The sequence below is a fragment of the Streptococcus infantis genome (genome assembly GCF_047464415.1).
GTDB classification, from domain to species: domain Bacteria; phylum Bacillota; class Bacilli; order Lactobacillales; family Streptococcaceae; genus Streptococcus; species Streptococcus infantis_AE.
The window spans coordinates 57,672-112,709 of sequence record NZ_JASHBX010000009.1; the positions used below are offsets into that span (position 1 = coordinate 57,672).

The following is a 55,038-nucleotide window of genomic DNA, read 5'->3' on the forward strand; positions in this document are numbered from 1 at the left end:
CAGCATTTTTGATTTTCGAATCTTATTTATTATCTACGATTATCATTGATGAATTTAAACGAAGAACAATTTTTCAGTTGTTTTCTTACCCTATTTCTAAAATAAAGTTACTATGGGGAAAAATTCTTTTAGTCATCCTAATATCATTTATTGCCCATTTTTCTGCACATTTAGTTATTCAAATATTCATTAGATTCATGGCTGTTGTAACTGAATCTAGTTGTATCCCTGTAGCTAATCAATTAATTAACTTAGCTGGAATTACGTTTGGAACAGTACTAATAGGGTTATTACCATTTGTTTTAGGTATGATTAAGCATTCAACAGCTATAACAATGCTTACAGGACTTGGTTTAGCAGCATTACTTTCGAATGCCAGTCCAGGAAGTTTATCTAATAATATTGCTGATAACTTATTCTTTTTGATATTTGCAAGTTTCATAAGTTTAATGATTACTTCATTTTCAATTTATAATATTTCAAGACAAGATATTAGTATCAAGTAGCATAGCTGAATTTAATTGAAGGAATGTGATAATTCCTTGATGATTTCTATAAAAAAAGAGGCTGTATAAGTTGGTATTTATGCTCCAGGAGAAAAATTCTTTCATTTAAAGCTGGATATAGAAAGAGAGATAGAAATGAGAAATATTGTTGAAATAAAAGAAGTTTTTAAAACAATTGATAAAGAAGAAATTTTAAGTGGTATCAACCTTCAAATTGCTGAAGGAGAAATCTATGGTTTTTTAGGACCGAACGGTGCTGGAAAAACAACGTTAATGAAATGTATGTTAACCTTATCAACAATTACATCAGGTAGTATTGAAATTTTTGGGAAAAATCTACAAGAACACAGAGAAGAAATCCTAAGTCAGATTGGAAGTATTATTGAATCACCAATTTTTTATGATAATTGCACTGCAAAAGAAATTTTGGAAATTCACGCTCAATATATGGGGAAAAATATTATTGAATCAGATATAAAAAAAGCCTTAAGAATGGTCGGCTTAAAAAATACGACTAAAAAAGTAAAAGATTTTTCGTTAGGAATGAGGCAAAGGCTTGGTTTAGCTCGTGCCTTTCTAACAAAACCTAAATTGTTAATTTTAGATGAGCCAATCAATGGTTTAGATCCAATAGGGATTCAAGAAATTCGAAATCTTTTGTTGTCGCTTTCTAAGGAGCATGGAATTACTATTCTAATATCGAGTCATATATTATCGGAAATTTCACAGATAGCAGATAAAATTGGCTTTATCAAAAATGGAGAAATTGTAGAACAGGTTTCTATGAAAGAGATTAGGAGAGAGAATATTGACTTAGAAGAATATTTTATGTCACATTTTCTAAATGAAATTAAGAATTATGAGGTAGATTAAGGATGAAACAATTGATAAAGAACCATCAGAAGGCTTTTTATGCTTTCATGATATTTAATATACTGGTCCCTTTAACTAATATTGCTTTTGCTTATTCTATTAAAGGTATTATTGATAGTGGCATGTCCCAAAATAAAGAAGCCTTAACTCAAGCGGTACTAGTAGGAGCTACTGTTATTTTCATCTATGCAGCACTCAACTTTATATCTCTTCGATTGAGAAATAAACTTGTTAGGCAAATCATGTCAAGATACAAAAACAAGGTGTTCCAATCTATTTTAGATAGGGATTATAGAGACTTTTCTAAAGAAAAATCAGGGAAATTTATTTCCGTATTAACCGAAAATATGAAGAAAATTGAGCAAGATTATCTATACCAGTATTTTAATATTTCAAAAAACCTTTCCTTAATGATTTTTTCACTTCTAACTATGTTTATAGGTAATTGGTTTTTGACCTTATTAGTTATCATTGCTAGCATCATTCCGATGATGATTTCAGGATTTATTGGACAAAAATCAGCCTCTTTACAAAATAGAGCTATGGTTGCCGATCAGAAGTATTTAGCTAAGGTTAAAGATATTTTAGCAGGATTTCTTGTTATTAAAAGTTTTAATGTGAAAGATGCTATCTGTGAGGATTATAGTCATGAAAGTGAAAAATTTGATGAAATAAATTTTATAAAAGGGAAATTTGACGTTTTAACTAATGTTATTTCACAGCTTTCAGGGATGATTGTTTTTTTGGTAGCCTTTGGTGGAGGGATGTATCTCGTATTTAATAGCTCTACCACAATTGGGAGTGTAACAGCTATTGTTCAACTGGTCAATTTTGTAGTAATGCCACTGAATGAAGTTGGAATGGGAATAAGTAAATTTCGTGAAGGTCAGGCAACACTAGATGCATTTGAGGTAAAAGATGTAACTGAGCTTCAGACTGGTGAAACAAAAGAATATTTCGATGATGTTATTTCTTTTTCAAATATAGACTTTTCTTACCCTAATACTAAAGAAAAAATTTTTAACCATTTATCTTTGAAGATTCAAAAAGGAGAAAAAATTGCAATTGTTGGAATGTCAGGGAGTGGGAAATCAACTTTGCTCAATCTATTACTGCGTTTTTACGATGTAACAAGTGGGCACATCTCCATTGATAATATAGATTTGCAAGCTATTTCAGCAGAGAGCCTTTATAACTTAATGACAATTGTTCAACAAGACGTTTATATCTTTGATGATACTTTAAGAGCAAATATTACTCTTAATCAATCCTTCACTGATGAGGAAATAAAGCAAGCTGTACAGCAGTCGGGTTTAGAAAGTTATGTTTTAGAAAATGAATCTGGTCTACAAACTTTATGTGGAGAGAATGGCTCAAATCTATCTGGCGGACAAAAACAAAGAGTTAGTATTGCGCGTGCCTTGATTCGAAAAACACCAATCTTATTATTGGATGAGGCTACTTCATCTTTGGATAATCAAGTAACTACTGAAATTGAAAGTTCAATCTTGGATATTCAAAATTTGACTGCACTTGTAGTAACCCACAAGTTGAATGAGAACATTTTGAAAAAATACGATAGAATTCTCTTTATGAAAGATGGCGTTATTGTTGAAGATGGTTCTTTCAGTGATTTGATGGATAGGAGAGGTGAGTTTTATAAGTTGTTTGAGTTGAGTGTGTAATTCTCTTTCATTTTATAGTATAATTTTATAAAACACTCTATCCTTTTCGTTCTATAATATATAAGCTTGCTAGCACCACATGTTGAGGCGGTAAGTTTGCTAGTCAAGGAGTAAAACGACGAAGATTAGCATTTACTTCCGCCCATGCGATAGCTGTCCGTGATTGACAAGTGCTAGCACGCAGACAGAACGGAGATAGCGAACCGCTGAGTGTGTCGCTCTGCTCGTAAAAGCTTAGAAACCTTTGAACGAAAGGGATAATGAAAGCCTTGATTGCAAGGCTTTTTGCTTTATGGTGGGTAAGTATCAGAGTGAGAAAATTTTTGGAATGAGTAGAAGTGATAGCTAGAAATTATCAGTTTCTATTTCCATTTACCCTGTGGGTACGTGTTTGTTTCCATTGACAAGGAGTTTGTGGGAATAGAAATGTACCCACCTTGTTTGAATCAAGTGAAGTGTAGTTGAAGGAAATCTGTTGAAAGCAATACTTCATTTTACCGAATAAGTAATAATTTAGGCAACTTCAAATCGATTAAAAAAAACTATTTTAAAGGTTAAGAGTAGACAAAAATTGTCCACTCTTTTTTGCAAACTCAATTTATCAATAAATGAAATGAGGGAATGTAAAATGAAATATTTTGAGGTTGAGTTAGAAAATCCTGATGAATTTTTAAAACTACAAACAGAAGATTTTGTGAAAGCTAATCGCTTGCTACTAAGGAAGATAATCCAGAGCGTTACAGTCTATGAAGAAAACTTCGTCATATCCTTTAAATCTGGCATCGAATTGGAAGTATGAGTCTCATTCCATAACTTTTATATTGAACATATCATCTTGTTGTGTTATACTATAAATTGATATAAACAAAGATGTAGGAGGAACCGAAACTATGACAGCCTCAATGCGTTTAAGATAAGCTGGCAATAAAAAAAGCAGAATCTATACCCGATGATAGGCTTTTTTGTTGTGCTTATTTATACGATATTGAGCATTCATTAGTTACGGTGAGGATATTGGTTATTTAACTATACCTTTATTTAACTATGTCTTTAATATGAATGTTTCCAAATTGTATGTATGCAGACCAAAAGCCACATTGTGGGGTTTGGCCTGCATTTTTTATTGCCTAGAATGCTATTCAAAATAGAAATTCAAGCAAAATAATATGCAGGAGATAATATAAATGGAAAAATACAACAATTGGAAACGAAAATTTTATGCAATATGGGCAGGGCAAGCAGTATCATTAATCACTAGTGCCATCCTGCAAATGGCGATTATTTTTTACCTTACAGAAAAAACAGGATCTGCGATGGTCTTGTCTATGGCTTCATTAGTAGGTTTTTTACCCTATGCGATTTTGGGACCTGCCATTGGTGTGCTAGTGGATCGTCATGATAGGAAGAAGATAATGATTGGTGCCGATTTAATTATCGCAGCAGCTGGTGCAGTGCTTGCTATTGTTGCATTCTGTATGGAGCTACCTGTCTGGATGATTATGATAGTATTGTTTATCCGTAGCATTGGAACAGCTTTTCATACCCCAGCACTCAATGCGGTTACACCACTTTTAGTACCAGAAGAACAGCTAACGAAATGCGCAGGCTATAGTCAGTCTTTGCAGTCTATAAGCTATATTGTTAGTCCGGCAGTTGCAGCACTCTTATACTCCGTTTGGGATTTAAATGCTATTATTGCCATCGACGTATTGGGTGCTGTGATTGCATCTATTACGGTAGCAATTGTACGTATACCTAAGCTGGGTAATCAAGTGCAAAGTTTAGAACCAAATTTCATAAGGGAGATGAAAGAAGGAGTTGTGGTTCTGAGACAAAACAAAGGATTGTTTGCCTTATTACTCTTAGGAACACTATATACTTTTGTTTATATGCCAATCAATGCACTATTTCCTTTAATAAGCATGGAACACTTTAATGGAACGCCTGTGCATATTTCTATTACGGAAATTTCCTTTGCATTTGGGATGCTAGCAGGAGGCTTATTATTAGGAAGATTAGGGGGCTTCGAAAAGCATGTATTACTAATAACAAGTTCATTTTTTATAATGGGGACCAGTTTAGCCGTTTCGGGAATACTTCCTCCAAATGGATTTGTAATATTCGTAGTTTGCTGTGCAATAATGGGGCTTTCGGTGCCATTTTATAGCGGTGTGCAAACAGCTCTTTTTCAGGAGAAAATTAAGCCTGAATATTTAGGACGTGTATTTTCTTTGATCGGAAGTATCATGTCACTTGCTATGCCAATTGGGTTAATTCTTTCTGGATTCTTTGCTGATAAAATCGGTGTAAATCATTGGTTTTTACTATCAGGTATTTTAATTATTGGCATTGCTATAGTTTGCCAAATGATAACTGAGGTTAGAAAATTAGATTTAAAATAAACAATATTGGAGGAATATTTATGTATCTTATTTTCATGTAACTCTTCCTGCTAAAATCGCAGGGTTTTCCCTGCATACAAGCAAATGAAAGCATGCGATTATAGACAGGAGGAAATGTTATGGAATTAATATTAAAAGCAAAAGACATTCGTGTGGAATTCAAAGGACGCGATGTTTTAGATATAAATGAATTAGAAGTATATGATTATGACCGTATTGGTTTAGTAGGAGCAAATGGTGCTGGAAAAAGCACTTTACTCAGGGTACTTTTAGGAGAATTAACTCCCCCAGGATGTAAAATGAATCGTCTGGGTGAACTTGCCTATATTCCCCAGTTGGACGAAGTAACTCTGCAGGAGGAAAAAGATTTTGCACTTGTAGGCAAGCTAGGTGTTGAGCAATTAAATATACAGACTATGAGCGGTGGTGAAGAAACAAGGCTTAAAATAGCACAGGCCTTATCGGCACAGGTTCATGGTATTTTAGCGGATGAACCTACGAGCCATTTAGACCGTGAAGGAATTGATTTTCTAATAGGACAGCTAAAATATTTTACAGGTGCACTGTTAGTTATTAGCCATGACCGCTATTTTCTTGATGAAATAGTAGATAAAATATGGGAACTGAAAGATGGCAAAATCACTGAGTATTGGGGAAACTATTCTGATTATCTTCGTCAGAAAGAGGAAGAACGTAAGAGCCAAGCTGAAGAATACGAACAATTTATTGCGGAACGTGCCCGATTGGAAAGGGCTGCGGAGGAAAAGCGAAAACAGGCTCGTAAAATAGAACAGAAGGCAAAAGGTTCTTCAAAGAAAAAAAGTACTGAAGACGGAGGGCGTTTAGCTCATCAAAAATCAATAGGAAGTAAGGAAAAAAAGATGTATAATGCTGCTAAAACCCTAGAGCACAGGATTGCGGCCTTAGGAAAAGTAGAAGCTCCGGAAGGCATTCGCAGAATTCGTTTCAGGCAAAGTAAAGCATTGGAGCTCCATAATCCATACCCTATAGTCGGTGCAGAAATTAATAAAGTATTTGGGGATAAGGCTCTGTTTGAAAATGCATCTTTTCAAATTCCGTTAGGAGCAAAAGTGGCGTTAACTGGTGGTAATGGAATCGGAAAAACAACTTTAATCCAAATGATCTTAAACCATGAAGAAGGAATTTCTATTTCGCCTAAGGCAAAAATAGGTTACTTTGCACAGAATGGTTACAAGTACAACAGTAATCAGAATGTTATGGAGTTTATGCAGAAGGATTGTGACTACAATATATCAGAAATTCGTTCAGTGCTAGCATCTATGGGGTTCAAACAGAACGATATTGGAAAAAGTTTATCTGTTTTAAGCGGTGGAGAAATTATAAAATTGTTGCTTGCTAAAATGCTCATGGGTAGATATAACATCCTAATAATGGATGAACCCAGTAACTTCCTTGACATACCAAGTTTAGAGGCTTTGGAAATACTAATGAAGGAGTACACCGGAACTATCGTGTTTATCACCCACGATAAACGATTACTCGAAAATGTAGCAGATGTAGTTTATGAAATTAGAGATAAGAAAATAAATCTGAAACATTAAATTTAAGGTAGTCGCTGGTCAGTATAGTCTGTTCTGGTTGGCGACTCCATTGTTAAAGAGTATAAAGACTTTAGATTTTATGAATATTAAAAATAGGAACAGTCAATTGAACTGCTCCTATTTTTCTGCTAAATATATTGTAGTTTTCTTATATGTATAATGATAGATTAGCGGATTCTCATCTACGGTACTTACTTCAAATATGAAGAAGTGATCGCGGTTATCTCTGGACTTTTCCTTATTGAGGACAAAGTAATTCTTACGTGAAGTCGCCATTGTTTTTAGGATATCATCAGTTAGGAAGGTCAATGGAATATTCATGTTAGAGTAGCGGTAGAAGTCACGTTCAAAATCTTGGTAGCTCTCGCTATAATAGTCCATTTGTAGGTGATTACGCTGAAACTCAAGCTGATTCATAGAGCACCTCCTCGACAAGTTCAATACTAATAATGTCTTTTAATTTCAAATTGATGTGACCTGTTGTAGTTTTTATCAAAATGAAATCTTTGGTCAGACTTGGTATTGTTCCAGTGTAGGAAACACGCTTGTTTTTTTCAATCACTTGAATGCGTGTGCGTAGCTGCCCGGCGTATACTTGACTGAGGAGTAATAATTTCTTCTCTAGTGATAAGTCAGACATGTACGTTACTTTGTTTGTATCATCAGAGAGTGCTGATGCATGTTCAGATAGGAAAAAGCCCATCCATTTTTGCATCTTTGTATCCTGGTACTCTCTTGCTGATTGAAATGGTAAATATGAACGGTCAATCATATCAAATCCTTTCTATGCAGAGGCAAGGGTATTTTTATCAAATTGAATCGTAAAACCTTGAATTCCCCCACCTGTGTAACATTCTTTAAAGCGATTGATTACCTCAGTATAGATTATCACAGATGAGCTTGTTGGCTTAATGCTAAATGTAAATTCCAATGGTAATCGGTTTTCAGATTTAGCATGTACTAGTCGTATCGATATTTCAGTTGTTTTGAGTTTTCTCTGACGAAGTTTTGAAGTTGCTGTTTCAACGATTCCATGTAAAAATCTTTCAAGCATTTCAATATCATTACATCCTTTGCTACGGATTTCTGAAAATTGTACTGTATTTTTTTCTTGTTTCATTTTAATCCCTCCAATCCACCCGCGGAATGACCACCGATAAGTTTACTGCGTTCAATATTTCTGGAACCTTCAGTTAGGACGGTTCCTTTTTGTATGGCTAAAAAACCAAACTGTTCTCTGACAACATCAATAGCTGTCTGAAGTCTATTATCTTTTTCAATTTGTTCTACATCATCAAAGAGTGATAGTAGAGTATAGCTTTCATCTACGAAGCCACTATAAGATACACCAATTTGTCTCACTGCACCAGAGGTGTATTTTTTCGGAATAATACAAGTACATGACTCACCATTGTTTTGGGGAGATTTGCGGGTTCAATTTTATTCTGAGCATTTATAGATTTTTTCATCTCAGTCCTAGAATAGCCAATATGAATAGAAACGACAGTAGTCAATACTAGGGCTACTGTTCCGTTCCACAGTATCATTTAAAAATCATTTTCACACCCTTTCGTCTATTAGTATAGAAGAAAGCTCTCAGCACATGAGGAGAAATCATGAGGGATATTCTCAGTTGAATAAGTAAGAGTATAATCTACATCTCCAAAGTAGGAGTGGCCAGTTCCAGCAGAAAGACCTTCATAGGTTTTATAACTGAATAGATCGACTACTTTGTTGTCGAATTTTTCCTGTTCTTCAAGTAATCCTGAGGAATAGACGACAACTTTAAAATCAAATAAGCTAAAAACGCTCTAAAATCATTAAATTGATATAAAAATGTTTTTTATTGTCAAAATATACAATTAAAAAAATTTCCAGTTTTTTTAAAATCACTATCTCAGATGACAATTTAATCAAAATATGATATAATACAGAAAAAGTAAAAATAACAAAAGTAACTTACAAAAGTAAAAGAAAAAAAGTAAATAGATAGCCACGGCGGATATTCCTTTCATTGTTTAGAAGGAGTTGCTGTGGTTATCGTTGTTGCTGAGCTAATTAATTGCTCTTATTACTTAGATGAAGTTACTTTTGTTATTGAATTAATTCAAATAATAATAACGATCAATGAAAGTACTCATCGATATTCCCTTTATGCAGTTTAGAGCACAAAGGAAAATGGTACTGATTTGATCGTTTTTTTGTGTATTGACATCCTAAAACCCAGTCAGAACCTTCAGTCATATTAAACAAGGAGATAACATGAGATTTGTTGTATATAAACATTCACTAGTTTTAGGTGATAACAACATCGTGACAAAGCAATTTATCGTTCTGAAGCACGATGACGGCAACTTACAATTTACTGATTTTCATCGTTATGTTAAATCTACTTCAAGAATCAAGTCTATTTCAGATGATGGGAATAAACGCTTTTCTTACGTTGTTAAGTTTCTAAATTTTATATTTGGTACTTCTGGACTTAAAAGTATAGATCAACTTACACTTGAAATGGTTAGAGAATTTTTTACGCTTTATGGATTATCTCAGTTACCAGGAGATAGAGAAAAAAGAAAGAAAAGCACCGTTGAAAAATGCGTAAATGCAGTTCTTGACTTCTTAACTCTTTATTTAAGTGAGCGAGAGGGAAAGGCTAAGTTAAAAGCAGAAGAATTGTATTCTACGACAACTTTTACGAATAGTAGAGGACGGGTTATAAAGCGTAAAGAACCAAATTTTGAAATATACGTAAATGATAGCAACACTGAGAAAGCTATTTTTCGTGATATGCCAAATAGTGCTTTTGAGATGTTATTTTCTCACATAGCACACTATCATAAAGATCTACTCATGGTTGTGGCCTTGGGAGCCTTTGTTGGCTTAAGACCATCAGAAGCATGCAATGTAAGACGTGAAGATAGTCCTCTAGGGCCAGGTATTTTGTTTCACCAAAGTGATGGGCAAGTATTTAAGATTGAGATCGATCTACGAAAAGAAATACCTCTCCGAAGCGATTTAAAGCCAACTGGACGGATTAAAAAGGAAAGACTTCAAGCAGTACCTTATATCTTTCTGGAGGTCTTTTTAGACACTTATAATGACTATATGACTTATCTGGAAGGTAAGAAGTATGAGAAGGATTATGGACCTTTAAATCTTAACAGACGAGGAAAAGCATTATCATACGATGTATACTATCAACGATTTCGTAAGATTATTCGCGACGAAATGATCCCAATCTTCTTAAAATCTGATGATGCAGAGGTTGTCTTTTTTGGGCAGCTTTTGCAGGAGCATAATATTTCCCCACATATTTTCAGACACTGGTACACGACACAGTTAGTATTATCTGGGGTTTCTGAAATAAGTGAGCTTATGTCAGCAAGAGGTGATAAATCGCCTGAGAGTGCTTGGGTTTATCTACAAAACAAAGGAGAAATCGCAAAACAATATGGTCAAGTTAATAATGGTGTTTTTGACTATATGAATTGGCGAGCAAATGAACTTTTTGGTGATAAGTTAGAAAGGTAATGTATGACTTATTCAATTAAATCTTTGATCGAAAATCTGTTAAGTGAACTCGGAAAAAACGATATACAGTATAAAGGCAAAATTAGTAAGTTTTTAGTTGATAACAATTGGTTTAATATTGAGATTGATTTGGATAACTATTCTATCTCAGATAAAGATGCTCAATTATTAATAGAAAAAATAACCAATTATCTTCTTGGACCAACTGGTTTAGCAGGAATTCAGCCTATATTTAAACAAAAATTCCCATTAACTTACAAATATTTTCAGCAATACTCAGAAGATAGCAACTTATCTAAGGAAAACATGTTTTATGTTCAAGATTTTCTTGCTTTTTATCTTAAAAGAGATTTATTTCTCTGTAATGATAATGAGATTGAATTGTTGGTTGAAGAAGCAGTATATGCACTTGAAAAGCAAAAAGGCGAAGTTTTTATTGATTTTTTAAAGTGGTTAATGAATAAAATGAGATGTAACTATCACAAAAGATATGAATTTACACCTCGATACACATTAGAACAGGAGACTAACGCTTATGAGTTAGACGAATATTTAGAATTACTGTATTTTCTTTTTAATGACAATTACATTAGAAAAGAAGATATGCTTTATAAAGCAGCAATCTCAAAAGACTACGCAGATACCTGGCTATTTCTAGCACTTCATTTTATATGTGCGCTACGTGGAACAGATTTAGAACAACTTGGACATCCACAACTTCCTAGAACACCGAAAGAAGTTCTAAAATCAGTTAGAAGTGGTAATTGGAGTAGCAGTGAGGCAAGAAGAACTCTTTTAAGTATTACAACTCGTTTAACTTATTTAAATATTACTCCAAACAAAACAAAGCGAACTAAAAATATTAGTCAGATTAAATTTCAGGTCCCTGAGAGTTGTCAGGTATTGATTGGAACGTTGTTGGCTATCTGTGAAGCTCATTATCAGTTGAATAAAGATAATAATGATGAACCTTTAATTCGACAAATAAAAGAATATAAACGAATTAATCGATATATGGGGAAAGAAATTGGAGACTTATTTCTTGAAAGGAATTTTAGTTCTAGATCTGCAAATAAATCCTATCTTCAAACTGTTGCCATGTTAGCAGATGATGTTTTGCAAGAAAAATCTGAGTTAAATATTAAAGGCTATTTTTTAGCCGCATTAGCCCGTAGCCATAAAGGTTCATTCGATGAATTTGCACAAACTACAACAACGTACCTAAAAGATGCCCAACTAAGCCAGCTTAAACCAGAAATGGTTGCGAGAGAACTATTTGAACGAGGTGTTTTATCTATGATTCCATCAATGATCCTGACGATTGTAACTAGAGGAAAGTATAAAGAATTAAGTCCTAGTCAACAGACTCAGATGATTAAACAGTTAGATTTGACACCAAATGAGATTGAAAAAACATTGGCTTTAAGCATTCAGGCAGAAGTGAAATCGCAAAAGGCATTAAAGATTTTGGTAGAAGAAGAAGCAGAGCCTAATCAACTTCTTACTATTTGTCATCGTATAGGAAACGGTGAAGCCTTCTCAAAACAAGGTGAAAGCATGTGTCTTTTATCTGCGCTTGGAAAGATTTGTCCATATGACGATAGGCAACATTGCATCGGTTGTCATTATGAATTACAAACGAAATCTACTTTATTGTTATTAGTAGGAGAATTCAATCGTTTGAACAAACAATACTCTAGAGTTCGAACTGATTTAGAAAAAGGTAAAATTCGGAGTATTTTAGAAGAACAAATAAAACCTTGTTTAACTGAAATGTTGCAAGCTTTATGCGAGCAATATGGGGATGACGTGTTGCATGATTACGAAGAAATAATAAAGGAGTTAATAAATTGAACAATCAAACTAAACTTTTTAAAACTGAAAATTATTTTGAACCATTTAACTGTGATTGTGTTCTGCGAGCAAAAGAAGTTTTCGATGATTATTTTGAAAAAGGAATTATTCTAAGTTACGATTTTGATCATAAGAAATGGGAAACTACAAATGAATATGCCAATATTAGCCTGTTTTTTAACATTCCTGAGTTTCAATATAGGAGATTTTATCAATCAATTTTTCAGTTGCCTTATAAGGAATTTATCGATTACTTAAAAAGTTTTATTGTTTTCTCAATGAAACAACATGTTTTAGAAACTTTGCAGCTATTTCTAAGAGATATTAAACGTATTATCAAAAATACAACCAAAGATACGTTTTTAGATTTAGAAAATATCTCTGTAATATTTCCTGGTTTATGTATTGACTTTTTCTCAAATCTTCCCTGTTCAGATGATATTCAACTAAGTCAACTATTGGAGCAATTGGATAATAAATTAACTCTCAACCTTCAAAAAAGGCAGAAGTCAAAACAGCAAAGACAATTAGCGCAATTTCAATCCTATTTTACTTTTAATGACATTTTAAATGATTATTGGTCTCAAACATTATCTAAGAAAGAACGTCTATTTTATTATCCATTGTATCTCTGGTGGCAGATTACAGCGATTTTACCCTTAAGGCCAAGAGAATTTCTTTTAATTCAAAGAAACTGTTTGACCAAGAAAGATGGAAAATATTTTCTTACATTAAGGAGAAATATAATCAAAGGAAGTGATCGACTTGTTGAACATAAAATTTCTGAAGATTATATTTTGAATACTTATGAAATTACTAATTCATTAGCTTCTGAAATAAAGACTTATCTCAAACTTACGGAAAATGATCGTTCTACTAAATTAGATACATTATTTGTGACTGATCCCCATTATAATCGTTGGGGTCGTCGAACAGGTGTTAATAACCGATTTTTAACTTACACTAATCTCAATACTATTTTGAGGTATTTTTTTAATGAGATCATTTCTCAAAAATACGGTTATCAAGTTAATTATTTTAGTTTTCCAGCTAGATTAGATGAAAACGAGATTAATTTGATTCATATTGGTGATACGAGACATATTGCAATGATCAATTTAATTGCAGAAGGGGCTAGTCCTGTTACAGCTATGCTTTTAGCTGGTCATGAAAGTGTGACAACTTCATCTCACTATTTTTCAAATTTAAGCCAATTTATTGAATGTCGTAGTTATCAAATGTATCGTAAACTAACGAGTAAAAACACGAATTACGCCATAAGTAAGAGGCAGCCATTTTATACAGCAAAAGGACAATACATCACTTTAGAAAATAAAGGACGGTGTTACTCACCCCGCTTTGCGAAAGGTGATTATTCAGATTGTCTGAAAGTTATTAGTGAGCATGCAGAACTAGGTGCTTGTACGAGCTGTCCTTTTTACCGTAAAGCAGGTAAAGATTATTTTTCAATGGATAAAACATTTAAAAAGTCAGTTGATGAAAAAGCTATGGTTGTAAATGAAGCGATTAGAAAAGTTAGACAAGGGAAGTGTCATATTGAAGATATTGGAGAAGCTTTGTTGAAATTAAAAACAGTTAGCAATACCTATCAAGATTACTTAAATGCTAAACAACTTTCTTTAGAGGAGAACAAGTCTAATGGCTAGAAAGAAATCAATTTCTGATGATGAATTGATTCATTTGTTTGAACAGTATTTAATTTCCCAGTGTTCCTGTGATTTAAGCTTGGTAAAAATTCCTCGGTTCGGTGACTATGTGAGGAATCATGGCTATCAAAATGTTGCGGATACAACCATTAGACGTAATAAAAGATTCAGGGATTTTTTAAAAGAAAGTGAAATTAAATATCAAGATGAAAATTATGAGACTGTGATTACTTACAAAACCATAGATCCTGACAATTTTATGGCAAAAAATCGTACTCCAGGTGCTATGAAAAGAGCATTGGTGGAAATTAGCCAATACTATAAGAAAATAGCAAACATTGCGGCTAGCTATAAACAAGAAGCAGATAAATTACGTGCTTTAAATTCTGAACTACAGTCAACTAATGAAGATTTAAAACAGAAGCTACAAAGAGAAAATGAGTTAAGTGATGAGAATCAAAAACTATTACAAATAATCAAAACAAGTGTCTATCCAGAAATTGCGAATGAGCTTTTAAAAGAAGAAGGATTGTTAAAATATTCTCAAAAGGTTATCAGTGAGGATTTCCTAGCAGAGAATATCATTACCGCTGATTCAGAAATAGATTTTCATTCTGGTGGTCTTATTGAACAAGAAAACCCTCAAAAATCAACTAAAGTGGTTTCTATTAAAAACTTACTGGACAGCAAAACTAATTATAAATGAGGAAAGAAATGAACAAGAAAGTTAAAGATAATCCAGCTATTTACATGTACTGGGATCAAAAACGAAATGTTCTTGACCCAAAAAAATTTTCGTCAAATAGTTTAAAATATGCCTATTGGTCTTGCCCTTATTGTCAACACCATTGGGAAGCGAAAATCATTGATGTGCAGCTTGACAGTTATGAATATCTTAGGTGTTGCCCCCATTGTGGATTAGGTGAACGTTCCATTGATGAAAATGAGAGTGTTCTTCAGGTTTATCCTGATTTCAGAAATTATATAAACTACAGCGTTGAGCAGGATGAAGAATTAGATGAGAAACTTCTTACCTTGCCGTTCAATAGTAAAAAAAAATTCAATTTTAAATGTCCGACGTGTCAATTAAGTTGGAAAGATTCTGCGACAAATAAGAGGTTATTTCAACTAACAAGTGGGGATTTATTTCATTTTGGCTGCAATGAAACTACCTATCATTGCGATTACAAATCAGTTTATCCAAATTTAGCTAAAATCTATAGCGATCATTTAAACAAATTTAAATTTAACGAACTGAAGCTGAGTTACAATATAACAGTACCTATCCATTGGGAATGTGATAAGTGCCATTGCAAATTTGAATTATCTTTTGATAGATTATTGAACCGAATTAAAAGAGGTGGTCATTACTGTTTGGAGTGTCATTCTTCATTTGAAGAGTTGTTAGATAAAGATTACGAGGTTTCTCCTCTATCTTTTTTAAATTCTTCCATGCTCAAGGAGTGGTCTGAAAGGAACAATATTACACCTAATCAAGTTGATGCATTGTCTAATGTTCATGTGTTATGGGAATGTACGAACTGTCACGGAGAGTATTCATGCTCACCATTTGAAAAAACAGATAGATCTTGTCCATTTTGTTCAAATAGAGAAAAACTTCAAGACTTTAATACACTAAATGAAACACATCCCTATTTGAAGGAATTTTGGGACCTCAGTAATGAAAGGGATTTTTCCGAATATTGGTTTAAGTCGAAGAATGTAGTTAGTTGGGTTTGCCCTTGTTGTAAAATCAACTTTCAATGTAGCCCAGCCGAAATGATCAGTCGAACCGATTTAGAAAATCAAAACTTTCAAACATGTCCTAATCAATGTGACTGGAGGACTGAGATATTTAAAAATAATATTTTCCTTAAAGAACCAAAACTCATCAAAGAATGGAGCGCTAAAAATAAAATTCCTATTCATTTAGCTCAGACAACGATTGAGACCAAAAAATATTGGTGGGATTGTTCAAAGTGTCATGGGACATATTTATGTTCTATCCCAATTCGAAGAGAAGTTTCTCAGTGTTGTCCTTACTGTAACAACGATAAGCCTCTGAAGGGGTATAACACATTTGATTATTTGTACCCTGAACTAGCAACATTGTGGGCACCAAATAATAAAGTCTCTATAGATAGTTTTGTTCCATTATTAACTGAAAAAAGGTTTTATTTATGGCGCTGTAAAGAATGTAACTTCGAATTTCATGAGCGCTTCAGCATTATACTAAATAAGTATTTAAGTTCCGAGACAAAAGATCTTAAAGAAATGTGTCCATTTTGTGCAGAATTAAAAGAAAGACAAGATAATATCTCTTTTGAAGATTTAATGAATGAGTGGGACTACCTTAATAATCTTATTCTAGGAGATCCAGAAAGAATCACAAATAGTACGAAATTAAGATTTTGGTGGATTTGTAAGAACAATCCAGAGCATCGTTATAGAATGGCTATCGTAGATAAGATTGCAAATATAAAACGATCTATCGAGCCATGCATGTTTTGTAAAGGGCGTAGACGAAAAAGAGAACATTTTGTCCCTTATAAGAAAATTTAAAAACAGGTTCAAATTTGAACTTGTTTTTTTATCATAGATTTTTATAAAGTACATTATTTTAAAAGATTGTATTTTTAGTTTTCAAGTAGATAATGTACAGTATTTAAGTATGCGAAAGATTTAGTTTTCGCAGGAATAAAGTACATTTTTTGCTCAAAAAAAAATTTTTGTTAAGAAAGATCTCCCCTATAACATCTTTCCGAAAAACTATAATTTTCTTGAAAAATATATCTGGCTATGCTATACTACTAGTATAGAAATATTTGGAGAAAAACATGAAACGCGAGATCTTATTAGAACGTATTGATAAACTCAAACAAGTCATGCCCTGGTATGTTCTGGAATACTACCAATCGAAACTGGCTGTTCCCTATAGTTTTACGACCTTGTACGAATATTTAAAGGAATACGATCGATTTTTCAGCTGGGTTTTAGAATCTGGTATATCGAATGCTGACACCATGGCAAATATACCTTTAGATGTACTTGAGAATATGACAAAGAAAGACATGGAATCTTTTATTCTTTACTTACGTGAACGTCCTTTACTCAATGCTAATACGACAAAGAATGGTGTCTCCCAAACAACCATCAACCGGACTTTATCAGCACTTTCTAGTCTTTATAAGTATTTGACTGAAGAGGTTGAAAATGAGCAAGGAGAACCTTATTTCTACCGCAATGTTATGAAGAAAGTTGCTATCAAGAAAAAGAAAGAAACCTTGGCGGCTCGAGCTGAAAATATCAAACAAAAGCTCTTTTTAGGCGATGAAACAGAGGGATTTTTGAATTATATCGATGAAGAATACCCCAAAACTCTCTCAAATCGCGCCCTATCCTCTTTTAATAAGAATAAAGAGCGAGATTTAGCCATCATTGCACTGCTTCTTGCCTCTGGTGTCCGTCTCTCTGAGGCGGTTAACCTGGACCTTCGTGATCTCAACCTCAAGATGATGGTGATTGACGTCACTCGAAAAGGTGGAAAACGAGACTCGGTCAATGTTGCTGCCTTTGCTAAACCTTATTTAGAGCAATATCTTACTATTCGAGACAAACGTTACAAGACAGAAAAGACTGATACAGCCCTATTTCTGACCTTGTATCGAGGTGTTCCAAATCGAATTGATGCTTCTAGCGTGGAAAAGATGGTGGCCAAGTATTCAGAGGACTTCAAAGTCCGAGTGACACCCCACAAACTACGCCACACACTTGCAACGCGTCTATATGATGCAACCAAATCACAGGTTTTGGTCAGTCACCAGCTGGGACATGCAAGCACACAAGTTACCGATTTGTATACCCATATCGTTAATGATGAGCAAAAGAATGCCTTGGATAGTTTATAACATAATATAAATTATGTAACAATTGAAAAAGAAGTTGGTAAAGTCCAACTTCTTTTTTCTTTATTCAACAACTGCTTCAGCAATTTCTTCAGCAGTAATTCCTGCGAAGTAACGGCCTAAATTAATCGTTTGAAGGGCTTTAAGGACATCTTCACGTTCATATTTAACGCCACGAAGAACATCTTCTACAGCTGCTACGTCTTCAATACCGAAGAAGTCACCGTAAATCTTAATATCTTTAATTTTTGATTCAATGACATTCGCAAAGATTTCAACCTTACCACTTGGGAATTTAGTACCACGACGAACGTTATATTCAGGTGATTTCCCATAGTTCCAGTCCCAAGTTCCAAACTTAGTATCTTTGATACGATTGATTTCAGCCAATTCTTCATCTGAGAATACATACTCTGTCATCTCTGGGTATTCTTTTTTCATGTATTCCAAGAGTAGATCACGGAATTCTTCAACGGTAATTTTTTCTGGCAATTCATCAATGATGTTGGTCACACGAGCACGAACGGATTTAACTCCTTTAGACTCGAACTTGTCTTTAGAAACTTTGAGTGCATTAGCAAGGACTGACAAATCAACATCAAAGAGAAGACAACCATGGTGCATGATTCGGCCATTGATATAGGCTTGGGCATTTCCACAGAATTTCTTACCGTCGATTTCCAAGTCGTTACGGCCTGTAAATTCAGCTTTAACACCAAGTTCAGCCAAGGTATTGATAACTGGAGTAGAGAAGCTCTTAAAGTCAAAGGCCTTGTTTTCATCTTCTTTTGAGATGATCGTATAGTTAAGGTTATTCAAATCATGGTAAACAGCCCCACCACCACTGATACGGCGCACTACTTCAATTCCATTTTCTCGAACATAGTCACGGTTAATTTCTTCGATAGTATTTTGGTGACGTCCTACAATAATAGATGGTTTGTTAATCCAAAGAAGGAAGATTTGATCCTCGTCCAAAAGGTGTTTAAAAGCATATTCCTCTAAAGCAATATTAAAGGCAGTGTCATTTGAATGATTGATAATGTATTTCATAAGTTACCTTCTAATACGATAGAGACTGGAAAATAATTCCAGTCTAGTCTATCTATTTTTATTTTTTCTTAGGTGAATGGATGGCCATTCCAAGAACATCAGCAAATGCTTCGTACATAACTTCAGAGTATGTTGGGTGTCCGTGGATTGTCTTAAGCATTTCTTCAACAGTGATTTCCATTTCGATGATACTTGACGCTTCGTTGATCAACTCTGCAGCAGCAGGACCAATGATATGAACACCAAGGATTTCACCATATTTCTTGTCTGCAATGACTTTAACAAATCCTTGAGCAGCATCTGATGCAATTGCACGTCCGTTTGCAGCAAAGTTAAATTTACCAATTTGAACATCGTATTTTTCACGAGCTTGTTCTTCAGTCAAACCAACAGCTGCTACCTCAGGAAGTGTATAAATAGCTGCAGGAGTCAAGTTCAATTTGGCAACAGCGTGGTTTCCTTTAAGCGCATTTTCAGCCGCAACTTCACCCATACGGAAGGCAGCGTGAGCCAACATCTTAGTACCGTTGATATCACCTGGTGCGTAGATACCTGGAACAGAAGTTTCCATGTATTCGTTAACTTTGATACGACCACGTTCTAATTCAAACTCGACTTCACCGATACCTTCAAGATCTGGGACACGACCGATTGAAAGAAGGGCTTTATTTGCGATGATATCATCTTTTCCTTCAACCTTGATACGGAGTTTGCCATCTTCTTCAATGATTTCTTGAAGTTTAGTACCAGTCAAGATAGTCATACCTTTACGTTCAAGGATTAAACGAAGGTTCTTAGATACTTCAGCATCCATAGCTGGAACAATACGATCCATCATTTCGATAACAGTAACTTTTGAACCGAACGTCATGAAGGCTTGACCGAGTTCGATACCAACGACACCACCACCGATGATAACGAGGCTTTCAGGAACTTCGTTCATTTCAAGGATATCATCACTAGTCATGACAAGTGATGATTCCATACCGGGAACATTAATCTTACTTACTTTAGAACCACCAGCAAGGATGATTTTCTTGGTTTCAAGCAATTCAGAACCATTTACCAAGACATTCTTATCTTTAGTAATAGTACCGATACCCTTATGAACATCAACTCCATAGCTACGAAGGAGTCCTGCAACCCCACCAACAAGAGTATTAACAACTTTAGATTTTGTTTCTAAAAGTTTGTCCATGTCAACAGTGAAGTTAGGATTTTCAATCACAATACCACGATTTGCAGCGTGACCGATATTTTCGATAATTTCAGCGTTGTGAAGGTAAGTCTTAGTTGGAATACATCCGCGGTTCAAGCAAGTACCACCAAGTTCAGATTTCTCAACAAGAGCAACCTTACCACCTAATTGTGCGGCTTTAATAGCAGATACATAACCAGCAGGTCCACCACCGATAACAACGATGTCGTAAGCATCATCGCCCTTACCATCATCGTTTGAGGCACTTACTGCAGGTGCTGGACTAGCTTCTGGTGCAGCTGCTCCAGCTGTTGGGATATTTTCCCCTTCTTCACCAAGATAACCGATAACTTCAGTAACAGGGACAGTCTCTCCGTCACCTTTTAGGATAGCGATCAAATAACCGTCTTCTTCTGCTTCCAATTCCATGCTGACTTTGTCAGTCATGATTTCCAAAAGGATTTCTCCTTCTTTTACAAATTCTCCGACTTTTTTATTCCATTGGACGATTTGTCCTTCTGTCATATCCACGCCGGCTTTTGGCATAATTACTTCTAAGGCCATATCTTACTTCCTCTATCTATATTTCTAAAACAAATATTTTAAACCAACATTGAGATTGGGTTTTCAATTAAAGCTTTCAAGTCTTTCATAAACTTAGCACCAGCCATACCATCTACGACACGGTGGTCAATTGTCAATCCAAGACTCATAATTGGGCGAATTACAATTTCTCCATTTACAACAACAGGTTTTTCGACTGTTGAACTAACTCCGAGGATTGCTGAATTTGGTTGGTTGATGATAGGACCAAATGATTGAACACCAAACATTCCCAAGTTACTGATGGTGAAGGTTGAGTTTTGCAATTCACTAGGTGCTAGTTTACCATCTAAGGTACGTCCAATGACGTCTTTAAATGCAACTACCAACTCAGACAAGCTCATTTTTTCTGCATTATAGACAACTGGTGTCATCAATCCATTATCCATACCAACTGCCATCGCAAGGTTGACATAATTGTGAGTGATGATTGTCTTACCATCTTCAGTCAACGAAGCATTGATATATGGATGTTTCATCAGTGTCTTAACAACCGCAAGTGAAAGCAGATCTGTAACAGTGATTTTCTTACCAGTTGCTTCCATGATTGGTTCAAGGACCTTCTTACGAAGGGCAAGCAATTCAGACATATCTACATCATAGTTAAGCGTGAAGGTTGGTGCAGTCAAGTAAGAATCAACCATACGTTGAGCAATAACCTTACGCATAGGAGTCATCGGAATACGCTCGATTTCTCCATAAGGTGTCACGTTGTCTGGAACTTCTTCGACTTTCTCAATTTGAGCAGGTGATTTAATCGTATCGTTTTCGATATTTTCAGGAAGGAAGGCTAAAACGTCCTTCTTCATGATTTTACCACGGTGACCAGTTCCTTGGATTTCTTGCCAAGCAATATTATGCTCTAGTGCAATTCGTTTTGCGAGTGGTGAAATGCGAACCACGTTAGTGTCTTTATATGTTTCCACGTCTTCTTTGTGGACACGACCGTTTGCGCCTGAGCCAGAAATGTCGTAGAGATTTATCCCTAAATCATCTGCTAATTTTCTAGCTGCAGGAGTCGCTCTTAGCTTATCATCAGCCATGACCTCTCCTATTCTATTTATGATGCAAAGGGCGTTTAAAAGCGACCGAAAAATAGGAAATCAACGCAGACTTCGATGAAGTCAAGGAGATTTATCTTTTTTCCGAGCTTTTAGCCCGTGCTCTAATCTAAGATACTAAGGACGCAGAGAACTTTGCATCAATAGTTACAAAGCTTCTTCGTCTGAATTAATACAAGTTACATAATTTATGTTATGTATTATTGTTTGTTGTGAGTTTTACGGATTGCATCTTTGATGCTTTCAACTGTCGGAATCATTGCATTTTCAAGATTTTGTGCATAAGGCATTGGTACATCCTCACCTGCACAACGGCGAATTGGCGCATCCAAGTAGTCAAATGCTTCAGATTCTGAGATAATAGCTGAAATTTCACCGATAAAACCACTAGTCTTGTGGGCATCGTTGACAAGAACTACTTTTCCAGTCTTCTTAACTGAATTAATGATGATGTCTTTATCAAGTGGAATCAAAGTACGTGGGTCAACTACCTCTACTGAAATCCCTTCTTCAGCCAATTCTTCAGCTGCTTGCATAACACGACGAAGCATTTTACCGTATGTTACTACTGTTACATCAGTTCCTTCGCGTTTGATTTCTCCGACACCAAGTGGGATAGTATAGTCTGGATCAACAGGAACTTCACCTTTTTGGTTAAATTCTGATTTATATTCAAGAATGATAACAGGGTTGTTGTCACGGATAGAAGACTTAAGAAGTCCCTTCATATCAGCTGGTGTACCTGGAGCTACAACCTTCAATCCTGGGATATGAGTAAACCAAGATTCCAATGATTGTGAGTGTTGTGCTGCAGAACCTACTCCGTTACCAGCTGCACAGCGGATTGTCATTGGGACTTGACCTTTACCACCAAACATATAACGAGTTTTAGCGGCTTGGTTAACGATAGCATCCATGGCAATTACAGAAAAGTCCATGAAAGTCATATCAACGATTGGACGAAGTCCTGTCATAGCAGCACCTGCTGCTGCACCAGAAATTGCAGCTTCAGAGATTGGACAGTCACGAACACGTTCTGGACCAAATTCTTCAAGCATACCTACTGAAGTACCGAAGTCTCCACCGAAAACTCCGACATCTTCACCCATCAAGAGTACATTTTCATCGCGACGCATTTCCTCAGACATTGCAAGGATAATGGTATCGCGGAAAGACATTAATTTAGTTTCCATATTTTCTCTACTTCTCCTTAGTCTGCGTAAATATCTTCAAATGCTGATTCAAGCGGAGGGAATGGACTCTCTTCAGCAAATTTAACAGATGCCTCCACTGCTTCCTTAACTTGTGCTTGAATTTCTTCAAGTTCTTCTGCACTAGCAATCTTATTTTCAACAAGGTACTTGCGAAGATTTTCGATTGGGTCTTTTTGTTTCCACTCTTCTACTTCTTCACGTGTACGATATTTACCTGGGTCTGAAGATGAGTGACCAAGCCAACGGTAGGTTACACTCTCAATCAAGACTGGACCTTTACCAGAGCGAACATGGTCCACTGCCTTTTTAAATCCTTCGTAGACATCGATTACATTGTTACCATCTTCGATAAACATACCAGGAATACCGTAAGCTGCGCTACGTTCATGGATATGTTGAACATTGGTCATTTTCTTAATATCTGCTGAAATTCCGTAACCATTATTGATACAGTAGAAAATAACTGGAAGATTCCAGATTGATGCCATATTCACAGCTTCGTGGAAGACACCTTCGTTTGTTGCACCGTCACCAAAGAAGCAGACAACGATTTTACCAGTGTTTTTCATTTGTTGAGTAAGTGCAGCACCTACTGCGATTCCCATACCACCACCTACAATACCGTTGGCACCAAGGTTACCTGCATCAAGGTCAGCGATATGCATAGACCCGCCTTTACCTTTACAAGTCCCTGTATACTTACCTAGGATTTCAGCCATCATACCATTAAGGTCAATACCTTTAGCGATGGCTTGACCGTGACCACGGTGATTTGAAGTGATCAGATCATCTTCGTTTAGAGCTAACATAGCCCCGACGTTAGCAGCTTCCTCACCAACAGAAAAGTGCGTCATTCCTGGCACTTTTCCTTTTTTTACTAATTGAGCAATTTTTAAGTCCATACGACGAATTTCTTCCATCTTACGGAACATCTCAAGCAAAAGATTTTTATCTAAAGTTGACATAATCTTGCCTTTCTAAGTTTAAATTCTTATAGTTCTATTTTACTTTATAGGTTAATTAGTGTCAAAAAATATGCTTGCAATTTTTCACAATATAAAAAAAGAAAAGTCAGTAAAATCAAGACTTTTCTTTATATAAAATACAAATTTCACAAGCTGTTTTTTCATCATTTTTCAACAAATTATTTGAATCTTTTCATAATAACTTGTAAACGCCACTGATAAAGAATTCCACTTACCATTAAACTAATGATAAGAGCAATCCAATAGGAGTACGCACCTAAACTAGTTGAATAATCAAGATATAAGCCAAGCGGAATCCCAACACCCCAGTATCCGAGAAGACCAAGACAAAAAGGAACAATCGTATCTTTGTAACCTCTTAAAATACCTTGTAAAGGTGCCGCAAAGGTATCAGCTAACTGGAAGAACAAGCTATAGGTCATAAAAGATGCTGTCAGTTGGATAAATTCTGAATCTTGACCATATAGTCTGGCTACATTTTCACGATAAATGTAGAGAAAACTAAGTGTTAAAACCGCAAACACCAAAGCTGTTAAACGACCAATATGGATATACTGTTTAGCATCGTCTAACCGTTTAGCTCCAACCTCATAAGAAATCACAATGGCCATGGCAGTTGAAATACTCATAGGAAAAGCATACATCAGATTTGAAAAGTTCATAGCTGACTGATGACTGGCAATAATAAGTGATGAGAATTTCGCCATAATCAAACCAACAACTGAAAAAATGGCTACTTCAGCAAATACCGTCCCACCAATTGGTAGACCAAGATAAATAGCTTCCTTGATTTTTTTGATTTGTAGAGGCATAGGTTTTTGGAGTTGATATTCCTTGAGCTTTTTATGCTTTAACAAGACCAAAGTTGAAATCAGCAACAATGCCCAGTACGCAAGGGAAGTCCCCAGACCTGCTCCTGCACCTCCTAACTCAGGAAAACCAAAAGCTCCATATATTAGTAAATAGTTAAATCCACTATTAAAGGAAGTAAAAGAAGCATGAGATACATAGACAATTTTGTCAGTCCTAGCGTATCAAGTAGCGATCGAATAACACTAAAAAGCAAGAGTGGAATAATACCGATGGCTAGGAGCCACAGATAACGTATGGCAACACTGGATACAGCCACTTCCAGCCCCATGAATTGTAAGACAATTGGTGCTAAAAAGAAAACCAAGCCAAAAAGTACGATAGATAAGGCTAAAGCCAAATAAAGAAATTGATAAAAATCCGAAGAAACTTCTGTCTTTTTTCCTTGTCCCAAATGGTGACCAATAATAGGGACCAAGGCTGAGACAATCCCTGTCAGGAAGGTAAAGAAAGGATTCCACAAACTAGTTGCAATTGAAACACCCGCTAAATCCAGTGTATTATATTGCCCTGTCATCGTGGTATCTACAAAAGATGCGGAAAAATTAGCGAATTGATAAATTAAAATAGGAAAGAAAATTTTTAAAAATAAGATGATTTTATCTTTAATAGTTTCTGTTGTATGCATACCTACTCTTTCTACTCCTTTTCATCCAAGCCAAAAAGCTTTAAGCCGTATTTTCTCAAGCTCAAGGGTGGATTACTAACTTTTGATGTCGTGTGCCAACAATTACATGAGGCGCAATAATAGCTTCTAACCAAACCACCATTATCATAGTCTACGGCGTGATCAGCTTTTTCCTTGGTTTCATACTGAATTTTAGCACGGTTAGCGGCTGGACAATATACTCCATGACAAGCATTTCGTTTACGATTTCTAAGTTTACGAAAATAATTCATCCTCAAGCTCCTAATCTGCTTGATAAACGATTTGTCCCTTACAGATAGTATATTTGACCTGCCCTTTTAATTGTTCACCAATGAATGGTGAATTCGCTGCTTTAGAAGCAAAATGACTATCCACGATTCGGTCCGCTTTATCATCAAAAATTGTAATATCAGCTGGTCCGTTTTCTGATAGATAACCTGCTTCAAAGTTATAAAGTTTAGCTGGGTTGTAGGACATTTTTTCTAATAATTCCATCAAACTCAGCTCACCAGCTTCAACTAAGTAAGTTAAACCTAGTGACAAAGAAGTTTCCAAACCTGTCATACCTGATGGCGCTTTGGTAATATCCTCAACATTTTTCTCGTCAGCATGGTGAGGCGCGTGGTCAGTAGCAATGACAGAAATGACTCCAGATTTTAAACCTTCAATAACTGCACGTCGGTCAGATTCCAGACGAAGAGGTGGATTCATCTTTGCGTTACTTCCTTTAGTCAAGAGAAGAGCTTCAGTCTTCGAAAAATGCTGTGGAGCTACTTCTGCAGTTACGTTAGCTCCCAAATTTTGAGCAAACTCCACAACCTTGACACTTTCTTCCTTAGACAAATGCTGAATATGAACATGAGCCTTGGTTGCATAGGCAATCATGACATCACGAGCAATCATAGCGTACTCTGCAACTCCTGTTGCACCGCAGATATGAAAATGCTCTTTAGCGATATTCTCGTTAAAACCAAGCGTACCATTTAAACCAGGATCTTCTTCGTGCAAGCTGATAAAGGTGTTGAGTTTTTTAGCTTTTTCCATAGCTTCCTTGACAACTTTACTACTTTCAAGAGGAATTCCGTCATCAGAAAAACCAACAGCACCAGCTTCTAAAAGAGCTTTAAAATCAGTTAGGTCTTGTCCATTAAAGTTTTTGGTAATCGTTGCGACAGACTTAACGTTAATTTTTTCCTTGGCCGCTGATTGAAGAACTTCCTGCAAAGTCTCAACATCTGAGATAGTTGGATTGGTATTAGCCATCATAACGACAGTTGTAAAACCACCTGCTGCGGCTGCTAAAGCACCTGTATGAATGTCTTCTTTATGTGTTTGACCTGGTTCACGAAAATGAACATGGATATCTACCAATCCAGGCGCAACTACAAGACCAGTAGCATCTATTACTTGAGCACCTTCTTCCTGGATTTCAGGAGCAATTTGAACAATTTTCCCTTCATCAACCAAAACATCACAAATTTGATCCAAACCAGACTTTGGATCCATCACACGGCCGTTTTTGATTACTAACATAACTTTACTCCTTTATTCGTAGAAATCAACTTGAGTGTCCAATAATTTATCACCATCATAGACAAACTTAGCTGAAAAGAAGGGCTTATCTTCTAAAAGCCACTCGACAAAGGTATGGTCCCCTTCCCAAGTCGGTTTACTCAAAACCTCATCGTAAGGAACCCATTCTAAGGTCCCTTCGTTACAGTCAATCAATTCACCCTCAAATTCAGTCACCTTAAATACATAGGTGTACCAGTCTAAATCTGGTGTGAATTCAGGAAAAGTGATAACTCCCTTTAAAACCGGCTTAGCCTTCAACCCTGTTTCTTCTAATATCTCACGTGCAGCACATTCTTGTGGAGTTTCCCCGCGTTCTAACTTACCACCTACACCGATCCATTTTCCTTCATGAACATCATTAGGCTTTTTATTGCGATGAAGCATGAGCAATTCTTTTCCATTATCAATGTAGCAAATTGTCGCTAACTGAGGCATTTTCTCTCCTTATCTAAGCCAATCGATTGGCTCTTGTCCTGTCTCTTTTAAGAATGCATTGGCCTTGGAAAAAGGCTTGGAGCCCCAAAATCCTCTGTAAACAGAAAGAGGACTTGGATGGGCTGACTCGATAATCAAGTGTTGAGGATTGGTAACTAAAGCCTTCTTCTTACGTGCATAGGCTCCCCAGAGTACAAAAACTACGGGTTTATCTAGGTTATTGACAACCTTGATCACAGCATCTGTAAATGGTTCCCATATCTGACCAGCATGACCATTTGCCTGTCCAGCAGGGACTGTCAAGCAAGCATTGAGAAGCAAGACTCCCTGCTCGGCCCAAGAGGTCAAGTCATGAGATGGTTTTACCCCAATATCATCCGCAAGCTCTTTTAAAATATTTTGTAAAGAAGGAGGTGCTGGAATAGAATCTGGAACTGAAAAACTCAAGCCCTGAGCTTGACCAGGCCCATGATAGGGATCTTGGCCTAGAATTACCACTTTAACCTCTTCCAGAGGAGTCGACAAAAGAGCCTGAAAAACCTTTTCCTTGGGCGGATAAACAGTTCCTTGAGCATAAACCTGCTCCATAAAGTGATTGATTTTCCCAAAATAACCCTCAGGTAATTGCTCTTTAATCAAAGCATGCCAGGATGAGTGTTCCATTGCTTTCTCCTTCGTTTATACTGCCTCTATTATAGCAAAAAGTGGCTATCTAAACCACTTTTAAAAGTATCTATTAAGATTTGAGAAGTTTTAGAAAGAATTTATACTAAAGAGCCTTTATTCAACTCCATTTCTCATATTAGAAAGGATAAATTCTTTGTCAATTTCATCAATAATCAATTCTGTTCGAGTATTAAGTTTTTCATCAAATCTTTTATTCAATTCCTTTACAACGCTTATCTTAAACTCATCACTTGATTTTTGTTTATAGTAATCAAATCCTCCAGAAGCCGCACTACAGCAACTCCCCCAATCTGAAAGATATCCTATTATTTCAAAAACACTATCATTGTATTTTTCAAATTTTTTAGTTGCAGAACTTTTTAGATAGCCTGAAATACAATTTACAAAAGAGTAGTAATACTTAGAGTCACGAAATGAATTGAATTCTACACTATGAAAACTTGGATCGAGAATTCGTGCTAATCGCACATCTTTCATGGTGGGTTTTGTGGTCATTTTAATATCAGTCTGCAGATAAGCATAATAGGTTTCCTTATCAAAGAAAGCTCCATCTACCGCTATCAAAGCACCATACATACCATCTTCATACTGAAACACCATCACAGCACCGTTCCTATATTTGCTTTCTACAGGAACAGGCGGAGCAATTCTCTTTTTGGGCTTTTCTTTTTTTACACTTATCTTTTCTAAAAACTTTTCTAGAATTTCAGCTCTTTGTTCTAAAAATTCACTATCAGCACCTAATTCTTGGGCTAGTTCTAAATCTTCTTTGTTAAGAATGATTTCTCTAATTTCAAGCAAGAATTCGTCATCTAATTGCCCAACTTCCCATAAACAGTGTGCTAAGGCGAACAAGACATCATACATATCGTCATCATATAAATCTGATGTCAGGTCATTTTTGATTGTATTTGCATCTTCTCCTTGATTGTATCTCTCGAAGAATTCTCCTTTAATATCTAAGGAAGTGTCATTTCCAAAAATTGTTGCATCCCATGTTCCCATAATTTATAGACTCCAATCTAATTTTTAACAGTTTTAAATATTTTGTTAGGTTTTGCAAAGAATCTATACAAAAGAGCATTTATTCAATACCCTGTGAAGTATTACAAAGTATAAAATCTTTGCCAATTTCATAGAAAATCATTTGAGTTCGATTATTTAGATTTTCATTAAACTATTTATTCAATTTCTTTGTGACACAGCTCTTAAATTCATCAGTTAATTTTTGTCGATAATACGAAAATCTTACAAAAGCTTCGCCATAACAGCTTCACCAATCAGAAAGATAGCTAAGCATTTCAAAAACTATCATATAATCTTAAAAGTCTTTTCCTTGCATAATTTTCTATATCATCAGTAATAAACTAGATTACTAGAATTATACTTAATTAAATCTTTTAGATTAAACTTTTATTTTTAAAACTTTCTAAATAAACTATTTAACAATCAGATAATGGGCGTCTTTTATCTTATATTTTTCTAGATTGATAATGGTTTGTTTCTTATCAACAATATCATATTTAACCAGAGAATCATTGAATAAAAAATAATAGATGTTATCTTTAAATGTAAAATATGGTGCAATATATTGCTCTGTACTAAAGCCGTCCAGATGAATAATATCTTCTTCTAAATTGTCTAGATTGACAGTAGTAAAGGAAAATTCGCCATTATACAATCCCTCATTCTCTATAATCAATTGATTATTTTTAGCATCATAGTGAATATTAGTTGGATACTTATCTGGAATATCGATATAATTCTTGTTTTGACTCTTTAAATCAAAAACCAATAATTTATTTCCTGACTTATATTCCCCATTAGAATTACGTCCATCAAGTGCTTCCACAATATACAAGACATCATCTACATTAACCATTCTCATATATGCTGATGTTTCGTTTAGATTATATGTTTCGACGATGTTGAATTCTTTATCCATTTTCCAAATTTCAGCATTAGGAACTTGAGTTGATAAATCCGATAAATCCAATGTGGTTACAAGTAAGTATAAATAATTATCTATAATAACAAACTGTTGACTAGCATTTAGTTGTCCATCATTTTTCATGGTAACATTAGTGACAACTTCTAAATTGTTATCATATTTATAAAATTCAATTCTATCTGTAAAGACAGCAGTTGCATATAAATAATCCCCGTCTGTTATGGATGCGTATGCATCATTTCCTTCTGCTAATTTAAATGTTTCACTTAAATTTTCCTTATTAATTTTAGATACATATCTTTTTAAAGCAGGGGTATCTTTTGTTTTTGCAGTTGAATAGGATCCTGCTTCCGAAAAACTTTCTGCCCAATAGATGTATTTTTCTTTTCTGGCTATATTACCCTTGAACTCATTTAAATCATAATCATCAAAGACAGCTATTTTATCGCTATCCCAGATAGCCATTTTATAATCATCTACCGAATTTACCTTATTTGACTGACAGGCACTTAGCAAAATAAGGCAGCAACAAGCACTTATTAACATCAACATGAAGTTCATGGCTCTTTTATTTCTTTTCAATATCATACTGATTCACTCCTATATAGTTTGTTTCTACCAATTTAAGACGTTCAAACAGATGAATAGCCTAAACCTAATCTCAGGTACTCACATCTACTCCAGTCACAGGTTAATCCCTATTGCAAGTAACTGAGAAGAGTAAAAATTGTTACTAGTATCCGAATTGAAAATTCTTAGTTATGAGGCTTTCCATTTTATCTAGCAGCTTAATAGGCAAATGATTGACTAGCTTTGATGCCCCTTTTTTAACATCTATTTGATAAACAGTACTATCGCTTCAATGACCATTGAGAGCTTAACGATACATGACAATCACAATATTTTTGTCATTATATCCTTGTATGATTAATTATATCAAAAAATAAAACGCTTTCAAAATATTATCAAAATTTCTTGAACTCCACGTCTCATGTTTTCCAGAATCTTTTAAATTTTGTGATTTTTAAAGGATCCCCAAACAATTAAGAAGAGCCTGATAAGAGTCGACTTCATAAGTTGGATGAGCTAGGGTCTTGTTTTCCAGATGATGAGGATTGTACCAGATGGTATCGATACCAGCATTATTTCCACCCTGAATATCAGCTGATAAGGAATCACCAATCATAAGGGCATGATTTTTATCAAAGTTAGGGATGCGAGCTCCAATTTTCTCATAAAATGCAGCATCTGGTTTTTGAGTATGGAGCTGTTCTGAAATGAAAATCTCCTTGAAAAATGGTGCAATACCAGATTGTTCCAAACGACCTGTCTGAATAAAGGTAATTCCATTTGTAGCAGCATAGAGTTCATAGCCCTGATGTATCAAAGTTTTTAATAAATCTTCCACACCTGGGAAAGTTTGTCCCTGTTTTGATAGGAAAAACTGGTAGCGCTCTGCTAAGTAGGACCCATCTTTTTCAATGCCAAAGTGAGCAAACAATTTTTCAAAACGAGTGTTTATTAACTCAGCCTTTGTAATTTTTTTCTGTTCCAAATCCTTCCAAAGGACTTTGTTCATGGGCACATAATAATCTTTGTAAGTTTGGATATCCTCTACTCCTTCTTCTTCTAAGAGTTGCGTTAGAGCTATATCCTCCGCAGCATCAAAATCGAGTAAGGTGTGATCGAGGTCGAATAATAGAAATTTGTATTTCAATTTTAAAAACTTCCTTTCTTGGGGGGACAAAGAGTGGGACTAAATGATTCAAAAAAAATTAAAAAATTTTACCTCTACTTATTGAATAGCTTAGCCCAATTCTGCTTGGAATTTAAAATTCTGGAGACATAAACCTCATATTTGTCGATATAATAAAAAGCTAAGTAATTTTCAATTGGCATATATCGATAACGTTTTCCGTCATCTGTTAATTCACCATAACCTCGACTTGAAACAAAAGGACATGCTTCTGGAAAGGTTTCTAAAGTTTCTAGTGCCGTTAGAATAAGGTCTAGTTTACTATCGGCAGATTGCTGGCTGTAAAAATTCAGTACAATATAATCATGTATTTCTCTCAAGTCTTTCTTAGCTTGATCCGTAAGAGAAACATGGTAACGCTTATGATTAGTCAAGTCCAAATTCCTTTCTTACATCTGCCAAAGACGTTAGTTTACCTTGCTCAATTTCTTGATGTCCCATCAAGATTTCCTTTTTCAAGTCTTCAAAAGCAACCTGATATTGAGTCTCTTGTAAATCACTAAATACGAACTCTTTAGGATCAACTGCACCTGTCGCAATTTTACGAAGTGCAGCATTAAAAATATCTGATAGGGTTAACTTTTCATCAGCTAAAATTTCTTTCGTTTGTTGGTAAAAAGTCGAATCTGCTCGAAAATTAACAGGTTGAGTACTTGCCATGATTAATACCTCTTTGTAAAGATGATTTGTAAATACATTTTATCATCTTTAGATTTGAAATTCAACGAAAAGCTCCTTTAACAGAAAAGGAGCTATCTTATATTTTATTGGTGTACAGCTTGTGCAGCTGTGATTAATGTAAGTTTGAAGACGTCATCTGAGTTACATCCACGAGAAAGGTCATTAACTGGTTTGTTCAAACCTTGCAATACTGGACCAACCGCTGCAAAGCCACCGAGACGTTCTGCCATCTTGTAACCAATATTTCCTGCTTCAATACCTGGGAAGATAAAGACGTTTGCTTGTCCAGCAACCTTGCTTCCTGGTGCCTTAAGAGCAGCTGTTTCTGGAACGAAGGCAGCATCAAATTGCAATTCACCATCGATTTCAAGGTCAGGACGCAAGTCGTGAGCAATTTTAGTAGCTTCAACGACCTTATCTACGCTTTCACCAAAACCAGAACCTTTAGTTGAATAGCTTAGCATAGCAATTTTTGGTTCGATACCGAACATCTTAGCTGTAATTGCAGAGTTAATCGCAATCTCTGCCAAAGCTTCAGCATCAGGATTGATATTGATGGCACAGTCACCAAAGAGGTAACGTTCAGTACCACGAACCATGAGGAAGGCACCTGAAGTTCGGCTAACATTAGGACGAGTTTTAATGATTTGAAGGGCTGGGCGAACAGTTGCCGCAGTAGAGTGAATAGCTCCTGAAACCATTCCATCTACCAAGCCCATGTAAACCAACATAACACCAAAATAGTTCACGTCTTTAACCAAGATTTCACGAGCTTCTTCTTCAGTCATTTTTCCTTTACGACGTTCTACAAGTGATGCTACCATTTCTTCAAATTGAGGGTAGTGGGCTGGGTCGATGACTTCATAACCATCCGTGATTCCTTCGATTTCAAGATAGATTTTAATTTTGTCAGGGTTTCCTAGTAAGACGGGAATAACTTCTGTTTCTTTTACGAGGCGTTTTGTAGCTTGAAGAATACGTGGTTCTTCACCTTCTGGCAAGACAATACGTGCATTTTTACCAACTAGGTTGGCTTTTAAACTTTCAAAAACTTCCATGAGTTTTGACTCCTTTTAAGATAAATTATTATTTGATAACTGAGTTATAAGAGTGTTAAAATCATCCGGCAGTAGACTTTCCATCTCCAACTGCTCTTCAAGAAAAGGATGATAAAACGATAAGTAGTGGCAATGTAGAGCTTGGCGCTCTATGCCGTGTTCAAGACTACCACCATAGAGGTCATCGCCAAGCAAAGGGAAACCGATATGGGAGAAATGAACACGAATCTGGTGTGTCCTTCCCGTATGTAGTCGAATATCAACTAGATGAATATTGCCATAAGACTGCACTATTCGATAGGAAGTATGGGCATACTTGCCACCTTTTGCTACTCTGCGAGTGATGATAGAATCTTCATCTCTGGCTATTGGAGCAATGATTTCACCTTGAGGTTCCAGAAACCCATCTCCTTTAACGAGTGCAAAATAGCGCTTTTCAATGGCTTTCTTTTGCAACTGCTTGTCTAGTCTAGCATGAGCATAACCATGTTTAGCAAAAAGCATGAGACCCGAAGTATCGCGATCTAGTCTGGTTACAATGTGAACCTGCTGATTTTCATAGTTCTGTTTCACATAGTAGCCCTTGATAAAGTTGGCAATGGTATTGGAATGATTGACACTAGGAATCGAAGCCACACCAAAGGGTTTGTTTAGAATTAAGAAATGATCATCTTCAAACAGAATATCCAGTGGATAATCAATTGCTTCCAGTGTCTCAAAACCTTCCTCAGGAGGAATGTCGATGACAACCACATCCCCTATATCTAAGAGATAGGTTGCATTTTGTGGATGACCGTTTACTCGAATATCTCCACCTCGAAACTTGATTTTGGCCAGCAATCCTTTAGAGACTTCATGCTTTTTCAAAAATGTCTTTACCTTGACGTGTTCGTCAGCAATAAATTCAAACCTCATTCATCCACCTCACCAATAAAGGCATCTTTGACACGATTCCAAAAACTAGTATGGCTTGGTGTTGCTACAAAATGAATCTTATGATGGTCTATCTGGTATTCTATTCTTTCAATATTTCTGTAAGAATAAATGCTATTGTCAACAGAAATCGTATGATAGTCATTACGAGTTGGTATCAATTCTATCTTATCCTTCTTAGGCACAATAATAGAAGAACCTAAGGTTCTGTAGACACGATTGTTAAGACTCGCAATTTCTGTCAATTGTAGGGCCTCAATAGTAGGGTGCAAAACAGCTCCACCAAGAGATTTATTATAGGCTGTGCTCCCAGTTGGCGTCGATACCGTCAGGCCATCTCCTCTAAAACGTTCAAATGGCACGTGGTTAATGATAATATCGGCAACCATGGTCCTATCAGCTCTCCGAATGCTAGCCTCATTCAAAGCACGGAAAATTTTCACTTCTCCATTTTCCAAAAATATCTTTACATTTAACAGTGGATAAGACACACGAGCCCCAGTATCCAACTGTAAATTAGTAAGCAGTTGATCTAGTTCAAAATCACGATAATCCGTATAGAAACCTAAATGACCTGTGTGAACACCAACGAAGCGAACCTTATCCAGCTGGTCTTCATACTTGTGAAAAGCAGACAAAAGCATCCCATCCCCACCTATGGAAATCACGATATCGGGATGTTTATCATTTAATATAAAGTTATTCTTTTTAAGTCGATCTCTTAATTCATATAAGACTCTTTGACTTTGAGGTTTGCGATTAGCGATTAGATCAATTCGTTTACCTGTATTCTTCATCGGTATCGTCACTATTACCTACCCCGTCATTTAACTTTCTATGCAATGGATCAAAGAGTGCCTGTGCTTCCTGGATATCATCACGAATTTTACTCATTTCTTCATCCAATTGGTGAGATATCCTTGCTGTGATTTCCAGACGTTTCTTAATTTCTTCTGGAAAATCCCCTTGATATTTATAATTGAGAGAATGCTCGATGGTAGCCCAGAAATTCATAGCCAAGGTACGAATCTGAATCTCCACCAGAATCGTTCTTGCCCCATTGATCGTATCAACTGTATACTCAATAATCAAATGGTAAGAACGATAGCCTGAAGCCTTTCGATGAGTAATGTAGTCACGTTCTTGTACCACTCTCATGTCTTGCCTCTTACGAAGGATGGCAACAACCTCGCTCACGTCATCTACAAATTGAACCATGACGCGTAAACCTGCAATATCTTGCAAGTCCTGTTCCAACGTATCGTATCCAATCCCTCGACGAGCCATTTTTTCTTTTATACTTTCGATCGGTTTGACTCGACCAGTTACAAACTCAATTGGAGAATGTTTATTTTGTTTGCGGTATTGTTTTCGAATACCTCGGAGTTTTATCTTCAGCTCTCCGACAGCCTGAATGTAAGGATCTAAAAATTCTTCCCATTCTGTAATCATATATCTTTTTCATCCAATTCTCTATACACTTCGATTTATCTAGTTTTTGATTTTCTAGGAAAAATCTTATACAATAAATACAATGCTTATTATACCATACAATCGCTTTCAAAGATAAGGAAAAAGTAAAAAAAATGAAACATTTAGAAATTGAAATGAAAACACTTCTAAACAAGGACGAATATCAAAGATTGCAGGAGCACTTTTCAGGAGTCACACCTATTACACAAAAAAATTACTACCTAGACACGCCTGATTTTTACCTTCGCAAACATAAAATCGCTATGCGCATTCGTACTTTTGAAAATAGCGCTGAATTGACCATAAAAATCCCACAAAAAGTTGGAAATATGGAGTACAATCAAGATCTAAGCCTTGAGGAAGCAAACCATTGTCTTAAAGAATGTAAACTTCCGCAAGGAATGATTCTTGACGAATTGACTAGCCGTGGACTTTCAACCAGTGGCTGGGTAATTTTAGGTTGCCTAACTACTGTTCGCTACGAAAAGCAAACTCCGATCGGACTCATGGCACTTGATCAAAGCCAATACTTTGATATTGTTGACTATGAGCTTGAATTAGAAGTGGAAGATGGCAACCAAGGTAGTCTTGATTTCCAAGAATTTTTACAAGCCAATGAAATCCATTACAAAAAAGCTCCTTCGAAATTGGTTCGTTTTATAGAAAATATGAAAAAATACTGAAATAATCTTCTTTTTTTGATAAAATAAAAGGGATGAAAATAATTAGAATCTGTTGTAGAGAGTATTTATCACTAAAAGTGTTTCACTACAGCGATTCACTTAGTTTAAAGAGGACGGTTTATCGATGTCAGATACAAAAAACATGAAACTTTTCGCACTATCTTCCAACCAGGAAATTGCTCAAAGAATCGCAGATGCTGCAGGTGTTCCACTTGGAAAAGTATCTTCACGCCAATTTTCAGATGGTGAAATCCAAGTTAATATTGAGGAAAGTGTTCGTGGATATGATGTTTATATCATCCAATCAACTAGTTATCCAGTAAATAACCACTTGATGGAACTTTTGATTATGGTTGATGCTTGTGTTCGCGCAAGTGCTAATACTATTAACGTTGTTCTTCCATACTTCGGCTACGCTCGCCAAGATCGTATCGCTTCTTCTCGCGAACCACTTACTGCAAAACTAGTTGCAAATATGTTGGTGAAAGCTGGAGTTAGTCGTGTATTGACTCTTGACCTCCATGCCGTTCAGGTTCAAGGATTCTTTGACATTCCTGTAGATAACCTCTATACAATTCCACTTTTTGCAAAACATTACTGTGATAAAGGTTTGACTGGTTCAGATGTGGTTGTTGTAAGTCCTAAAAACTCTGGTGTTAAACGTGCTCGTAGTCTTGCAGAATACCTAGATGCTCCAATTGCCATCATTGATTATGCACAAGATGATTCTGAACGCAGTCAAGGTTACATTATCGGGGAGGTTGAAGGTAAGAAAGCAATCTTAATCGATGACATTCTGAATACTGGCCGTACCTTCTATGAAGCTGCTAAAATCTTAGAGCGTGACGGCGCAACTGAAATCTATGCGGTTTCAAGTCATGGACTATTCGTTAACGGTGCAGCAGAGTTATTAGATGCAACAAAAATCAAGGAAATCTTGGTTACAGATTCTGTATTGACAGAAAGTAGAAAACCTAAAAACGTACAATATATCACTGCTAGCGAATTGATTGGTGATGCTATGGTTCGTATTCATGAAAGAAAACCAGTTAGTCCACTATTTAAATAGAAATTAGGTGAGTTTTTGATTTATTTGGATAATGCTGCAACGACTCCAATGTCTTCAGTAGCTATCTCAGCAATGACTCAAGTCATGCAAGAAACTTATGGCAACCCTTCTAGTATTCATGGACATGGGCGCCAAGCAGGTAAACTATTACGAGAAGCTCGTCAAGAACTAGCAAGTTTACTAGGAACAAAGCCACAACATATATTCTTTACCACTGGTGGTACTGAAAGCAATAATACTGCTATCATCGGCTACTGCCTTCGCCATCAAAATCGTGGAAAGCACATTATCACTACTGCGATTGAGCACCATGCTGTTCTAGAACCCATCAAATACTTGGTTGAAAATTTTGGTTTTGAAGTGACTATTTTACAGCCTGAAAATCAAGAAATCACTGCAGACCAAGTCAAAAATGCACTTCGTGAAGATACCATTTTTGTTTCTACTATGTTTGCCAACAATGAAACTGGTACACTATTACCTATTGCTGAAATTGGTGAGGTTCTAAAAAATCATCCAGCCGTCTATCATGTCGATGCAGTTCAGGCAATTGGTAAATTCCCAATTCTTCCCGAAAAATTGGGAATTGATTTTCTCAGCGCTTCTGCCCATAAATTTTATGGTCCAAAAGGAGTTGGTTTTCTCTATGCTGCATCTACAGATTTTGATTCCTACCTTCATGGTGGTGATCAAGAGCAGAAAAAAAGAGCAGGAACAGAAAATCTTCCTGCCATTGTAGGAATGATAGCAGCTCTAAAGGATGATCTTGAAAACCAAGCACAAAACTTTGAAAAGGTTCAACAACTGAAAGACACCTTCTTAAAGGAAATGGCTGAGACAGACTATTACCTCAATCAAGGAAAAGACCAGCTACCTTATGTCATTAATATTGGATTTCCAGGTCAACGAAATGATCTACTACTCCTTCGTCTGGATCTTGAAGGGATTTCTATTTCAACTGGTTCTGCTTGTACTGCAGGTGTCGTTCAGGTTAGTCATGTTCTTCAGGCTTTCTACGGAGAAGACTCTCCTCGCTTACACGAATCCGTTCGCGTCAGCATTTCACCTCAAAATACAGAGCAAGAAATGATCACCCTCGCACAAACTCTAAAAGAAATCATTGGAGGATAACTCAATGGCATTCGAAAAAACTATTAGTCTCAAAAATTGCCGTTACGATTACACAATCAGTCCAACTGTCAAAAAGTTTACTCTAAAAGATAACACTTTTTTTGAAACAAAGGTTGGTAACTATGAACTAACACGCCTTCTTGAGAAGGTTCCAAATAGTGGGGAAGGTTTCCAACTTAAAATTATCATCAACAAAGACTTAACTGGTGCAAAAATCAACATCACTGATAAATTTGGTCTACGTTTGGTCGATATCTTTAAGTCGGAAGAAACTCATATCCACCAAGAGAAATTCTACTTCTTGATGGACAGTCTTGTTGAACGTGGTGTCTTCACTAAAAGTGAAAGATAGGTGGCCTATGTTTCGATTAACTTACAAGGACACCTATCAAGTCGAACGTGTCTTAGAATACGAAGATTACGAAGCACTCATGCTGTCACTTTCAGGATGTGTGACTCTTCCAGATACGACCGTCATTACTTCTCTTACCTATAAGGGAGAAGAAATCTATCAAGGACTTCTAGGAAATCTCTATCATTTTCTATATCACTATGATTTTACAAAGATAAACTAAGATTTTCTTAGTTTTTTCTTGTTTTTGTTGATTTTTTCACAATCTTTCTATAAAATAGTATTTAGAAAGGTTGTGATTTTGTGAAAGAAAAACAGTCTGCTATTCCAAAAGCAACGGCAAAGAGACTTTCTCTTTATTATCGTATCTTTAAAAGATTTCATGCAGAAAAGATTGAAAGAGCCAACTCAAAACAAATTGCCGAGGCCATTGGTATTGATTCTGCTACGGTTAGACGAGATTTTTCCTACTTTGGTGAACTTGGTCGCCGTGGATTTGGCTACGATGTCAAAAAACTAATGACGTTTTTTGCTGATCTTCTAAATGATAATTCTATTACGAATGTTATGTTAGTGGGGATTGGTAATATGGGGCACGCTCTCCTTCACTACCGTTTCCATGAACGAAACAAAATGAAAATTATTATGGCTTTTGATTTGGATGACCATCCTGAAGTTGGGACGAAAACGCCCGATGGAATTCCAATTTATGGTATTTCCCAAATCAAGGATAAAATAAAAAATGCAGATGTAAAAACTGCAATCTTAACTGTTCCGAGTGTCAAATCACAAGAAGTAGCTAATCTCCTTGTCGAAGCAGGTATTAAAGGAATTTTAAGCTTTTCACCCGTTCATCTCCAACTACCAAAAGATGTGGTGGCTCAATATGTGGATTTAACTAGTGAATTGCAAACTCTCCTCTATTTCATGAGAAAAGAGGATTAGAAAGCGAAAGCATTTATGAAAAAACCAGTTATTGGGATTACAGGAAATGAAAAAACTCATCCTGATGATGAGCTTATGATGAGCTATGCTGCAAAGGGCTTTGTTGGAGGAGTCAAGGAAGCTGGGGGAATTCCCATTATCCTACCAATTGGTGATCAAGAAATGGCCAGTTACTACATTGGCTTGATTGATAAACTCATTTTAACTGGTGGACAAAATGTCGATCCCAAGTTCTACGGTGAGCCTAAAACGATCGATAGCGATGACTACCACCTTCAAAGAGATATTTTTGAGCTAGCTCTTATAAAAGAAGCCATTAAACAGAAGAAACCCATTTTTTCTGTTTGTCGAGGCACCCAGCTCTTTAATGTGGCTATGGGAGGAACTCTTTATCAAGATATTGAAGATCATTGGCAGGATACTTCAGCTGAATACACAACTCAACGTTTAGTCACTGAACCTGGTACTATTCTTCGAGAAATCTATGGAGAAATCTCTCATATTAACTCTTTCCATCATCAGAGCATTAAAGACCTTGCTCCAAATCTAAAGGTTGTCGCTCATGATCCTAAAGATGGAATTATCGAGGCTGTAACAACGACTGATGATTTCCCTTACCTCGGTGTTCAATGGCATCCGGAATTTCTTTTTGAAAATCGCCCCAAAGATAAAACACTTTTCGACTATGTCGTCAATGAACTCTAAGGCTACTAATAGGTTATTAAATCATGAATGAACTTGAAACACCTTCTACTCATGAAATTTTGAGAGATTTAGAAGCTAATATTTTCACTTTTGTTAAGAGCAAGGAAATAGAAGTTTATTTTCAACTTTCTAATCTATACAGACTTTTAACAGCCGAAAGCTATCAAGCATTTTCTAAGGATAAAGAGAATCTTGATAAACTATCTCAAAAAGAAAAACAAAAGCAACTCAAAGAGTGGTCTAAAAAGGCAAAACCATTTTGTAAAAAAACAGATGCTAAATTAAAAGGTAAATTTCGCTCATCGGTCGGATTTTACAGGGATATCCTCATCCATAAAAAAAGGTATTATAAAATAAAAGACTTCAATGCTATTGTTGATTTTATCGTGCAAGAAAAATTGCTAGTCCCTACATTAGCTCCACTTCCTGTCATAGATATGACTCAAGTAGAATCCTATGCTTTACAAGAGATTGAGCAGGGTCCCCTAAAATTAAAAAAATAAACCTATATCAAGTCCGTCTTCTCACGGTAACTAAAATAATCAGAATGTGAAACAATGAGATGGTCCAATAAGACCAAACCCATTAATTCGCAGGCTTCTTTAACAAGTTTTGTAACATGGTCATCATTTCTACTTGGCATAACAGCACCAGATGGATGATTATGAACCAGAATCACGGATGTTGCCATATGCTTTAAGGCATAGTGGAGAATTTCCCTTGGTTCCGCAATACTTCTAGTAGCAGATCCAATAAAAATGGTTTGCTGATGAATAATTTGATTTTGTGTATTCAGATAGAGCGCCACTAGGTGCTCTTGTTTTTTATCTCCCAGTTCTTGTTGCATCTTTTTAGCCAATCTTTGACTACTCAGAATGCTCTCTGCCTCAATGGTTTCATGTTTGTGAATACGACTTCCAAGCTCAATCATTGCTTGCAATTCAATAGCTTTTACTCTCCCAATTCCCGATAAACTCTGCAGTTCTTGCAAGGTCATTTTTTTTAACTCAGTTAAACTGTTCAATTGAGACAATACTTTCTGTGCAATTTCAAAAACAGTAGATTGACGAGTTCCTGTTCGTAATAAAATGGCTAGTAATTCCTGATTGCTCAAACTCTCTACTCCTTCTGTCACCAAGCGTTCCCTTGGCAAGAGCGAATCTTCTTGAAATGAAATACTGTACATAAAAATCCTCCTCACTTTATTATTCGTGAGAAGGATGCTTAATTCAATAAAAACTAGTTATTTTTAGATTTTTTCAAGCGCTAGTCGCAAATCTTCAATCAAATCATCGACATTTTCAAGACCGATTGAGAGACGGATTTGATTTTTAGTTACTCCTGCTGCTTCTAAATCAGAGTCTGACAACTGAGCATGTGTTGTAGTTGCGGGATGAACTACCAATGATTTTGCATCTGCTACATTAGCTAAGTTTGAAAAGATTTCCAAGTTGTCAATCACCTTACGAGCTTCTGCTTCTCCACCTTTAACATGGAAGGTAAAGATTGATCCAACACCTTTTGGTAAGTATTTTTCAGCCAAGACATGGTAAGGACTATCTGGAAGTTTTGGATAGTTGACCTTTTCAACCTTTGGATGGTTTACAAGGAAATCTACGATTTTCTCAGCATTTTGAACATGGCGTTCAACACGAAGAGAAAGAGTTTCAAGACCTTGTAAGAGCAAGAATGAGTTAAATGGTGATAGCGCAGCTCCCATATCGCGAAGCAATTGCACGCGAGCAGCCACGATAAAAGCTGCAGCACCAACATCACGGGTATAACTGATATTATGGTAACTTGGGTCCTCATCGACCAATTGAGGGAATTTCCCTGAAGCAGACCAGTCAAACTTACCACTATCAACGATGACACCACCAATTGTTGTACCGTGACCGCCGATAAACTTAGTTGCTGAGTGAACTGCGATGTCTACACCATGTGAAAAGACATTGATAAGATAAGGTGTAGCAAAAGTATTGTCTGCGACCAAAGGAATCTGATGTTTGTGAGCAATTTCAGCGATTTTTTCGATATCTGGAATGTTGATAACTGGATTACCCAAGGTTTCAATCAAAACAAGTTTGGTATTATCTCCAATAGCTGCTTCTACTTCTTCAAGATTATCAATATCAACAAAAGTTGTGGTGATTCCATAGCGAGGAAGGGTTTCTTTCAAGAGATTAAAAGTACCACCATAAATGGTTGAAGCTGCAACCACGTGGTCTCCTGCGTGAGCCAGTCCTAAAATTGTGTAGGTAAGAGCTGCCATCCCAGAAGCAGTTGCAAGTGCACCAACACCGCCTTCCAGTGCTGCGATACGCTCTTCAAAAGCTGATGTTGTTGGATTGGTAATACGAGTATAGATATTTCCAGCTTTTTGAAGGGCAAAAAGTTCTGCACCTTCTTGTGTATCATCAAATACAAAAGACGTTGTTTGGTAAATTGGAACAGCACGAGACTTAGTAGTAGCATCTACCACTTGACCTGCATGCAATTGCAGAGTTTCAAATTTAAATTCACGAGTCATATTTAGACCTCCAAAGATTTCATTAGGTTCATTGTATCACCTATTGGAATAGGTTACAAATACAACTTTGTTATATCTTGGCATAAGAAATAGCTATGGCTACTTCTATTTACTTTGTCTTAAATTAGAATTGTAGAACTTTTTTCAGATAGTTTAAAAAGTTTGTATTCACTTCTCCTATACTTTATAATGTTTAGAAAGGAGAAAACTATGTCAGAAATTACACATGAAATTGATGCAAACTTTGCTGGCCGTTTAAATATCTTGCGTGCTGGTGTGCTGGGAGCTAATGATGGAATCATCTCTATCGCTGGAGTTGTTATTGGGGTTGCCAGTGCGACTAACAATATCTGGATTATCTTCCTCTCAGGATTGGCTGCTATTCTTGCTGGTGCCTTTTCTATGGCTGGTGGCGAGTATGTATCCGTATCTACTCAAAAAGACACGGAGGAAGCCGCTGTAGCCCGCGAACAACTACTTTTGGATAAAGATATGGAAGCTGCTAAAAAATCACTCTACGCAGCCTATCTTCAAAATGGTGAGTGTGAAACATCAGCCCAACTCTTAACCAACAAGGCATTTCTTAAAAACCCTCTCAAAGCCTTAGTTGAGGAAAAGTACGGAATCGAGTATGAGGAATTCACTAATCCCTGGCATGCTGCTGCATCTAGCTTCATTGCCTTTGTCCTCGGAAGTCTCCCGCCAATGCTTTCAATAACCATCTTCCCAAGTGACTATCGAATCCCTGCTACTGTCTTTATCGTAGCGATTTCTCTATTAGTTACCGGCTACACCAGTGCAAAACTTGGAAAAGCTCCAACAAAAACAGCTATGATTCGTAACCTCTGTATCGGTTTGTTGACCATGGGAGTTACCTATCTATTGGGACAGTTGTTTAGTATTTAATACTCAATGAAAATCAAATTCAAACCACGTCAGCTTCGCCTTGCCTTACTCAAGTACAGCCTGCGGCTCGCTTCCTAGTTTGCTCTTTGATTTTCATTGAGTATAAGTTAAAAATTGATGCTGAGCAACAACTAGCTTTAAAATAAAACCACACAGTGATTTCAAGCTTGAATAGCATCAAGCCGAAAGAAATACTGTGTGGTTTTTGAATAGTAGATCTTTTAGAGTCTAAACTATTGGCCAATTTTGCTAGATTTATAGTCATGAAGGTGAATCCTAACTCTGTTTAAATGGCTTGTTTGCCTCAAATATGAACTCTTCGCAGGAAAAAAACAATCTTTACTCTACATTATCACAGTTAATTTGAACGAATTTACTTACAGAGAACACTTGAAGAACATAAGTCAACAGTGCATCTTCATAAACATAGTTGGATGAAATCTAGGGCAACTAGTATGAGAATTTTTCTATAGAAACATTTGACTTGGGATACTGTCAACAAATAAACAAATCATTTAATATTCATGAGTTGTTAGAATATAACAGAACAGAATTACTTCCAAACTCAACTGATTTATGTTATAACCTGTAAACATTATCAGGATTTTCTAAGTATTTTTGTTACTGTAATTATAAACCATGACATGAGAAAGTGATTCTTTCATAAAATACTGGTACTGAACCTCTGAAATATCAAATGAGGCAACAACTGCTCAATTATTGATAAACATAAATTGATGATGCGATGGACCTAACTTTGTATGCACATGATACATATAAGTAAACTGAATGTCATTGTTTTCTTCAGGACTATTTGTAAGTTTTATCAACTAAAAAGCGCGATTATCAAGATAAGATATTAGAATTAAAAATTGACTTTTTTCTATCAAAACAGGCAAATAAATCGCAATCACTTACTTTTTTCTTTAAAAGATTCATATAATTTTTTATATAACTCCTTTATATCTTTTTTCTGAGAATTCAACTCTTCTTTACCATAGTCAAAATTTGCTACTACAAATCCCTCGTCATCATTAGAAAAAGTAAAAAATTCTATTTCAATGAGTTTATTATGCTTAGAGTCCTCTATAGTGTCTCCTAAATTATTATTAAATTGCTTCACTTCTTCTTCACGAACTCCGAACCCCATAGCAGCTCCATTTGCAATGATGTTTGAAAACACTTCTTCTGAAGACGCTACTTCTTTCACAGTTATGAAGTATGTGGCCTCTTCTGTTTCTACTTGTCTCACTTTATTCCATTTTTCTGTATCACTAGAAGAAACCGTATAAACTGTTAACTCCAGTGTTGGTTTATTGGTATTTTCTTTTATGATCATTTGTTTTCCAAAGAAGAAAATAGCAAGTAGTCCAGCTACAAAGATCAAAGCGATATAAATTATCTTTTTCATACATTATCCCCTATATCTTTCATATCAATGATCACATCAACTTTGTTATAGACAGCTGGATCGTGAGTCGCTATAATAACATATTTTTCTTCATCTCTTTCATTTAATAATAAACGAATGATTTCTTTTCCAATCTCACCATCTAAAGCTCCTGTGGGTTCATCTGCTAAGATAATTTTACGTGGTTTCATTAACATTCTGGCAATAGCTACACGTTGAGCCTGCCCTCCAGACAATTCATATATTTTTTGATGTAAATAGTCGCTTGACAGTCCTACTTTTTCAAGTACATCAGTTATTATTTTTTTGTCTTTAGTGATAAGTTTCAGATTATCATATACTGTTTTGTTTTCGATTAAAGAATAATTCTGAAATACATATCCAACAGTATTTTTAAAGAAGGTTCTTTCTTTTATCTTCCAAATATCCTGTTTATCAACTAAAACGTTCCCACTATCAATTTTTTCTAATCTTCCTATAATATTAAGAAGAGTACTCTTACCAGAGCCAGAACCTCCAATCAATGCATAGCTTTTTCCAGATTCAAATTTTAAATTTAAGTCTGTAAAAATCTTTTTTGATCCAAAACTTTTTGAAACGTTCAAAAGGTCAATTGTCATGTTTCATCTCCTTTTAAAATTTTAGTGTAGCTTTCAGATAATTTTCTAAAACTCATTATGATTGACAACATCAAAACTAGTATAGAAGCAAGACCAATATACAGCAACTCTATTTGACCTGTCATAAGAAATGTAAATAGGATAACCATTGTAATAATAATCATAAAATACTTGAGACTTGAAATTGCTATATATGTTTTTGACAGACCCAAAATGATTTTTTTCACATATTCATTCTGTTTTAGGGCAATATAAAGTTGGACATATTGATAAATGAGTATAAAGACAATACTGTAAATTATCTTCTGCAAGATTTGTGAAAGTAGAATTTGGTGCTCTAAGGACAGGATCTTTAATTTCACAATTTGATAAACATCTACTGGATTCATTGAAACATTCAACTGGGTAGCCATCTCATTTATTTTCTTTACCGCCTCAGGACTAAAAAGAGACTTATTAGTTATATTACTAGCCAAAGTAAACTTGTTGTTTTCGATCATTTTGTCTGTATCTAACACAACAACAATGTTATCTTTACTATCTGCTAGACTTGCCATTGGTAAAATATCTTTATTTTTATGATCGATATCAGCATCCTCATTGAAATAAAAAATTTTATTACCATCAGGAATTATTTGTACTGCAAGCTCTTCTTTTGTATAGTTTGTTCCAATAAATTGTTCTGCTACAACTGTATTCTCAATGGATTTCTGGTTTTCTTTCCATTTTTCAGGAATATAGATGGTTGCTATCTTATTATCTAAAAGATGATAGTTTGTTCCATTCACTTTATTTTGTAGGTTAGCACCTGCTTGATTGATATAAATCAACTCTTTATTTATTTCTGGATTCGTTATTCCGTCATTTTCTAATTGTTTAGAAAAGTCTTCTAAAGCATGAGATGTTTTCATAAAATCTGGAACATAGGCCGAGGATCGTTCTATATATAAATAATCTAAGTTTTTTAAGGAAGCAGCTATCTGTAGATACTGACCATCCGAATCACTTACTTCTCCATTTTTAGCAGAGTTATTTTCAATTCCAAGGAACTCAATCCTTCTCCAGTCTTTTACTGTGTCCCATGGTACTAAATTCTGTATCTGGATGTTGATACTGGATTGACTACTCTTTGTTTCTTGTAAAAAAATTCCTGATACAACGATAATAATCGAAATAATGGCAAGCCATACGACAAAAATAAGCTTGTTTTTCGCCTTGTTTTTGATAATTTCAATGGGCTTTTCAATCTGAATCGTCAACCAAAATAAAACAAAGGTAATGAGATCAATGATTTGAAATAATATAAAATTCGTTAAAAGCAGAGAGAAAAATAACTTAGAACTATAGGTTAAGAAACCATTTCCCAAAAAAGAACTGTAAAAAACCATCAATAAAGCCATCATAATCAGTTCAAAAATAAGAGAAATGCCATACTCTCTTCTTAGATCGTATACAGGCAATCCCAAAGAACGTCGTATCACTCCCTCTTTAATCTGCCTCGTTCTAACTACAAATAACACAACTAATAAAGTTAAGTAAATTGAACTCATTAACAGTATTCTTAAAGTTCCAGTGAATTGTAACATTCCTCCTATATACCAAGGATAAGACATATATACTGTTTGCAGCCCTGTCATCGTAAGTGGTTTCAAAGTGTCTACATCCATTTTCCCAAGGGTGTAATACATCCCTATTATCGGTACTGACTTTAACTGTTCACTGTTTTCATCATCGAAATTTACATACTTAAACTGACCCGAACTCTGAACGATTGGCTTGTAAATGATAACTTTTTCCGTTTTTGATAAGTCACGAAGCATTTCGTATATTTCGTTATTAGAAAGATTGCTTTTCCCTTGAATAGAAAAAGCACCATCAATTGGTAAAGGTATGGGGGTTTCAGTATCACTGATAGTGACCAAACCAATTGCAGCAATCAAACAAAAGAAGAATCCAATGATACATAATTTTAATTTCATAAGCACTTACCATATTACAAAAGACCCCATCTTATAATCGGGTCTCTTGTTTTCATAAATTATTTTTAAAATCTATAATAATCCCAATATGCATTTAATCGAATATCGCTCCAAGATTTTTTTGCACTTGAATATGCCCATCCATAATCTTTTTTATCGTAAGCTTTAACGGTTCCCCAATAATTCGTTACTGAAGATTTTGAACCAATATTATCTGGAGAACTAACAAAGTAATTTGAATAACCATAGCTATTATCTACACCATACTGCCATACATCAATAATCGGATATGGAGCAGGGTGTGCTGTAGTTGCACTAACAACACTAGCTGCAGAAGCAAAGCTAAAACTTAAAACACTTGCAGCTAGAAAAACAAAGATTTTCTTATTAATTCTTTTTTTCATTTTACTTCTCCTTGAATTAAAATATTTTATAAAACTCTGTACTAATCCTCTTTTAGTAACTCCGTATTACTTTAATATGAATTGATAATATTTAGGTTTTTAATCACCGTTATGGTATCTAGAATCGTTATAATATTTCATAACTATCCCTCCTTTTTGAAATTGAACACATTTCGGTGTAAGTGTTTACATTTTTTATTTTAGTACTTTTTTTGAGGTTTGTCAAGTGTTTTTAAATATATTTTTTTGGAAAATAGGGATATCTATAAAGTAAGAATTTGTAAAACAAACTCATAACCCCCATGTTCTTCAGTAAATGAATATGGTTATGGTACAATTAAAAATGAGAATTCAATCGTAATTATTTCTATATTAAGATCCTTAAAATACATCTTATACCTCTTTCTTATTGGAATAAGAGATTGTCTCTAACAGAAAATGTAACTAACAAATGGTATTTTTGAAATACAAAACCTAAGATTCCACAAGGAAAACTTGTTACCTCTTATTTTTTATGGTAGTTGTGTTTATTCCATTTAGAAATAGCTGACATCGAGTTGATTTGTCAAGAATGACAAGAATATTGAGTACTGTTGATTTAGCATAACCAAACTTACCCATGATGGCAAGGTAGTAACCTTTTTCTACAGTCAATAGATGTTTTTCAGAGATTCTACTGGATTGTTTTGAAAACGAGTTTTAGAAATCCTTTGAACGTATTTTAAATTCAAAAGGTCATGATAGACACCTTCTTTATATCCTGTTAATTGATATCGATCCTGCATAATGGTACTATCAAGCTTAAAATGTTCGGTCTCTTTTGAAGTTGGTTTACTGATTTTCTTTATTTACAATTTTTTTAATATTTTTCTCCCTTATCTTACTGTTATAAGTGTACTCTAAAAAATGAGACCATTCCATAACATAACTTTACAAAAGAGACTTTTAATCTTACATTTTTGTAAGATTGACATATTTTTTTAAAATTTTACTACTATTAGTTTGTCATAATTTTTTAAGAAAAACAAAACCCCTTGATACTACAAGGGATTAATTCTCTAATGATCAATAAAATGATTTACCAAAACCAACCTTCGTCATCATTGATAGGCTGGGCTTCTTTGATCTTGCGTGGGCCTGTTCCATACATTTCAGCTTCGATGTCTTCTTTTGTTGGTAGGATCGAAGCTAGGATAATGTAGATAATAATTCCGAGTCCAAAGTTTGCGATTGTAAAGATTGCAAAAAGGAAACGAACTAGTGTTACATCAAGATTCCACTTATCAGATAGACCTGCAAGTACACCTGATACCATACGATTTCTTCTCATTTTATAAAATTTTGTATTCATAATTTATTCCTCTTTCGGATTTCTTAATCTTAGTATAGCACTAAGCTAAATTTACTACATCAGTCCTTAGGCCGATTTAACAAGAGGAGCTTTCCACGACAAAGACCACAACGATAACGCTTGGTATCGATTTTTCGCTTTCTTTGATAGATTTGCTGACAAGTCTGACAAGTATAGACTAAGTTTTGCTTTTGATTGGCACTTGATAAGGGAGGAACAAAGCGAAGTCCGTCTACCTCTTTTAAAAGTTGCTTAAAGGCTAAATCCTTATGCTGATAGCCCTTGCCTTCAAAGTAAAGATGGTAATGGCAGAGCTCATGACGAACAATTTTACGAAAAACCTCTAAACCAAGTTCTTGATATACTTTGGGATTGAAATCCAAATGACCATCTTTTGGGAAAAATCGCCCACCTGTCGACCGTAGACGAGTATTCCACTGAGCTTGATGTTTGAAAGGTTTTCCAAAATCTTCTAAAGAGACCTGTTTAACGTAATCAGTTAGATTCATTTGGAGCTAGGAGCGACAGATTCACTTTTTCGCGGTCAGCATCGATTTTCTTCACCCAAACGGTTACCAAATCACCGACCGATACTACTTGACTTGGATGTTTAATAAATTTCTTGCTCATGTGAGAGATATGAATGAGACCGTCCTCATGGATACCGATATCAACAAAGGCACCGAAGTCAACGACGTTGCGCACAACTCCTTCAAGCTTCTGTCCGACTTTCAAGTCTTTGATATCCAAGACATCCTGACGAAGGACTGGAGCATCAAAAGAATCCCGGAAATCACGACCTGGTCTGAGAAGGTCTGCGATAATATCTTTAAGTGTTTCTTGACCGAGTTCTAGCTCTTGAGCCATTTCTTTGATAGAGACAGATTTGAGTTTTGCTTTCGCTTCTTCATTTAGGTCTTTAATATCCAAGCGTTTTAAGAGTTCCTTGACCGCAGTATAGTTTTCAGGGTGAACTCCTGTATTGTCAAGGATATTAGAACTTTCAGGGATACGGAGGAAGCCAGCAGCTTGCTCAAAGGCCTTAGCACCTAGGCGAGGAACTTTCTTGATTTGGGCGCGTGAAGTGATTTTACCTTCTTCTTCACGATACTTAACGATATTTTCAGAGATGGTTTTGTTTAGTCCTGCGACATGTGAAAGAAGAGCTGGACTCGCTGTGTTGACATTGACACCGACTTGGTTTACTACAATATCTACAACAAAATCCAGACTTTCAGACAGTTTCTTCTGACTAACGTCATGCTGATATTGACCGACACCGATGGATTTAGGATCGATTTTAACCAATTCAGCAAGAGGATCTTGCAAGCGACGAGCGATTGAGATTGCCGAACGTTTTTCAACGGTTAGTTCTGGAAACTCCTGACGGGCAAGTTCACTAGCAGAGTATACAGATGCACCGCTCTCATTAACAATGACATAGCTGACTTCTGGAAAATCCTTGAGCACTTCGGCGACAAAAGCTTCACTTTCACGACTAGCAGTTCCATTTCCGATAGCAATGATTTCAACGCCGTATTGGCCAATTAAATCTGCTAAATCACGTTTAGCTTCTTCAATCTGACGAGCTGAAGCTGGTTTGACTGGATAAATGACTTGCGTTGTCAGCATCTTACTAGTCACATCAACGACCGCAAGCTTAGCCCCTGTACGAAAGGCTGGGTCAAAACCTAGAACCACGCGCCCTTTTAGCGGTGCTACCAGAAGGAGATTACGAAGGTTTTCTGAGAAGAGTTGAATAGCTCCTTCTTCTGCCTTCTCTGTTAACTCTGTACGGATACGGCGCTCAATAGCTGGCAGTACCTTCTTCTTAACAGATTGCTGAATAACTTCTTCAATATAGGCATTTTTAACCTTAAAACGAGCAGCAAAGAAGGATTGAATACGTTCAACTGCATGCTCAAAACCAATCTTCAAGATGCCTAACTTCTCACCACGATTAAGGGCAAGAGTACGATATCCCTGCATGTTAGCAACCGTCTCTGAGAAATCGTAATAAATCTGAAAGACTTGCTTCTCATCCAAACTTTCGTCCTTGACTTGTGAAGTAATCTTAGAATGTCTAAGAACTTCTTGATAAGTCATCGAACGCAAATTGACATCCTCAGAGAGAGCTTCAACCAAAATATCAACTGCCCCAGATAAGGCCTCTTGGGGCGTAGCAAATCCTTCACAGACAAATGCTTCTGCTTCTTTTTCTAGGTCAGAAACATTCTGTAGGATTAGACGAGCAAGTGGGAAGAGTCCCGCCTCACGCGCAATTGTCGCCTTGGTGCGACGTTTTTCTTTATAAGGAAGATAGAGTTCTTCAACATCCGCAAGTTTTTCAGCAGCTAAGATGGCTTCTTCTAACTCTTTGGTCAACTTACCTTGCTCTTTGATTTTTGCTAAAACTGCTTCCTTACGGTCATTGAGGTTGGTAAGACTTTTATCAAGGTCGATAATAGCTTTAATAGCCACCTCATCCAAACTACCAGTCATGTCTTTCCGATAACGAGCGATAAAGGGAATGGTTGCTCCTTCTGCTGTCAAAGACAAGACCGTATCAATTTGCTTTAAGGTTACACCCAAATCTTGGGAAATTTTTTCATATTTTTTATCCATGAAACTATTATACCATAAGGAAGAAAGCTTGTTTTCATTAATGTCACAGTTAGCTTGGTATTTGTTGAAGATAAAAATTCATTTGTATTGTCAATTTAAAATTAAACCTTTTGGCTGAAATAATAGTATAATAGAGGAAACAATAAGAATCGAGGTATGCCTTATGGCTGTTAAATTTACAAAAACTGATGACTTAGATAAGATGTTCGAAGAGTTCGCTAAACTTCCTGATTTAAAGCAAGTGACATTTCCAGATGACAAAGAAAAGAAAGATAAAGCAGAAAAGAAAAAATAGATGACACTCTTTCAAAGTCTACCTTCTAGTGTGTTACAAGCTGGCGCTATCTTTTTATCAATCATCATTGAAGCCCTACCATTTGTCTTAATTGGTAGTATTATCTCAGGTGCTATTGAAGTCTATGTGACTCCTGAAAAAGTATATAGATTTCTCCCTAAAAATCGTTTGGGGAGGATCTTTTTTGGTACCTTCATAGGGTTTCTCTTTCCCTCTTGTGAGTGTGGAATTGTTCCTATCATTAATCGTTTCTTAGAGAAGAAGGTTCCAAGCTATACAGCTGTTCCCTTTCTAGTAACCGCTCCTATCATCAATCCTATCGTACTCTTTGCGACCTATTCAGCCTTTGGTAATTCATTTAAAATGGTCTTACTCCGCGCTTTAGGTTCGATTCTTGTTGCTACTATATTGGGTATCTTACTTGGATTTTTCTGGGAAGGATCGATTCAAAAGGAAAATAGGCTGGCTTGTCATGAACATGATTTTTCTCACTTGACCAAAGGTCAGAAACTTCTTCAGGTCTTTATCCAAGCTATTGATGAATTCTTTGATATGGGACGTTACTTGGTTTTTGGCTGTATTTTTGCTAGCATAGTCCAAGTCTATGTACCAACTCGGATCCTGACTTCTATCAGCGCAACACCTCTACTTGCAATCGTTCTCTTGATGGTCTTATCCTTCCTTCTATCACTTTGTAGTGAAGCGGATGCCTTTATTGGCTCTTCGTTGCTCTCTAGTTTCGGATTTGCGCCAGTCCTTGCCTTTCTGGTTATTGGACCAATGCTTGATGTCAAAAACCTACTCATGATGAAGAATTATCTTAAAACTCGCTTTATTTGGCAGTTCATGACCATTGTGAATCTTGTTGTTCTTGTCTATTCTTATCTAGTCGGGGTGATGCTATGATACGATTTCTTATTTTGATTAGTTATTTTTTCTTAACCCTTTATCTACACCTATCTGGTAAGCTCAATCAATATCTAAACCTCCACTACTCTTATTTGGCTTATATCACCATGGTTCTATCTTTGTTACTAGCCATTGTACAAGCCTATATTTGCTTCAAGCGTTTGAAAGAACACAGTCACTTACATAAGTTTTCTGCCAAGCTTGCTAGTTTTGTCCTCCTAAGTTTACCTTTGTTAGTTGGATTTACATTTCCAACTGTCGAGCTAGATTCGCAAACAGTATCGGCAAAAGGATATTATTTTCCTCTGTCAGAAGGAACTGACAAGGCAATCCAAGCAAGTGAAGGAACGAGCAGTCAGTATCTTAAACCAGATACGAGTAGGTTTTATTCACACACAGCTTATGTAGACACTGTCCGTAAGAGTGCTGATAAGTACTTAGCTCAATCTAGTATTGTCATCACCGATGAGAATTACTTGGAAGTCATGGAAGCACTTTATGATTATCCAAATGAATTTGAAGGCAAGGAAATCGAGTTCACAGGCTTTGTCTACAATGATCCGAATCACGCTAATAGTCAATTTGTTTTTCGTTTCGGTATTATGCACTGCATCGCTGATTCGGGAGTTTTCGGCCTCTTGACCACAGGAAATACCAATCGTTATGAGAATAACACATGGGTGAGAGTCAAAGGAAAGATTAGCAATCGCTATCACAAGGAACTTAACCAAGTCCTCCCAACCCTCGAGGTACAGTCTTTCATCAAAGTGGACAAACCAGAGAATCCTTATGTTTACAAAGAATTTTGGCTCTTTGTCAACTGTAGTGGGTTGAATAAAAAGCTAACATCTGGAGAGGACAACGATTGTCCTCTCCATTTTTATATTCAGAGCGATGAAAATTCGTTTCTTAAAGTTATCAAAGTTCCTAAAAC

54 protein-coding genes and 4 pseudogenes (1 of these 58 cut by a window edge) are annotated in these 55,038 nt (G+C 35.8%); 24 read left to right on the forward strand and 34 right to left on the reverse strand.

Features of this window, described 5'->3' with window-relative positions:
• From QM460_RS06590 to msr(D), 6 genes are all read left to right on the forward strand, one after another.
• Positions 1–506, forward strand: the 3' portion of a protein-coding gene (locus QM460_RS06590) for an ABC transporter permease (protein WP_000949747.1). Its footprint begins 235 nt before the window's first position; the window shows 506 of its 741 coding nt (coding positions 236–741); its start codon lies off the left edge, out of view; it ends in the stop codon at positions 504–506.
• A 135-nt stretch (positions 507–641) separates the two neighbouring features.
• Positions 642–1,379 (forward strand): ABC transporter ATP-binding protein, encoded by a 738-nt coding sequence (locus QM460_RS06595; RefSeq protein ID WP_001244586.1) that lies wholly within the window; start codon positions 642–644, stop codon positions 1,377–1,379.
• Positions 1,380–1,381: 2 nt separating this feature from the next.
• The gene (locus tag QM460_RS06600) at positions 1,382–3,064 is read left to right on the forward strand and encodes an ABC transporter ATP-binding protein (protein WP_009731041.1); all 1,683 of its coding nucleotides are present in this window, start codon (positions 1,382–1,384) and stop codon (positions 3,062–3,064) included.
• 628 nt (positions 3,065–3,692) lie between these two features.
• On the forward strand, positions 3,693–3,863 hold the full coding sequence (locus QM460_RS06605) for a hypothetical protein (protein ID WP_000873143.1): 171 nt from the start codon (positions 3,693–3,695) through the stop codon (positions 3,861–3,863).
• A gap of 385 nt (positions 3,864–4,248) precedes the next feature.
• Complete coding sequence (gene mef(A) / locus QM460_RS06610; RefSeq protein WP_000417519.1) at positions 4,249–5,466, forward strand: macrolide efflux MFS transporter Mef(A); 1,218 nt, start codon at positions 4,249–4,251, stop codon at positions 5,464–5,466.
• Between the two features lie 119 nt (positions 5,467–5,585).
• Positions 5,586–7,049, forward strand: coding sequence for an ABC-F type ribosomal protection protein Msr(D) (gene msr(D), locus QM460_RS06615; RefSeq protein WP_414289603.1), 1,464 nt, complete (start codon positions 5,586–5,588; stop codon positions 7,047–7,049).
• Positions 7,050–7,166: 117 nt separating this feature from the next.
• Here the strand turns inward: msr(D) and QM460_RS06620 are convergent, their stop codons facing one another.
• From QM460_RS06620 to QM460_RS06635, 4 genes are read right to left on the reverse strand one after another with little or no spacing between them, the layout of a single operon-like run.
• On the reverse strand, positions 7,167–7,466 hold the full coding sequence (locus tag QM460_RS06620; protein WP_001072467.1) for a DUF5960 family protein: 300 nt from the start codon (positions 7,464–7,466) through the stop codon (positions 7,167–7,169).
• A complete protein-coding gene (locus QM460_RS06625; RefSeq protein ID WP_000567222.1) occupies positions 7,453–7,821 on the reverse strand; it encodes a hypothetical protein in 369 nt (122 codons plus the stop codon). Before QM460_RS06625 ends, QM460_RS06620 begins: the two co-directional genes overlap by 14 nt.
• Before the next feature lie 12 nt (positions 7,822–7,833).
• The gene (locus QM460_RS06630) at positions 7,834–8,169 is read right to left on the reverse strand and encodes a hypothetical protein (RefSeq protein WP_000806926.1); all 336 of its coding nucleotides are present in this window, start codon (positions 8,167–8,169) and stop codon (positions 7,834–7,836) included.
• Positions 8,166–8,411, reverse strand: a complete 246-nt coding sequence (locus tag QM460_RS06635; protein ID WP_001813542.1) for a hypothetical protein — start codon at positions 8,409–8,411, stop codon at positions 8,166–8,168. Before QM460_RS06635 ends, QM460_RS06630 begins: the two co-directional genes overlap by 4 nt.
• Positions 8,412–9,311: 900 nt before the next feature.
• Between QM460_RS06635 and QM460_RS06640 the strand changes: the two genes are divergently transcribed.
• From QM460_RS06640 to xerS, 6 genes are all read left to right on the forward strand, one after another.
• Positions 9,312–10,580 carry a site-specific integrase gene (locus tag QM460_RS06640; protein ID WP_006151645.1) on the forward strand — a complete coding sequence of 423 codons (1,269 nt, stop codon included), beginning with the start codon at positions 9,312–9,314 and terminating at the stop codon, positions 10,578–10,580.
• A 3-nt stretch (positions 10,581–10,583) separates the two neighbouring features.
• A complete protein-coding gene (locus QM460_RS06645) occupies positions 10,584–12,434 on the forward strand; it encodes a hypothetical protein (protein ID WP_025197155.1) in 1,851 nt (616 codons plus the stop codon).
• Entirely contained in the window at positions 12,431–14,101 is a 1,671-nt protein-coding gene (locus QM460_RS06650) for a hypothetical protein (protein WP_414289604.1), read from the forward strand. The genes QM460_RS06645 and QM460_RS06650 overlap by 4 nt, the downstream gene beginning before the upstream one ends.
• Positions 14,094–14,807 (forward strand): hypothetical protein, encoded by a 714-nt coding sequence (locus tag QM460_RS06655; protein ID WP_049509688.1) that lies wholly within the window; start codon positions 14,094–14,096, stop codon positions 14,805–14,807. Before QM460_RS06650 ends, QM460_RS06655 begins: the two co-directional genes overlap by 8 nt.
• 8 nt (positions 14,808–14,815) lie before the next feature.
• On the forward strand, positions 14,816–16,663 hold the full coding sequence (locus QM460_RS06660; RefSeq protein WP_049509687.1) for a zinc-ribbon domain-containing protein: 1,848 nt from the start codon (positions 14,816–14,818) through the stop codon (positions 16,661–16,663).
• Positions 16,664–16,938: 275 nt separating this feature from the next.
• Entirely contained in the window at positions 16,939–18,009 is a 1,071-nt protein-coding gene (xerS, locus tag QM460_RS06665; RefSeq protein WP_414289605.1) for a tyrosine recombinase XerS, read from the forward strand.
• Between the two features lie 60 nt (positions 18,010–18,069).
• Here the strand turns inward: xerS and QM460_RS06670 are convergent, their stop codons facing one another.
• The 19 genes and pseudogenes from QM460_RS06670 to QM460_RS06760 all read right to left on the reverse strand — a co-directional run bounded on the left by QM460_RS06670 (position 18,070) and on the right by QM460_RS06760 (position 36,168).
• Entirely contained in the window at positions 18,070–19,059 is a 990-nt protein-coding gene (locus QM460_RS06670; protein WP_414289606.1) for a lipoate--protein ligase, read from the reverse strand.
• Between the two features lie 58 nt (positions 19,060–19,117).
• Entirely contained in the window at positions 19,118–20,821 is a 1,704-nt protein-coding gene (gene lpdA / locus QM460_RS06675) for a dihydrolipoyl dehydrogenase (protein WP_414289607.1), read from the reverse strand.
• A 38-nt stretch (positions 20,822–20,859) separates the two neighbouring features.
• On the reverse strand, positions 20,860–21,903 hold the full coding sequence (locus QM460_RS06680; protein ID WP_414289608.1) for a dihydrolipoamide acetyltransferase: 1,044 nt from the start codon (positions 21,901–21,903) through the stop codon (positions 20,860–20,862).
• A 218-nt stretch (positions 21,904–22,121) separates the two neighbouring features.
• Complete coding sequence (locus QM460_RS06685; protein ID WP_414289609.1) at positions 22,122–23,114, reverse strand: alpha-ketoacid dehydrogenase subunit beta; 993 nt, start codon at positions 23,112–23,114, stop codon at positions 22,122–22,124.
• 17 nt (positions 23,115–23,131) lie between these two features.
• Entirely contained in the window at positions 23,132–24,100 is a 969-nt protein-coding gene (locus tag QM460_RS06690; RefSeq protein ID WP_061863053.1) for a thiamine pyrophosphate-dependent dehydrogenase E1 component subunit alpha, read from the reverse strand.
• Positions 24,101–24,279: 179 nt separating this feature from the next.
• Positions 24,280–25,619 (reverse strand): annotated as a pseudogene (locus QM460_RS06695) (MATE family efflux transporter).
• 11 nt (positions 25,620–25,630) lie between these two features.
• Complete coding sequence (locus tag QM460_RS06700; protein ID WP_281335598.1) at positions 25,631–25,891, reverse strand: hypothetical protein; 261 nt, start codon at positions 25,889–25,891, stop codon at positions 25,631–25,633.
• 10 nt (positions 25,892–25,901) lie between these two features.
• Entirely contained in the window at positions 25,902–27,173 is a 1,272-nt protein-coding gene (locus QM460_RS06705; protein ID WP_414289610.1) for a dihydroorotase, read from the reverse strand.
• 12 nt (positions 27,174–27,185) lie between these two features.
• The gene (locus tag QM460_RS06710) at positions 27,186–27,650 is read right to left on the reverse strand and encodes an NUDIX hydrolase (protein WP_001135775.1); all 465 of its coding nucleotides are present in this window, start codon (positions 27,648–27,650) and stop codon (positions 27,186–27,188) included.
• A 9-nt stretch (positions 27,651–27,659) separates the two neighbouring features.
• Positions 27,660–28,313: a uracil-DNA glycosylase gene (locus tag QM460_RS06715; RefSeq protein ID WP_414289611.1), complete on the reverse strand. Its 654-nt coding sequence runs from the start codon at positions 28,311–28,313 to the stop codon at positions 27,660–27,662.
• A gap of 117 nt (positions 28,314–28,430) precedes the next feature.
• Entirely contained in the window at positions 28,431–29,342 is a 912-nt protein-coding gene (locus QM460_RS06720) for a hypothetical protein (protein WP_414289612.1), read from the reverse strand.
• Between the two features lie 433 nt (positions 29,343–29,775).
• Entirely contained in the window at positions 29,776–30,876 is a 1,101-nt protein-coding gene (locus QM460_RS06725; protein ID WP_414289613.1) for a hypothetical protein, read from the reverse strand.
• A gap of 436 nt (positions 30,877–31,312) precedes the next feature.
• Positions 31,313–32,005 (reverse strand): YjjG family noncanonical pyrimidine nucleotidase, encoded by a 693-nt coding sequence (locus QM460_RS06730; RefSeq protein WP_049526327.1) that lies wholly within the window; start codon positions 32,003–32,005, stop codon positions 31,313–31,315.
• Positions 32,006–32,079: 74 nt separating this feature from the next.
• A complete protein-coding gene (locus QM460_RS06735) occupies positions 32,080–32,418 on the reverse strand; it encodes a type II toxin-antitoxin system RelE/ParE family toxin (protein WP_414289614.1) in 339 nt (112 codons plus the stop codon).
• On the reverse strand, positions 32,411–32,704 hold the full coding sequence (locus QM460_RS06740) for a hypothetical protein (protein ID WP_049509199.1): 294 nt from the start codon (positions 32,702–32,704) through the stop codon (positions 32,411–32,413). Before QM460_RS06740 ends, QM460_RS06735 begins: the two co-directional genes overlap by 8 nt.
• Before the next feature lie 104 nt (positions 32,705–32,808).
• On the reverse strand, positions 32,809–33,783 hold the full coding sequence (pta, locus tag QM460_RS06745) for a phosphate acetyltransferase (protein WP_414289615.1): 975 nt from the start codon (positions 33,781–33,783) through the stop codon (positions 32,809–32,811).
• A 15-nt stretch (positions 33,784–33,798) separates the two neighbouring features.
• Entirely contained in the window at positions 33,799–34,698 is a 900-nt protein-coding gene (locus QM460_RS06750) for an RluA family pseudouridine synthase (RefSeq protein ID WP_414289616.1), read from the reverse strand.
• Positions 34,695–35,513, reverse strand: coding sequence for an NAD kinase (locus tag QM460_RS06755; RefSeq protein WP_414289617.1), 819 nt, complete (start codon positions 35,511–35,513; stop codon positions 34,695–34,697). Before QM460_RS06755 ends, QM460_RS06750 begins: the two co-directional genes overlap by 4 nt.
• Positions 35,497–36,168: a GTP pyrophosphokinase family protein gene (locus QM460_RS06760; RefSeq protein WP_000627444.1), complete on the reverse strand. Its 672-nt coding sequence runs from the start codon at positions 36,166–36,168 to the stop codon at positions 35,497–35,499. Before QM460_RS06760 ends, QM460_RS06755 begins: the two co-directional genes overlap by 17 nt.
• Before the next feature lie 134 nt (positions 36,169–36,302).
• Between QM460_RS06760 and QM460_RS06765 the strand changes: the two genes are divergently transcribed.
• From QM460_RS06765 to QM460_RS06800, 8 genes are all read left to right on the forward strand, one after another.
• Positions 36,303–36,872 carry a CYTH domain-containing protein gene (locus tag QM460_RS06765; RefSeq protein WP_414289618.1) on the forward strand — a complete coding sequence of 190 codons (570 nt, stop codon included), beginning with the start codon at positions 36,303–36,305 and terminating at the stop codon, positions 36,870–36,872.
• A 124-nt stretch (positions 36,873–36,996) separates the two neighbouring features.
• Positions 36,997–37,941 carry a ribose-phosphate diphosphokinase gene (locus QM460_RS06770; protein ID WP_414289619.1) on the forward strand — a complete coding sequence of 315 codons (945 nt, stop codon included), beginning with the start codon at positions 36,997–36,999 and terminating at the stop codon, positions 37,939–37,941.
• A gap of 15 nt (positions 37,942–37,956) precedes the next feature.
• The gene (locus QM460_RS06775) at positions 37,957–39,072 is read left to right on the forward strand and encodes a cysteine desulfurase family protein (RefSeq protein WP_414289620.1); all 1,116 of its coding nucleotides are present in this window, start codon (positions 37,957–37,959) and stop codon (positions 39,070–39,072) included.
• A gap of 4 nt (positions 39,073–39,076) precedes the next feature.
• Positions 39,077–39,424, forward strand: a complete 348-nt coding sequence (locus tag QM460_RS06780; protein WP_311522277.1) for a DUF1831 domain-containing protein — start codon at positions 39,077–39,079, stop codon at positions 39,422–39,424.
• Between the two features lie 7 nt (positions 39,425–39,431).
• Positions 39,432–39,647: a DUF4649 family protein gene (locus QM460_RS06785; RefSeq protein ID WP_049503352.1), complete on the forward strand. Its 216-nt coding sequence runs from the start codon at positions 39,432–39,434 to the stop codon at positions 39,645–39,647.
• Positions 39,648–39,727: 80 nt separating this feature from the next.
• Positions 39,728–40,369 (forward strand): redox-sensing transcriptional repressor Rex, encoded by a 642-nt coding sequence (locus QM460_RS06790; RefSeq protein WP_000660647.1) that lies wholly within the window; start codon positions 39,728–39,730, stop codon positions 40,367–40,369.
• A gap of 15 nt (positions 40,370–40,384) precedes the next feature.
• The gene (locus tag QM460_RS06795) at positions 40,385–41,074 is read left to right on the forward strand and encodes a gamma-glutamyl-gamma-aminobutyrate hydrolase family protein (RefSeq protein WP_414289621.1); all 690 of its coding nucleotides are present in this window, start codon (positions 40,385–40,387) and stop codon (positions 41,072–41,074) included.
• Between the two features lie 23 nt (positions 41,075–41,097).
• Positions 41,098–41,577 (forward strand): hypothetical protein, encoded by a 480-nt coding sequence (locus QM460_RS06800; protein ID WP_414289622.1) that lies wholly within the window; start codon positions 41,098–41,100, stop codon positions 41,575–41,577.
• A 2-nt stretch (positions 41,578–41,579) separates the two neighbouring features.
• On the opposite strand, the gene radC is transcribed toward QM460_RS06800, so the two are convergent.
• Positions 41,580–42,260 (reverse strand): RadC family protein, encoded by a 681-nt coding sequence (gene radC / locus QM460_RS06805; RefSeq protein ID WP_000286951.1) that lies wholly within the window; start codon positions 42,258–42,260, stop codon positions 41,580–41,582.
• 63 nt (positions 42,261–42,323) lie between these two features.
• Positions 42,324–43,604, reverse strand: a complete 1,281-nt coding sequence (locus tag QM460_RS06810; RefSeq protein WP_045762954.1) for an O-acetylhomoserine aminocarboxypropyltransferase/cysteine synthase family protein — start codon at positions 43,602–43,604, stop codon at positions 42,324–42,326.
• Between the two features lie 210 nt (positions 43,605–43,814).
• On the opposite strand from QM460_RS06810, the gene QM460_RS06815 reads away from it, so the two are divergent.
• Entirely contained in the window at positions 43,815–44,510 is a 696-nt protein-coding gene (locus tag QM460_RS06815) for a VIT family protein (RefSeq protein ID WP_045762955.1), read from the forward strand.
• Between the two features lie 49 nt (positions 44,511–44,559).
• Here the strand turns inward: QM460_RS06815 and QM460_RS06820 are convergent.
• The 9 genes and pseudogenes from QM460_RS06820 to QM460_RS06860 all read right to left on the reverse strand — a co-directional run.
• Positions 44,560–44,856 (reverse strand): annotated as a pseudogene (locus QM460_RS06820) (hypothetical protein); the annotation flags it as partial.
• 564 nt (positions 44,857–45,420) lie between these two features.
• A complete protein-coding gene (locus QM460_RS06825) occupies positions 45,421–45,921 on the reverse strand; it encodes a hypothetical protein (RefSeq protein WP_045762956.1) in 501 nt (166 codons plus the stop codon).
• Positions 45,918–46,541: an ATP-binding cassette domain-containing protein gene (locus tag QM460_RS06830; RefSeq protein WP_045762957.1), complete on the reverse strand. Its 624-nt coding sequence runs from the start codon at positions 46,539–46,541 to the stop codon at positions 45,918–45,920. Before QM460_RS06830 ends, QM460_RS06825 begins: the two co-directional genes overlap by 4 nt.
• Positions 46,538–48,520, reverse strand: coding sequence for a hypothetical protein (locus QM460_RS06835; RefSeq protein WP_045762958.1), 1,983 nt, complete (start codon positions 48,518–48,520; stop codon positions 46,538–46,540). The genes QM460_RS06830 and QM460_RS06835 overlap by 4 nt, the downstream gene beginning before the upstream one ends.
• A gap of 65 nt (positions 48,521–48,585) precedes the next feature.
• Positions 48,586–48,924 (reverse strand): hypothetical protein, encoded by a 339-nt coding sequence (locus QM460_RS06840; protein ID WP_045762959.1) that lies wholly within the window; start codon positions 48,922–48,924, stop codon positions 48,586–48,588.
• Positions 48,925–49,339: 415 nt separating this feature from the next.
• Positions 49,340–49,709, reverse strand: a pseudogene (locus tag QM460_RS06845) (ATP-binding cassette domain-containing protein); the annotation flags it as partial.
• Positions 49,710–50,002: 293 nt separating this feature from the next.
• Positions 50,003–50,275 (reverse strand): PspC domain-containing protein, encoded by a 273-nt coding sequence (locus tag QM460_RS06850; protein WP_045762960.1) that lies wholly within the window; start codon positions 50,273–50,275, stop codon positions 50,003–50,005.
• A 59-nt stretch (positions 50,276–50,334) separates the two neighbouring features.
• Positions 50,335–50,784 carry a SprT family protein gene (locus tag QM460_RS06855; RefSeq protein WP_045762961.1) on the reverse strand — a complete coding sequence of 150 codons (450 nt, stop codon included), beginning with the start codon at positions 50,782–50,784 and terminating at the stop codon, positions 50,335–50,337.
• Positions 50,771–52,900, reverse strand: coding sequence for a Tex family protein (locus QM460_RS06860; RefSeq protein ID WP_045762962.1), 2,130 nt, complete (start codon positions 52,898–52,900; stop codon positions 50,771–50,773). Before QM460_RS06860 ends, QM460_RS06855 begins: the two co-directional genes overlap by 14 nt.
• A gap of 163 nt (positions 52,901–53,063) precedes the next feature.
• Between QM460_RS06860 and QM460_RS06865 the strand changes: the two genes are divergently transcribed.
• From QM460_RS06865 to QM460_RS06875, 3 genes and pseudogenes are all read left to right on the forward strand, one after another.
• A complete protein-coding gene (locus QM460_RS06865; protein WP_000268695.1) occupies positions 53,064–53,195 on the forward strand; it encodes an SPJ_0845 family protein in 132 nt (43 codons plus the stop codon).
• Entirely contained in the window at positions 53,196–54,101 is a 906-nt protein-coding gene (locus tag QM460_RS06870) for a permease (RefSeq protein WP_045762963.1), read from the forward strand.
• Positions 54,098–54,910: pseudogene (locus QM460_RS06875) on the forward strand (TIGR03943 family putative permease subunit); the annotation flags it as partial. The gene QM460_RS06870 and the pseudogene QM460_RS06875, both read left to right, overlap by 4 nt.
• Positions 54,911–55,038 lie beyond the last annotated feature (128 nt).

Bases quoted from the DNA above. Each gene is read 5' to 3' on its own strand.
- QM460_RS06595 (WP_001244586.1), top strand. From the start codon at position 642: ATGAGAAATATTGTTGAAATAAAAGAAGTTTTTAAAACAATTGATAAA.
- QM460_RS06600 (WP_009731041.1), top strand. From the start codon at position 1,382: ATGAAACAATTGATAAAGAACCATCAGAAGGCTTTTTATGCTTTCATG.
- QM460_RS06605 (WP_000873143.1), top strand. From the start codon at position 3,693: ATGAAATATTTTGAGGTTGAGTTAGAAAATCCTGATGAATTTTTAAAA.
- QM460_RS06620 (WP_001072467.1), bottom strand. From the start codon at position 7,466: ATGAATCAGCTTGAGTTTCAGCGTAATCACCTACAAATGGACTATTAT.
- QM460_RS06625 (WP_000567222.1), bottom strand. From the start codon at position 7,821: ATGATTGACCGTTCATATTTACCATTTCAATCAGCAAGAGAGTACCAG.
- QM460_RS06630 (WP_000806926.1), bottom strand. From the start codon at position 8,169: ATGAAACAAGAAAAAAATACAGTACAATTTTCAGAAATCCGTAGCAAA.
- QM460_RS06640 (WP_006151645.1), top strand. From the start codon at position 9,312: ATGAGATTTGTTGTATATAAACATTCACTAGTTTTAGGTGATAACAAC.
- QM460_RS06645 (WP_025197155.1), top strand. From the start codon at position 10,584: ATGACTTATTCAATTAAATCTTTGATCGAAAATCTGTTAAGTGAACTC.
- QM460_RS06655 (WP_049509688.1), top strand. From the start codon at position 14,094: ATGGCTAGAAAGAAATCAATTTCTGATGATGAATTGATTCATTTGTTT.
- QM460_RS06660 (WP_049509687.1), top strand. From the start codon at position 14,816: ATGAACAAGAAAGTTAAAGATAATCCAGCTATTTACATGTACTGGGAT.
- xerS (WP_414289605.1), top strand. From the start codon at position 16,939: ATGAAACGCGAGATCTTATTAGAACGTATTGATAAACTCAAACAAGTC.
- QM460_RS06670 (WP_414289606.1), bottom strand. From the start codon at position 19,059: ATGAAATACATTATCAATCATTCAAATGACACTGCCTTTAATATTGCT.
- lpdA (WP_414289607.1), bottom strand. From the start codon at position 20,821: ATGGCCTTAGAAGTAATTATGCCAAAAGCCGGCGTGGATATGACAGAA.
- QM460_RS06680 (WP_414289608.1), bottom strand. From the start codon at position 21,903: ATGGCTGATGATAAGCTAAGAGCGACTCCTGCAGCTAGAAAATTAGCA.
- QM460_RS06685 (WP_414289609.1), bottom strand. From the start codon at position 23,114: ATGGAAACTAAATTAATGTCTTTCCGCGATACCATTATCCTTGCAATG.
- QM460_RS06690 (WP_061863053.1), bottom strand. From the start codon at position 24,100: ATGTCAACTTTAGATAAAAATCTTTTGCTTGAGATGTTCCGTAAGATG.
- QM460_RS06700 (WP_281335598.1), bottom strand. From the start codon at position 25,891: ATGAATTATTTTCGTAAACTTAGAAATCGTAAACGAAATGCTTGTCAT.
- QM460_RS06705 (WP_414289610.1), bottom strand. From the start codon at position 27,173: ATGTTAGTAATCAAAAACGGCCGTGTGATGGATCCAAAGTCTGGTTTG.
- QM460_RS06710 (WP_001135775.1), bottom strand. From the start codon at position 27,650: ATGCCTCAGTTAGCGACAATTTGCTACATTGATAATGGAAAAGAATTG.
- QM460_RS06715 (WP_414289611.1), bottom strand. From the start codon at position 28,313: ATGGAACACTCATCCTGGCATGCTTTGATTAAAGAGCAATTACCTGAG.
- QM460_RS06720 (WP_414289612.1), bottom strand. From the start codon at position 29,342: ATGGGAACATGGGATGCAACAATTTTTGGAAATGACACTTCCTTAGAT.
- QM460_RS06725 (WP_414289613.1), bottom strand. From the start codon at position 30,876: ATGATATTGAAAAGAAATAAAAGAGCCATGAACTTCATGTTGATGTTA.
- QM460_RS06740 (WP_049509199.1), bottom strand. From the start codon at position 32,704: ATGGCAAGTACTCAACCTGTTAATTTTCGAGCAGATTCGACTTTTTAC.
- pta (WP_414289615.1), bottom strand. From the start codon at position 33,783: ATGGAAGTTTTTGAAAGTTTAAAAGCCAACCTAGTTGGTAAAAATGCA.
- QM460_RS06750 (WP_414289616.1), bottom strand. From the start codon at position 34,698: ATGAGGTTTGAATTTATTGCTGACGAACACGTCAAGGTAAAGACATTT.
- QM460_RS06755 (WP_414289617.1), bottom strand. From the start codon at position 35,513: ATGAAGAATACAGGTAAACGAATTGATCTAATCGCTAATCGCAAACCT.
- QM460_RS06760 (WP_000627444.1), bottom strand. From the start codon at position 36,168: ATGATTACAGAATGGGAAGAATTTTTAGATCCTTACATTCAGGCTGTC.
- QM460_RS06765 (WP_414289618.1), top strand. From the start codon at position 36,303: ATGAAACATTTAGAAATTGAAATGAAAACACTTCTAAACAAGGACGAA.
- QM460_RS06770 (WP_414289619.1), top strand. From the start codon at position 36,997: ATGTCAGATACAAAAAACATGAAACTTTTCGCACTATCTTCCAACCAG.
- QM460_RS06780 (WP_311522277.1), top strand. From the start codon at position 39,077: ATGGCATTCGAAAAAACTATTAGTCTCAAAAATTGCCGTTACGATTAC.
- QM460_RS06785 (WP_049503352.1), top strand. From the start codon at position 39,432: ATGTTTCGATTAACTTACAAGGACACCTATCAAGTCGAACGTGTCTTA.
- QM460_RS06795 (WP_414289621.1), top strand. From the start codon at position 40,385: ATGAAAAAACCAGTTATTGGGATTACAGGAAATGAAAAAACTCATCCT.
- QM460_RS06800 (WP_414289622.1), top strand. From the start codon at position 41,098: ATGAATGAACTTGAAACACCTTCTACTCATGAAATTTTGAGAGATTTA.
- radC (WP_000286951.1), bottom strand. From the start codon at position 42,260: ATGTACAGTATTTCATTTCAAGAAGATTCGCTCTTGCCAAGGGAACGC.
- QM460_RS06810 (WP_045762954.1), bottom strand. From the start codon at position 43,604: ATGACTCGTGAATTTAAATTTGAAACTCTGCAATTGCATGCAGGTCAA.
- QM460_RS06815 (WP_045762955.1), top strand. From the start codon at position 43,815: ATGTCAGAAATTACACATGAAATTGATGCAAACTTTGCTGGCCGTTTA.
- QM460_RS06825 (WP_045762956.1), bottom strand. From the start codon at position 45,921: ATGAAAAAGATAATTTATATCGCTTTGATCTTTGTAGCTGGACTACTT.
- QM460_RS06830 (WP_045762957.1), bottom strand. From the start codon at position 46,541: ATGACAATTGACCTTTTGAACGTTTCAAAAAGTTTTGGATCAAAAAAG.
- QM460_RS06835 (WP_045762958.1), bottom strand. From the start codon at position 48,520: ATGAAATTAAAATTATGTATCATTGGATTCTTCTTTTGTTTGATTGCT.
- QM460_RS06840 (WP_045762959.1), bottom strand. From the start codon at position 48,924: ATGAAAAAAAGAATTAATAAGAAAATCTTTGTTTTTCTAGCTGCAAGT.
- QM460_RS06850 (WP_045762960.1), bottom strand. From the start codon at position 50,275: ATGAATACAAAATTTTATAAAATGAGAAGAAATCGTATGGTATCAGGT.
- QM460_RS06855 (WP_045762961.1), bottom strand. From the start codon at position 50,784: ATGAATCTAACTGATTACGTTAAACAGGTCTCTTTAGAAGATTTTGGA.
- QM460_RS06860 (WP_045762962.1), bottom strand. From the start codon at position 52,900: ATGGATAAAAAATATGAAAAAATTTCCCAAGATTTGGGTGTAACCTTA.
- QM460_RS06865 (WP_000268695.1), top strand. From the start codon at position 53,064: ATGGCTGTTAAATTTACAAAAACTGATGACTTAGATAAGATGTTCGAA.
- QM460_RS06870 (WP_045762963.1), top strand. From the start codon at position 53,196: ATGACACTCTTTCAAAGTCTACCTTCTAGTGTGTTACAAGCTGGCGCT.